The sequence below is a fragment of the Kribbella hippodromi genome (assembly GCF_039531045.1).
In the GTDB taxonomy this organism is placed as follows: domain Bacteria; phylum Actinomycetota; class Actinomycetes; order Propionibacteriales; family Kribbellaceae; genus Kribbella; species Kribbella hippodromi.
Window position 1 is genome coordinate 192,709 of sequence record NZ_BAAAPH010000012.1, and the last position, 57,671, is coordinate 250,379.

Annotated in this window: 49 protein-coding genes (2 of these 49 only partly in view); 28 read left to right on the plus strand and 21 right to left on the minus strand. The window is 67.9% G+C overall.

Annotated elements, in window-relative coordinates; all coding sequences use genetic code 11:
* Positions 1-114, minus strand: the beginning of a protein-coding gene (locus tag ABD260_RS20030; protein WP_344235125.1) for a bifunctional SulP family inorganic anion transporter/carbonic anhydrase. 2,028 nt of this gene lie to the left of the window's left edge; the window shows 114 of its 2,142 coding nt (coding positions 1-114); it begins with the start codon at positions 112-114; the stop codon falls past the left edge of the window.
* Positions 115-276: 162 nt separating this feature from the next.
* On the opposite strand from ABD260_RS20030, the gene ABD260_RS20035 reads away from it, so the two are divergent.
* Positions 277-1,035: an SDR family NAD(P)-dependent oxidoreductase gene (locus ABD260_RS20035; RefSeq protein ID WP_344235126.1), complete on the plus strand. Its 759-nt coding sequence runs from the start codon at positions 277-279 to the stop codon at positions 1,033-1,035.
* 42 nt (positions 1,036-1,077) lie between these two features.
* On the opposite strand, the gene ABD260_RS20040 is transcribed toward ABD260_RS20035, so the two are convergent.
* A complete protein-coding gene (locus ABD260_RS20040; protein ID WP_344235127.1) occupies positions 1,078-1,470 on the minus strand; it encodes a fibronectin type III domain-containing protein in 393 nt (130 codons plus the stop codon).
* A gap of 87 nt (positions 1,471-1,557) precedes the next feature.
* A complete protein-coding gene (locus tag ABD260_RS20045) occupies positions 1,558-1,806 on the minus strand; it encodes a hypothetical protein (protein WP_344235182.1) in 249 nt (82 codons plus the stop codon).
* Between the two features lie 250 nt (positions 1,807-2,056).
* On the opposite strand from ABD260_RS20045, the gene ABD260_RS20050 reads away from it, so the two are divergent.
* The 3 genes from ABD260_RS20050 (at position 2,057) to ABD260_RS20060 (ending at position 7,451) form a co-directional block, all read left to right on the plus strand.
* Positions 2,057-3,565, plus strand: coding sequence for a lysyl oxidase family protein (locus ABD260_RS20050; protein WP_344235128.1), 1,509 nt, complete (start codon positions 2,057-2,059; stop codon positions 3,563-3,565).
* Between the two features lie 270 nt (positions 3,566-3,835).
* A complete protein-coding gene (locus ABD260_RS20055) occupies positions 3,836-5,254 on the plus strand; it encodes a N,N-dimethylformamidase beta subunit family domain-containing protein (protein WP_344235129.1) in 1,419 nt (472 codons plus the stop codon).
* 127 nt (positions 5,255-5,381) lie between these two features.
* Complete coding sequence (locus tag ABD260_RS20060) at positions 5,382-7,451, plus strand: glycoside hydrolase family 183 protein (protein WP_344235130.1); 2,070 nt, start codon at positions 5,382-5,384, stop codon at positions 7,449-7,451.
* Between the two features lie 33 nt (positions 7,452-7,484).
* On the opposite strand, the gene ABD260_RS20065 is transcribed toward ABD260_RS20060, so the two are convergent.
* Positions 7,485-9,005, minus strand: a complete 1,521-nt coding sequence (locus ABD260_RS20065) for an MFS transporter (protein ID WP_344235131.1) — start codon at positions 9,003-9,005, stop codon at positions 7,485-7,487.
* Between the two features lie 124 nt (positions 9,006-9,129).
* Between ABD260_RS20065 and ABD260_RS20070 the strand changes: the two genes are divergently transcribed.
* Positions 9,130-10,002 carry a LysR family transcriptional regulator gene (locus ABD260_RS20070; protein ID WP_344235132.1) on the plus strand — a complete coding sequence of 291 codons (873 nt, stop codon included), beginning with the start codon at positions 9,130-9,132 and terminating at the stop codon, positions 10,000-10,002.
* 14 nt (positions 10,003-10,016) lie between these two features.
* On the opposite strand, the gene ABD260_RS20075 is transcribed toward ABD260_RS20070, so the two are convergent.
* A complete protein-coding gene (locus tag ABD260_RS20075) occupies positions 10,017-10,829 on the minus strand; it encodes a UbiA family prenyltransferase (RefSeq protein ID WP_344235133.1) in 813 nt (270 codons plus the stop codon).
* Between the two features lie 18 nt (positions 10,830-10,847).
* Between ABD260_RS20075 and ABD260_RS20080 the strand changes: the two genes are divergently transcribed.
* From ABD260_RS20080 to ABD260_RS20090, 3 genes are read left to right on the plus strand one after another with little or no spacing between them, the layout of a single operon-like run.
* Positions 10,848-11,894, plus strand: a complete 1,047-nt coding sequence (locus tag ABD260_RS20080; protein WP_344235134.1) for a type III polyketide synthase — start codon at positions 10,848-10,850, stop codon at positions 11,892-11,894.
* The gene (locus tag ABD260_RS20085) at positions 11,894-12,403 is read left to right on the plus strand and encodes an isoprenylcysteine carboxyl methyltransferase family protein (protein WP_344235135.1); all 510 of its coding nucleotides are present in this window, start codon (positions 11,894-11,896) and stop codon (positions 12,401-12,403) included. Before ABD260_RS20080 ends, ABD260_RS20085 begins: the two co-directional genes overlap by 1 nt.
* Before the next feature lie 5 nt (positions 12,404-12,408).
* Positions 12,409-13,431 carry an NAD(P)/FAD-dependent oxidoreductase gene (locus ABD260_RS20090; protein WP_344235136.1) on the plus strand — a complete coding sequence of 341 codons (1,023 nt, stop codon included), beginning with the start codon at positions 12,409-12,411 and terminating at the stop codon, positions 13,429-13,431.
* Positions 13,432-13,708: 277 nt separating this feature from the next.
* Here the strand turns inward: ABD260_RS20090 and ABD260_RS20095 are convergent, their stop codons facing one another.
* Positions 13,709-15,247, minus strand: a complete 1,539-nt coding sequence (locus ABD260_RS20095; protein ID WP_344235137.1) for a helix-turn-helix domain-containing protein — start codon at positions 15,245-15,247, stop codon at positions 13,709-13,711.
* A gap of 90 nt (positions 15,248-15,337) precedes the next feature.
* On the opposite strand from ABD260_RS20095, the gene ABD260_RS20100 reads away from it, so the two are divergent.
* Both ABD260_RS20100 and ABD260_RS20105 read left to right on the plus strand, forming a co-directional pair.
* Positions 15,338-16,612: an NAD(P)/FAD-dependent oxidoreductase gene (locus ABD260_RS20100; RefSeq protein WP_344235138.1), complete on the plus strand. Its 1,275-nt coding sequence runs from the start codon at positions 15,338-15,340 to the stop codon at positions 16,610-16,612.
* Positions 16,613-16,860: 248 nt separating this feature from the next.
* Positions 16,861-17,262: a VOC family protein gene (locus ABD260_RS20105; protein WP_344235139.1), complete on the plus strand. Its 402-nt coding sequence runs from the start codon at positions 16,861-16,863 to the stop codon at positions 17,260-17,262.
* 626 nt (positions 17,263-17,888) lie between these two features.
* On the opposite strand, the gene ABD260_RS20120 is transcribed toward ABD260_RS20105, so the two are convergent.
* A complete protein-coding gene (locus ABD260_RS20120; RefSeq protein ID WP_344235142.1) occupies positions 17,889-18,764 on the minus strand; it encodes an aldo/keto reductase in 876 nt (291 codons plus the stop codon).
* 742 nt (positions 18,765-19,506) lie between these two features.
* On the opposite strand from ABD260_RS20120, the gene ABD260_RS20125 reads away from it, so the two are divergent.
* From ABD260_RS20125 to ABD260_RS20160, 8 genes are all read left to right on the plus strand, one after another.
* Positions 19,507-20,466: a conjugal transfer protein gene (locus tag ABD260_RS20125; RefSeq protein WP_344235143.1), complete on the plus strand. Its 960-nt coding sequence runs from the start codon at positions 19,507-19,509 to the stop codon at positions 20,464-20,466.
* Positions 20,467-20,512: 46 nt separating this feature from the next.
* On the plus strand, positions 20,513-20,800 hold the full coding sequence (locus ABD260_RS20130; protein ID WP_344235144.1) for a hypothetical protein: 288 nt from the start codon (positions 20,513-20,515) through the stop codon (positions 20,798-20,800).
* Entirely contained in the window at positions 20,800-21,363 is a 564-nt protein-coding gene (locus tag ABD260_RS20135; protein WP_344235145.1) for a hypothetical protein, read from the plus strand. The genes ABD260_RS20130 and ABD260_RS20135 overlap by 1 nt, the downstream gene beginning before the upstream one ends.
* Positions 21,360-24,860: an ATP-binding protein gene (locus ABD260_RS20140; protein ID WP_344235146.1), complete on the plus strand. Its 3,501-nt coding sequence runs from the start codon at positions 21,360-21,362 to the stop codon at positions 24,858-24,860. The genes ABD260_RS20135 and ABD260_RS20140 overlap by 4 nt, the downstream gene beginning before the upstream one ends.
* 185 nt (positions 24,861-25,045) lie before the next feature.
* Complete coding sequence (locus ABD260_RS20145; RefSeq protein WP_344235147.1) at positions 25,046-26,884, plus strand: hypothetical protein; 1,839 nt, start codon at positions 25,046-25,048, stop codon at positions 26,882-26,884.
* 6 nt (positions 26,885-26,890) lie between these two features.
* Positions 26,891-27,811, plus strand: a complete 921-nt coding sequence (locus tag ABD260_RS20150) for a hypothetical protein (protein WP_344235148.1) — start codon at positions 26,891-26,893, stop codon at positions 27,809-27,811.
* Positions 27,812-27,826: 15 nt separating this feature from the next.
* Positions 27,827-28,978 (plus strand): VldE C-terminal domain-containing protein, encoded by a 1,152-nt coding sequence (locus ABD260_RS20155; RefSeq protein WP_344235149.1) that lies wholly within the window; start codon positions 27,827-27,829, stop codon positions 28,976-28,978.
* A 40-nt stretch (positions 28,979-29,018) separates the two neighbouring features.
* Positions 29,019-30,065 carry a M48 family metalloprotease gene (locus ABD260_RS20160; RefSeq protein ID WP_344235150.1) on the plus strand — a complete coding sequence of 349 codons (1,047 nt, stop codon included), beginning with the start codon at positions 29,019-29,021 and terminating at the stop codon, positions 30,063-30,065.
* A 772-nt stretch (positions 30,066-30,837) separates the two neighbouring features.
* Here the strand turns inward: ABD260_RS20160 and ABD260_RS20165 are convergent.
* The gene (locus tag ABD260_RS20165) at positions 30,838-31,998 is read right to left on the minus strand and encodes a winged helix DNA-binding domain-containing protein (RefSeq protein WP_344235151.1); all 1,161 of its coding nucleotides are present in this window, start codon (positions 31,996-31,998) and stop codon (positions 30,838-30,840) included.
* Positions 31,999-32,205: 207 nt separating this feature from the next.
* On the opposite strand from ABD260_RS20165, the gene ABD260_RS20170 reads away from it, so the two are divergent.
* The 4 genes from ABD260_RS20170 to ABD260_RS20185 all read left to right on the plus strand — a co-directional run bounded on the left by ABD260_RS20170 (position 32,206) and on the right by ABD260_RS20185 (position 36,738).
* The gene (locus ABD260_RS20170; RefSeq protein ID WP_344235152.1) at positions 32,206-33,675 is read left to right on the plus strand and encodes a M4 family metallopeptidase; all 1,470 of its coding nucleotides are present in this window, start codon (positions 32,206-32,208) and stop codon (positions 33,673-33,675) included.
* A 36-nt stretch (positions 33,676-33,711) separates the two neighbouring features.
* Positions 33,712-34,647, plus strand: a complete 936-nt coding sequence (locus tag ABD260_RS20175; RefSeq protein ID WP_344235153.1) for an oxidoreductase — start codon at positions 33,712-33,714, stop codon at positions 34,645-34,647.
* A gap of 37 nt (positions 34,648-34,684) precedes the next feature.
* A complete protein-coding gene (locus tag ABD260_RS20180; protein ID WP_344235154.1) occupies positions 34,685-35,731 on the plus strand; it encodes a lactonase family protein in 1,047 nt (348 codons plus the stop codon).
* 134 nt (positions 35,732-35,865) lie between these two features.
* Positions 35,866-36,738, plus strand: a complete 873-nt coding sequence (locus ABD260_RS20185; RefSeq protein ID WP_344235155.1) for an aldo/keto reductase — start codon at positions 35,866-35,868, stop codon at positions 36,736-36,738.
* Between the two features lie 206 nt (positions 36,739-36,944).
* Here ABD260_RS20185 and ABD260_RS20190 read toward each other — a convergent pair whose 3' ends face one another.
* Positions 36,945-37,790, minus strand: coding sequence for a hypothetical protein (locus ABD260_RS20190; protein WP_344235156.1), 846 nt, complete (start codon positions 37,788-37,790; stop codon positions 36,945-36,947).
* Positions 37,791-38,138: 348 nt separating this feature from the next.
* Here ABD260_RS20190 and ABD260_RS20195 point away from each other — a divergent pair, with 348 nt between their 5' ends.
* The 4 genes from ABD260_RS20195 to ABD260_RS20210 all read left to right on the plus strand — a co-directional run bounded on the left by ABD260_RS20195 (position 38,139) and on the right by ABD260_RS20210 (position 41,809).
* Entirely contained in the window at positions 38,139-39,173 is a 1,035-nt protein-coding gene (locus ABD260_RS20195; protein WP_319038181.1) for an AAA family ATPase, read from the plus strand.
* A gap of 29 nt (positions 39,174-39,202) precedes the next feature.
* Positions 39,203-40,165, plus strand: coding sequence for a DUF58 domain-containing protein (locus ABD260_RS20200; protein WP_344235157.1), 963 nt, complete (start codon positions 39,203-39,205; stop codon positions 40,163-40,165).
* The gene (locus tag ABD260_RS20205; protein WP_344235158.1) at positions 40,165-41,118 is read left to right on the plus strand and encodes a VWA domain-containing protein; all 954 of its coding nucleotides are present in this window, start codon (positions 40,165-40,167) and stop codon (positions 41,116-41,118) included. Before ABD260_RS20200 ends, ABD260_RS20205 begins: the two co-directional genes overlap by 1 nt.
* A gap of 193 nt (positions 41,119-41,311) precedes the next feature.
* Positions 41,312-41,809 carry a DUF3145 domain-containing protein gene (locus ABD260_RS20210; protein WP_184834333.1) on the plus strand — a complete coding sequence of 166 codons (498 nt, stop codon included), beginning with the start codon at positions 41,312-41,314 and terminating at the stop codon, positions 41,807-41,809.
* Positions 41,810-42,042: 233 nt separating this feature from the next.
* On the opposite strand, the gene ABD260_RS20215 is transcribed toward ABD260_RS20210, so the two are convergent.
* The 6 genes from ABD260_RS20215 to ABD260_RS20240 all read right to left on the minus strand — a co-directional run bounded on the left by ABD260_RS20215 (position 42,043) and on the right by ABD260_RS20240 (position 48,976).
* The gene (locus ABD260_RS20215; RefSeq protein WP_344235159.1) at positions 42,043-43,470 is read right to left on the minus strand and encodes an acyl-CoA carboxylase subunit beta; all 1,428 of its coding nucleotides are present in this window, start codon (positions 43,468-43,470) and stop codon (positions 42,043-42,045) included.
* Positions 43,471-43,506: 36 nt separating this feature from the next.
* A complete protein-coding gene (gene fabF / locus ABD260_RS20220) occupies positions 43,507-44,742 on the minus strand; it encodes a beta-ketoacyl-ACP synthase II (RefSeq protein ID WP_344235160.1) in 1,236 nt (411 codons plus the stop codon).
* Positions 44,743-44,899: 157 nt separating this feature from the next.
* Positions 44,900-45,148 carry an acyl carrier protein gene (locus ABD260_RS20225; protein WP_130380551.1) on the minus strand — a complete coding sequence of 83 codons (249 nt, stop codon included), beginning with the start codon at positions 45,146-45,148 and terminating at the stop codon, positions 44,900-44,902.
* A 75-nt stretch (positions 45,149-45,223) separates the two neighbouring features.
* Positions 45,224-46,213 carry a beta-ketoacyl-ACP synthase III gene (locus ABD260_RS20230; protein ID WP_344235161.1) on the minus strand — a complete coding sequence of 330 codons (990 nt, stop codon included), beginning with the start codon at positions 46,211-46,213 and terminating at the stop codon, positions 45,224-45,226.
* Positions 46,210-47,403 (minus strand): acyltransferase domain-containing protein, encoded by a 1,194-nt coding sequence (locus ABD260_RS20235; protein WP_344235162.1) that lies wholly within the window; start codon positions 47,401-47,403, stop codon positions 46,210-46,212. The genes ABD260_RS20230 and ABD260_RS20235 overlap by 4 nt, the downstream gene beginning before the upstream one ends.
* 79 nt (positions 47,404-47,482) lie before the next feature.
* Positions 47,483-48,976 carry a PucR family transcriptional regulator gene (locus ABD260_RS20240; protein WP_344235163.1) on the minus strand — a complete coding sequence of 498 codons (1,494 nt, stop codon included), beginning with the start codon at positions 48,974-48,976 and terminating at the stop codon, positions 47,483-47,485.
* Positions 48,977-49,100: 124 nt separating this feature from the next.
* Here ABD260_RS20240 and ABD260_RS20245 point away from each other — a divergent pair, with 124 nt between their 5' ends.
* On the plus strand, positions 49,101-50,144 hold the full coding sequence (locus tag ABD260_RS20245) for a PHP domain-containing protein (RefSeq protein ID WP_344235164.1): 1,044 nt from the start codon (positions 49,101-49,103) through the stop codon (positions 50,142-50,144).
* Positions 50,141-51,148 (plus strand): pirin family protein, encoded by a 1,008-nt coding sequence (locus tag ABD260_RS20250; RefSeq protein WP_344235165.1) that lies wholly within the window; start codon positions 50,141-50,143, stop codon positions 51,146-51,148. The genes ABD260_RS20245 and ABD260_RS20250 overlap by 4 nt, the downstream gene beginning before the upstream one ends.
* On the opposite strand, the gene ABD260_RS20255 is transcribed toward ABD260_RS20250, so the two are convergent.
* From ABD260_RS20255 to ABD260_RS20280, 6 genes are all read right to left on the minus strand, one after another.
* Positions 51,123-51,680 carry a hypothetical protein gene (locus tag ABD260_RS20255; RefSeq protein ID WP_344235166.1) on the minus strand — a complete coding sequence of 186 codons (558 nt, stop codon included), beginning with the start codon at positions 51,678-51,680 and terminating at the stop codon, positions 51,123-51,125. The genes ABD260_RS20250 and ABD260_RS20255 overlap by 26 nt on opposite strands.
* A gap of 138 nt (positions 51,681-51,818) precedes the next feature.
* Positions 51,819-52,823, minus strand: coding sequence for an ABC transporter ATP-binding protein (locus tag ABD260_RS20260; RefSeq protein ID WP_344235167.1), 1,005 nt, complete (start codon positions 52,821-52,823; stop codon positions 51,819-51,821).
* Entirely contained in the window at positions 52,813-53,913 is a 1,101-nt protein-coding gene (locus ABD260_RS20265; RefSeq protein WP_344235168.1) for an ABC transporter ATP-binding protein, read from the minus strand. Before ABD260_RS20265 ends, ABD260_RS20260 begins: the two co-directional genes overlap by 11 nt.
* Complete coding sequence (locus ABD260_RS20270; protein ID WP_344235169.1) at positions 53,910-55,046, minus strand: ABC transporter permease; 1,137 nt, start codon at positions 55,044-55,046, stop codon at positions 53,910-53,912. The genes ABD260_RS20265 and ABD260_RS20270 overlap by 4 nt, the downstream gene beginning before the upstream one ends.
* Positions 55,043-56,047, minus strand: a complete 1,005-nt coding sequence (locus ABD260_RS20275; protein ID WP_344235170.1) for an ABC transporter permease — start codon at positions 56,045-56,047, stop codon at positions 55,043-55,045. The genes ABD260_RS20270 and ABD260_RS20275 overlap by 4 nt, the downstream gene beginning before the upstream one ends.
* 15 nt (positions 56,048-56,062) lie before the next feature.
* Positions 56,063-57,671, minus strand: the 3' portion of a protein-coding gene (locus tag ABD260_RS20280; protein WP_344235171.1) for an ABC transporter substrate-binding protein. It continues 371 nt past the right edge of the window; 1,609 of the gene's 1,980 nt are visible here — the last part of the coding sequence; its start codon lies beyond the right edge, outside the window — the gene reads right to left on this strand; it ends in the stop codon at positions 56,063-56,065.

A 57,671-nucleotide genomic window follows, 5' to 3' on the forward strand; every position in this document is an offset into this window, starting at 1 on the left:
CAGCGACAGCGGTATCGCGATGAGAAACACCACCAGCGAAGCCGGCAGGTCGTGATGGAGAATCGACTTCCAGGCGGAAGCCGGTGGCGAGTGAGAGGTGGTTGAGGTCGGCACGAGGGGATTCCTCCGGCGTCGGTGCTCAGGGCAACTGCTCGGGCATCAGGCGTCGAAACTAAGAGTGTCGATCTGATCACCCATCGTACGGATGCGTTCAAGCTCGGAACAGCGGTAAATCCGATTCGTTGCCGAGTACATCGATGTCACAAGGAGAAGTGAGTGGACCTGCAACTCTCGGGCAAGACCGCGGTGGTCACCGGTGCGAGCAAGGGCATCGGTCTGGCCTGCGTACGGGCGCTGGTGCGCGAAGGCGCGACGGTGACCGGCATCTCCCGCGACCCGTCGAACCTCGCGAAAGCGCAGCAGGACGTGTCCTTTGAGGTCGAGGCGGTCGACCTCACCGATCCCGCCGCGACCAAGGCGGTCTTCGAGCGGATCGGTGTACCGGACATCCTGATCAACTGTGCGGGCGCTGCTCGGCGTACGCCGGTGAACGACCTAGATAGTGCGGCGCTGCATGCGGCGATGGACGCGAAGTACTTCACGTACATGCATGCGAGCGAGGCGGTGATCCGGGGGATGGCGGCGCGCGGCAGTGGCGCGGTGGTGAACGTCGTCGGCCAAGGTGGACGCGCCGCGAATCCCTTGCACATCGGAGGTGGCGCGGCCAACGCGGCGCTGATGCTGGCCTCCGTCGGGTACGCGAAGGCGTACGCCGGGCAGGGCGTCCGGGTGAACGTGATCAATCCCGGGACGACGCGAACGGCCCGGGTCGACGAAGGTCTCGAGGCCGCGGTGAAGGCGACCGGCCGGCCGAAGGAGGAACTCCTCGAGGACCTGGTCCGGGAGATCCCGATGGGCCGCGTCGGCGAGCCGGACGAGGTCGCGAACGTCGCGGTCTTCCTGGCGTCACCGATGGCGAGCTACGTGACCGCGTCGATCATCACGATGGATGGCGCCACCACTGCCGGCATCTGAAGTACCTGGGGTGAACAGCGGTTGCTGTTCACCCCAGGTTGGTCAGACGGTGATCCAGTCGATATCGGCGATGTAGCCGTTCGGGTTGCTGATCTTGAGCGAGTTGGTTCCGGCGGTGAGTTTCACCGGCAGGTACGTGACCTGTGGCGTACCCCAGTCGTTGTCGCGTACTAGTCGGTGCCTCAGCTTCGTAGCGCACCGGATTCGACGTGTGGAGCGTGATGGGCGCACTGCTTCCGATGTACGCCCGCCCCGCACTGTGAACTTGTACTCCATCTGCGGGGACAGCCCGTTCACCACCACGCTCGTACCTTGGCTGCTCGCGACTTGATTGCCGTTGGCAAACACCTGGTACGACGTGGCGCCCGCGCTCGGCCGCCAATCGAGCGATCCGGAGTTACGGCTGACGTCGGTTGCGGTCAGGTCGGCCGGCACACCGGCGCCGTTCGGGGCGATCCTGTACAGCTTCGAACCATGCGCGGGCAGTTGTGCACTGACTGAACCGGTGACGTTGTGGGAGTTCTAGTTGCCCCAGATGTCGCGGACGGTTGCCTTGTTGCCGCCGATGCCCAGCTGGTCGAACCTTCCGGTCACGGTGGCGGGGGAGTCGGCCAGCTTGGTCAGGTCGTCGCCGACGAACAGCGGCGCCGCGTTGATCGCCCAAAAAGTCAGGTAGCTCTGCCGTTCGGCCTCGGTCAGGCCGTCCATCGCGCCGACGCCGACGTTCAGCGCGTCCAGGTTGTTTCGGTGACCCGGGCCGGCGTCGTCGATCCACTGCGGTAGGTCCCATCAGCGTTGCTTCACCGACGAGTCCCATTTGACGACCTCCGGGGCGGAGTGAGCGGGCCTGTCCGAGCCCAGGATTGCTTAATTTGCCTCGTCAAATATCTAGGTCAGCTGACTTGCTGTGACGTGACTGCCACGGAACCGTGATCAACTTCGGCGCCCCGGCGGGGCGTCGTACCAGCAGCAGGCCGGCTCGTGAGGATGCCGGTCGCTTGCAAGAGGGGGTTCCATCATCGTGACAGCACGAAAGCTCGGCCGATCGGCGGTTGCCGTGGCCGGAGCGGCAGGACTGGTCGCACTCGCGGCCACGGGCGCCTCGGCGGCGTCCAGCACACCGGGCCAGGCGCCGGGCCCGGCGCCGGCCGTGGCGCGGCCGGCCTTGAAATTGGTTGCCGGGAGCATCAATGTGACGCTGGACAACGTCCAGGACTACGGCGTCGACCTCGACCTCGGCACGCATGTGGTCGCGGGCAACGCGCCGATCGAAGTCCGCGCGAACCGGGCGTCGTACGCGTCCCCGGTGGTCGCGACACAGTTCGTCAACGGCAAGGCGGCCCGGCAGTTGCCGAAGGGTTTGGTCAAGGACTTCTCCGGGCTGGGGAAGTTCCTGCACGTGACGGTCACCAACTCGGCCGGCAAGAAGGTGCTCGAGAAGGATCAGTCGCTCTGCCTGAACGGTGACGGGTCGCGTACCCGGCCGGACGCGCCGGCCACCTCGCCGTACCCGGACGGTTGTTCGGCGAACCCGTTCACCCAGGGTGCGGTTTGGGGTTTGCAGACCGGTTGGTCCTCGCGGACGTACGACAACGACGCCGATCCGGTGCAGTTGCCGGTTGGCAAGTACAAGGCGGTCGTCACGGTCGGCAAGGCGTACCGGGACTTCTTCAAGATCGGCGCGAACGATGCCGCGGTCACGCTGAACGTCACCGTCCAGAAGTCCCAGGACTGTGTCCGCGGGTGCTTCGGCGGAAAGAAGGCGGCGAAGAAGTCGATCGCGCCGAAGCCGAACGCGGCCCGGCCGACCGGGAAGCAGAGCGTGCCGAACGGCCCGAAGCCGGACCTGCGGCCGGTGCCGGCCTGGGGCATCCAGGCCGTGCCGGGCGATGCGGGCACGCCGGATGCGAACAAGGACTTCCTGCAGTTCTCCGCGACGGTGTGGAACGCCGGTCCGTCGCCGCTGGTGCTGGACGGGTTCCGCCGGCAGGGCAAGGACCTGATGGACGCGTACCAGTACTTCTACGACGGAAAGGGCAGGCAGGTCGGCTACCACAACACCGGAACGCTGGAGTGGGACGGACGGCCAGGTCACAACCACTGGCACTTCACCGACTTCGCCCGCTACAGCCTGCTGAACTCCAAGCAGTCGGAGGTGGTTCGTAGCCAGAAGGAGGCGTTCTGCCTGGCTGCGACGGACTCGATCGACTACACCGTGAAGAACGCGAACTGGCACCCGGAGAACACCGATCTGCACACCGCTTGCGGGGACCACAGTTCCCTGTCGGTCCGTGAGGTGCTGGACGTGGGCAGTGGCGACACGTACGTACAGACGCTGCCGGGTCAGTCGTTCGACATCACCAACCTGCCGAACGGTACGTACTTCGTGCAGGTGACCGCGAACCCGGAGCACCGCTTGTTCGAGTCGAACACGAAGAACAACGTCGCGCTGCGCAAGGTCGTCCTTGGCGGCACGCCGCACCACCGCACCGTCCAGGTGCCACCGGTCGGTGTCATCAGTGCTCCCTGAGCTCCCCTGATGCCGCCACGCCGGTCCCTGCACCGGCAACTCGCGCCCCCGGCCAACGATCCAGCCGGGGGTGCGAGTCTCTCAGCTCTTTCCAAGAGAAACCGGTCTAGCATGCAGCGAGTGCGACGATGGGTGACGCTTGGCGCGGTAGTGGTCCTGGCAGCTGCGGGATGCCGTTCGACGGCTCCCTCTTCCCAGCCGTCGTCATCCAGTAGTCAGGCGAGTTCGGCGCCCGCCACCACCCCCACCTCTACGCCCAGTGCGGCTGCGGTGGCCGAGAACACCAAGCCCGGTACGACGGCGTGGAAGATCGACACCAACCGGATCGCCGGGCCGATGGAGCTGGCCGGGTATGCCGACCATGTCAGCGTACGGAGCGGGCAGCCGTTCCGCCTGTACGTGACGTCGACTGCCGGCGCATTCACCGTCGAGTCGTTCCGGGTCGGCTGGTACGGGGGCACCGGTGCACGACTGGTGTGGAAGTCCTCGTCTGTCCCGGGCCGTGCGCAACCCGCGCCGACCATCCGGCCGGCCGACCATCTGGTCAGCACCAAGTGGCAGCCGTCGCTGACCGTACCGACCACCGGTTGGCCGGCTGGGGCGTACCTGCTCTTGCTGAAGGCGGCGAACGGCAAGGAGAAGTACGTACCGATCACCGTCCGCTCGGAGTCGACGCAGGGTGCGGTGGCGATTGTCGACGCGGTGAACACCTACCAGGCGTACAACCAGTGGGGCGGCTACTCCCTCTACAGCGGACCGGACAACTCGTTCGGGTCGCGGGCGCACCGCGTCACGTTCGACCGGCCGTACGACGGCAATGGCGCGCGGACGCTGGTGCAGTCCGAGATGCCGTTGATCCAGTTGGCCGAGCGGAGCGGCGTTCGGCTCGCGTACCTGACCAGTGTGGATGTGGCGACCGACCCGAACGCGCTGACCGGGGCGCGGGGCATGGTGTCGCTCGGGCATGACGAGTACTGGACCGTGCCGATGCGCGACGCGGTCACCAAAGCGCGGGATGCGGGGACGAATATCGCGTTCCTCGGCGCGAACGCGGTCTATTGGCGGGTCCGGTACGAGCCCAGTGCGCTGGGCGCGGACCGGGTCGTGGTCGGGTACAAGGACGCGAATGCCGATCCGGTCAAGAACCGGCCGGACACGACCGCGAAATGGCGCAGCAAACCGAATCCGCGTCCGGAGAATTCGCTGACCGGAATGCTCTACGAATGTTTCCCGGCGGTCGGATCGTTTACCGTCCGCGATCCCGCGTTCTTCCTGTACGCGGGCACCGGCGCGGTGAAAGGCTCGAAATACCCGGGCCTGACCGCGACGGAAGTCGATCGCGCTTATCCGGTTCCGGGTACGCCGGCCAATTTGCAGGTGGTCGCGCATTCGCCGGTGAGTTGTGGGCCGTCGATCCACACTTTCTCGGATGCCACGTATTACACCGTGCCCTCGGGCGCCGGCGTCTTCGCCACCGGCTCGATGAACTGGGTGCCTTCGCTGCGCGGACCGAACTCGAAAACCTCTGTGGACGCGCGGGGAGTGGCGTTCGCGCGCACGGTGACACTGAATCTGATCCGGGGGATGGCAGCTGGGCCGCTCGGGCGTACGCACCCGGCCAAGGGTGACCTCGCCAGCCTCGGTGCCTCGGCCTCCACCTCCACCGGCTCGGGCGGTTCGCTCGGCTGACCTTTTCAGCCCTTTCCAGCACGGTCGCAGGCCTTGACCGTGCCGGCGCGGCTGGCTACCTTCGTGGCATCCCGGTGCGGGAAATCGATTTCTCCCGCCCTGCCGCACCGGGCTTCAGGAGGTTGACATGCGCAAGCTCGCGTTGACTGCTGCCCTCACCCTCGGACTGGGCCTGGTGGTCCCGGCCGGTGCCACCACGACCGCCTCCCCGCCGGAGAGCACCTTCTTCTCCACTGTCGGGATCGACGCCGGCGCGACCGTGGGCGCACCCGCGATCGGCGACGACAAGGACCACGGCGACCTCTGGCCGAACTGCTGGTCCGACGACGACAACGTGTACGCCGCGTACGGGGACGGCGTCGGTTTCGGAACGAGCGCCAGCGACATCGGCGTCACCAGGATCTCGGGGATGCCGGGCAGCCTGACCGGCACCCAGCTCGCCCAGGGTGACCAGCTCGGCAAGGTCTGGACCGCCAACCACACCCGCAAACCGACCGGCCTGGCCTGCGTCGGCGGTGCGTTGTACCTGGCCGTGCAGGACCTCGCGTTCGATTTCGACGACGCGCCCGCGGCGACAATCGCGAAGTCGACCGACAAGGGCCGGACCTGGACGTACAACACCGCCGCCCCGATGTTCGGCGGATCGAAGTTCACCACGATCTTCTTCCTCGACTACGGGAAGGACAACGTCAACTCACCGGACGGGTACGTGTACGCGTACGGGCTGGACAACAACTGGCGCGACTCGTTCTCGAACCGGGTGCCGGACCCGGCGGATCTCTGGCTGGCAAAGGTGCCTGCGGCAAGCATCCAGGATCGCTCGGCCTGGCGGTTCTACGCGGGCGCGGACCCGAACGGCGTACCGCAGTGGACCGCGGACCTCAACGCCCGGGTCGCGGCATTGCACGACGATCGGCACATTTACGGCACCGTCGGTACGTCCGGACGCGCCCGTGATCTGACCACGATCAGCCAGGGCGGAGTCGTGTACAACAAGGCGCTCAACCGGTACATCTACACGTCCTGGACCGAATACACCTTCGAGTTCTACGAGTCGCCGACGCCGTGGGGCCCGTGGTCGCACTTCACGCCCAAGGACTTCGGCGGCTACCCGTGGTCGCACGCGAAGCACGGCGGGTACGCGACCACGATCCCGTCCAAGTACATCAGTGCCGACGGCAAGAACATGTGGTTGCAGTCCAACGTGTGTACGTGTGGTGGCGGGCTGAGCGATCGATGGGCGTACACCTTCTCGTTGCGGAAGATGTCGCTCACGCCGTCCGTACCGACCACTCCGGATAACACCCTCGACGGTACGCGGAACCTCGCCCGCGAACCGGGGACCGTACCGATCGAGCGGGCGACGCACTTCGGGCAGGCCGTCTACAACGACGGCGTCCGCGCCCAGAACGAGGACGACTGGAACGACGAACGCAAACCGCTGAGCTGGTGGGGCTACACCTGGCCGCGGACGTACAACCTGAACAAGGTCGTGTACACCACCGGGACGATGTTCGGCGACGGCGGCTGGTTCGCGTCCGCGCCGAAGGTGCAGGTCCGGCGGAACGGGGTGTGGACCGATGTCACGGGGCAGTCCGCGACACCTTCGTACCCGACGAGTTCGGCGGCGGGAACCAACCGTACGTATGTGTTCAGCTTCGATTTGACGAGTGGTGATGGGGTCCGGATCATCGGCGCGCCGGGTGGTACGCAGACGTTCACGTCGATCGGTGAGTTGGAGGCGTTCTACGGGTCGGCGGTGACGGATCCGAGCTTCGAATCGCAGCCGGCGAACGCGGTCGGCGCGCCGTGGGAGACCGAGGGGACCGGGCCGAAGGGGATCGACCACGACCGCGGGGCGTGGGCTCAGCAAGGCCGGAACAACGGCTGGATCAACGCGTCTGACGCTGGTTGGAACGCGTTCAAACAGACCGTGCCGGTGAAGCCGAACACCAACTACCGCCTGACCGGCTGGGTCGAAGGCTCTGGCAACTTCACGGGCGGGTACTTCGGCATCCGCGCCGGCACCACGCCGTACGCCGAACTGAACTACAGCGCGGCACCCGGCTACAAACAACTCACCGTCGACTTCAACTCCGGCGCCAACACCACAATGACCGTCTTCACCGGCTACTGGGGCACCGCCAACACCGCCACCTGGCTCCGCCTCGACAACATCTCGCTGATCCCACGCTGACCCCCACGTTGCGGTGGGGGTCAGCGAGTCGGGCTAGTGGTGTTGCGGACGGCGGCGGGGGCGGAGTGGGCGGAGGTGGGGGTCGGTGCGGGCGTGCTCGCGGCGGCCGAGGGTGAAGGGGCGGGGGCGGCTCGGCACCGGAGCGCTGCGTGGGGTGGAGAGGTGGATCTCGGTTTGCTGCAGGTTCAAGCGCAGCGGGACCTGGTGCCACGGCGAGCGGGTCCGGACCAGTACGAGCCGGAACTGACCGTCGCGCCGCAACCGCAGGCCGATCGCAACTGTCGCGATCGCCGGGACCAGGCCGGCGATCAGCAGCGCCGAACGCGCCCCGAAGTTCTGCGCCAAGTACCCGACGAGGGGCCCGCCGATCGCGCCACCGCCGATGAAGACCAGGTTGTAGATCCCGGACACCCGGCCGCGCAGGCCGTCCGGCGTGGTCAGCTGCACCATCGACTGCGCCGCGGTGAGGAACATCAGCGTCGCCATCCCCATCGACGCCAGCACCGGGATGAACGTCCACAGCGACGGCTGGATCGCCGCCAGTACCTCGGTGATCGTGAGCAGGCAGGCGATGCCGATCAGGTTCCGCAGGCGAGTCGGCCGGACGCGGCGTGCCGACAGCAGTGCACCGGCCAGGGCACCGAACGCGACGACGGAGTTCAGTACGCCGTACCCCGATGCTCCGGTGTGGAACACCCGGTCCGCGAAGGCCGTCAACGTCACCGGCAGGCTGATGCAGAACATGCCGTAGATGCCGACCAGAGCGATCGCCCACCGGACAGCCGGCTCGGCCATCGCGTACTGGACTCCATCGCGCAATCCGTCCCGGATCCGCAATCCGGCACTCGCCTTGCGGGCCGCGTGCAGCCCGGGCATCTCGCTCTCCCGCATCCGCAGCAGGGCGCTGATCGAGGCGAAGAAGGTCATCCCGTTCAGCGCGAAGGCCCAGCCGGCGCCGATCGTACCGAGCAGTACGCCGCCGAGCGCCGGGCCGATCAGGCTGCCGAGCTGGAAGGTCGACGACATCATGCTGATCGCGTTCCGGACCGTGTCGCGGGGGACCAGCTCGGTCACGAACGACTGCCGGGTCGGGTTGTCGACGGCGGTGGCGAGGCCGAGCACGAACGCCATCGTGTACACGTGCCAGACCTGGACGCTGCCGGTGAAGGCGGTCAGCGCGAGGATGCCGGCGCAGGTACCCATCGTGATCTGCGTGACCAGCAGGATCTTCCGCTTCGGGAAGCGGTCCGCGATCACGCCGCCGAACAGGCCGAGCACGAGGGTGGGCAGGAACTGCAGCGCGGTGGTGATGCCGACCGCGGTGGCGCTGCCGGTGAGCGTCAGCACCAGCCAGTCCTGGGCGATGCGCTGAATCCAGCCGCCGGTCGAACTGACCAGCAGACCGCTGACCAGGAGGCGGAAGTTGCGGACCCGCAGCGCGCTGAAGGTGTCCTTGAATCCGGGGCGGCGCGGTTCCCGGAGGTCGGTCGGTTCGGTGCTTCGGTGTTGGTGGAAGTCGGTGGACGGGACAGTACCGGTGGCCCGGGTGGTCAAGAGCGATCCCTACGCGATTGGCTGGTCAGGGGAGGACCCCTCCATCCTCAGGGCTGGGCGCTGGATTCCCCCAACGAATTACTCCTATTAGTCTTATTGCGTGACGTAATGGGAGGTGGATTCGGTGTACGACCCGGACCAGCTGCGCACGTTTCTCGCCGTGGCGCAGTCGCTGAGCTTCACCCAGGCCGCCGAGCGCCTGGGCATCCGGCAACCGACGGTCAGTCAACATGTCCGCAAACTCGAGGTGGCCGTCGGGCGGCCGCTGTTCGTCCGTGACACCCGCACTGTCACGCTGACCGCGGACGGCGAGGCGATGGCGGGTTTCGCCCGCACCATCCTGGCCGCGCACGAGGAGGCCGCCGGGTACTTCACCGGCTCCGAGCTCCGCGGCCGGCTGCGCTTCGGCGTCACCGACGACCTCGCGCTGACGCCGCTGCCGAAGATCCTCCGCGACTTCCGCCAGCTCTACCCGCGGATCGACCTCGAGCTCACCGTTGCCCAGAGCCCGAATCTGCTCCGCCGGGTCGAGTCCGGCCACTTGGACCTCGCGTACGTGAAGCACGGCGCGGGTGGTGGGTACGAGCCGAACGGCCGGCTGGTCCGCCGCGACTCGCTGGTCTGGGCCGGCATCTCCGGTACGAGGATCGCGCCGGACGGCCCGGTGCCACTGGTCACGTACCAGGCGCCGTCGCTGAGCCGCTCGCTCGGTGTGCAATCGCTCGAACAGGCCGGGCGGACGTGCCGGATCACCTGCATCGTCCGCGGTGTGAACGGCGTGCTGGCCGCGGTCCGCGCCGGGCTCGGGATCGCGATCTTCGCCCGCTCGCTGATGCCGGCCGACCTGGTCGAACCACCACCGAGCGCCGGCCTGCCCGACCTGCCACCGATCGACCTGGTCCTGATCACCAACCCGCGCGCCGCGAAGGAGCCGGCCGAGGCGCTGACGGCCGCCATCCTGGGGAGCAACGCGCCGCTGAAGCCGGACACAACGTAGCGGGGCGCCGCAGGTCAGGTCAGGGCGCCGCCGCGCAGGACGAGGGAGACGATGGCAACCGCGGCGATCGCGATCGTGACCAGGAATGGGGCGTTGCGCCACAGCACGATGGTGGCGAGGAGGACGGCGACGACCGCGAGGGCGAGCCAGCCGACGACCCCGATCGGGCCGGCCGGGGCGATCACCAGCAGGGCGGTCGCCGCGGCCAGGGGCAGCGGGGCGATCAGCCGTGCGTACGCCCCGAGTCGTTGCGGCCAGCCGCGGACGCCGGTGGCGAGGTCGTCGGCCAGGTCGGGGACGACGTTTGCCAGATGGGCACCGATTCCGAGGAGGGCGCCCGCCGCGGTCGCCCACCACGGCGCCCAGACGTGCGCGGTGCCGAGGGTGACGAACGAGGGCAGGGCGCCGAACGCGACCGCGTACGGGAGCCAGGAGATCCGGGTCGATTTCAGCCCGAGGTTGTACAGCCAGGCGCAGGCGACGAAGAGGAGATGAACCGATCCGGCCGCGAATCCGTTGGCCAAGGAGACCGGAACAGTGACCACCAGCATCACGCCCGCGCCGATCGCGAGCGTGCGCCGACTCACCAGTCCACGCACCACCGGCTTGTCCGGCCGGTTCACAATGGTGTCTCGGGCGGCATCTATCGCGTCATTGCTCCAGCCGATCGAGAGGTGGCCGGTGAGGATCGTTGCTGCGACCAGGAGACACCCGGCCGGACTTCGCCCGGCCGACCAGGCGACGGCCGTGACCAGAGCGGTGACGGCCACGGTCGGACCGGGGTGGCAGGCCAGTGCCAGGCCGCGGAGCGTCTTGAGAATCCCCACCGACGTAACGATGCCACGATGACGCGGGTCGCAGCGGTCCGGCCCGCGCTGCCGCCGTACCGCTACTCGCAGGCGGAGCTCACCGAGGCCGTCGCGTCGATCTGCCTCCCGGACGGCAACGGAACGGCGCTGCTCCGGCGGCTGCACGCGAACGCGGGCGTGTCCTTCCGGCATCTGGCGCTGCCACTGGAGCGGTACGCCGTCCTCAAGGACTTCGGCGAGGCGAACGACGCGTGGATCAACGCGGCGGTCGATCTCGGCGCTGAGGCCGTCGAGGGTGCGTTGAAGGACGCCGGGCTGGCGCTGGACGAGGTCGACGTGCTGATGTTCACCACGGTGACCGGGGTGGCGGCGCCGTCGATCGACGCGCGGGTCGCGATGCGGCTCGGGTTGCGCGAGGACGTGAAGCGGCTGCCGCTGTTCGGGCTCGGGTGCGTCGGGGGAGCGGCCGGGATCGCGCGGTTGCACGACTATCTGACCGCGTGGCCGACGCACGTTGCCGTCCTGCTGTCGGTCGAGCTGTGTTCGTTGACGCTGCAGCGGGATGACGCGTCCCTGCCGAACTTGGTCGGCGGGGCGTTGTTCGGGGACGGCGCCGCCGCGGTGGTGCTGGTTGGGTCGGAGCACCCGGCTGCGACCGGACCGTCAGTGGTCGCGACGCGGAGCCGGTTGTATCCGGATTCGGAGCGGGTGATGGGGTGGGACGTCGGGTCCGGCGGATTCCGGATCGTGCTGGGCGCTGACGTGCCGGACGTGGTGCGTACGTACCTGGGCGGGGATGTCCGGGAGTTTCTCGGTGATCTTGGGCTGACCGTGCCGGAGATCGGTACTTGGGTGAGTCATCCAGGCGGGCCGAAGGTGCTGGAGGCGGTGGCGGAGACGCTGGAATTGCGGCCGGGGGCGCTCGATCTGACCTGGAAGTCGCTCGCGGCCGTCGGGAATCTCTCGTCGTCGTCGGTGCTGCATGTGCTTGGTGACACACTCAAGCTTTCTCCCCAAGGCCCTGGGGTGTTGCTGGCGATGGGGCCGGGGTTCTGTTCCGAGCTCGTGCTGATGGAGTGGTGATGTACGGCTGGTATGTGGGTCTGGTTTTGCTGGTCGCTCTGGAGCGGGTCGCGGAGCTCGTGGTTTCGCTGCGCAATGCGCGGTGGAGTTTCGCGCAAGGTGGGGTGGAATCGGGGCGCGGGCATTATCCGTCCATGGTTGCCTTGCACACTTTGTTGCTGGCGGCCTGTTTGGTGGAGGCGGCGCAGCGGCCGTTCGTACCTGTGCTGGGGTGGACGATGTTCGCGGTGGTGCTGCTCGCGCAGGGGTTGCGGTGGTGGTGCATCACTGTGCTGGGGCATCAGTGGAATACGCGGGTGATTGTCGTACCGGGATTGCGGTTGGTTGCTCGGGGCCCTTATCGGTGGATCCGGCATCCGAATTACGTGGCGGTGGTGGCGGAGGGGATTGCGTTGCCGCTGGTGCATACGGCGTGGGTGACGGCGGTGGTGTTCACGGTGTTGAACATTCCGCTGCTGGCGGTACGCATCCGTACTGAAGAAGCCGCTTTGAAGACTGCTTTGGTGTGAGGCGGGTGCCTGAGGTCGATTTGCTGGTTGCCGGGGCTGGGCCGGCGGGGGCCGCGACGGCGATTCGGGCTGCGCTTGCGGGGTTGTCCGTAGTTGTGGTGGAACCGCGGCCGGCGCCGATCGACAAGGCGTGCGGTGAGGGCATCGCGCATAGTGCGGTTTCGTACCTCCGACGGCTGGGCGTGGAGCTCGATGGGCGGCCGTTCCATGGCATCCGGTACCTGGACGAGCACCACGCCGTCGACGCCCGCTTCACCGCCGGCCCGGGTCTCGGCGTACGCCGCACCACGCTGACCAGCGCTCTCAGATCCCGCCTGAGTGAACTCGACATCCCGATCATCCAAACCCGCGTGGGCCCCATCATCCAAACCCCCACCTCAGTGACCGCCGCCGGCCAAACCGCCAGCTACTTGGCCGCGGCCGACGGCCTCCACTCACCCATCCGCCGCCAGCTGGATCTGGGCGACCGAGCATCAACTGAGGTACGGCGCGGGTTGCGGCAGCACTTCTGCGTATCACCGTGGACGGATCTGGTGGAGGTGTACTGGTCTCGGCTGGGTGAGGCTTACGTGACTCCGGTGTCCGACGAGCTGGTTGGGGTCGCCATCCTCACCTCCGCGCGTGGCACCTTCGACTCGCACCTCGACGCGTTCCCGTTGCTCAAACGCCGTCTGAACGGAGCTGCAGCCGCCGGTCCAGTACTAGGTGCCGGTCCGCTTCGGCAGCGCGTCCGGGCGCGTACGGCCGGTCGTGTGCTTCTGGTCGGCGACGCTGCTGGGTACGTGGATGCGCTGACCGGCGAAGGCATCGCGCTCGCCCTTCGTACCTCGGCCGAGCTGGTCGACTGCATCCGCGCCAACCGGCCGGACGCGTACGAGGCGGCCTGGCGCCGCGTCTCCCGGGAGTGCCGCCTGCTGACCGCATCGTTGCTCTGGGCCCGTAACCGCCCACTGCTCGCACCGCGCATCGTCCCGGCCGCGGCGCGCCTCCCCGGCGTCTACCGCACCATCGTGAACCGCTTGTCCTAGGCAACAACCTGAACCGCCGGCCCCGGAAATGCGGCCGGCCCGGCGAGCGTTCAGGTGGTCGCCGGGCCGCGCATGGCCTGAGTTCCCTGGTGAAGAACTCAGACCGATCCGTTCCAGTCTCCTGGTGAAAGACTGGACCGGCGCTCCAGCTCCCTGGTGAAGAGCTGGAACAGTCCTTGTGGTAAAGCGTTCGTGCTGAGGAAGACTTAATCAGCCGGATGTTGCCCAATAGTTGCGGGAATGTGAAGCCTTGTTACGCGAGCGTGTGGCGAACATCTCAGTGCTCGGTCCGCACCGCGGCGATTTGCAGTTGCAGGGCGAGCCGCTGACCCGGATCACTCAGATCCAAATGCGCGATTTCCCCGATCCGCTTCATCCGGTGCCGCAGGGTGTTCGTGTGCAAATGCAGTTCCCGGGCCGCGCGCTGTGGCTGGCCCGGGTAGTTCAGCCACGCCTGCAGCGTTTCCACGTACCCGGTGTCGTGCTCGATGTCGTGCCGGAGCAGTGTCGCGAGCGGACCATCCATCTTGGTGGTATCGAGCGACGTAACAGCCCGGTGCACCGTCAACACATGCCACGCCTCCTCCACCCGTAGTGCAGGTCCCGGCGCGACCCCACGGCGTACCAAACCGAGCAGCTCCACCGCTTCGGCGCGTGAACTCGGCAAGTCGGCCGGCCCACGAGCCGGACCACCAGCAGCGGCGTACGTGCCTGGTGACTGCTCTATGACCAGCTTCTGCAACCAGTTCCACGAACCTGGTCCGTCCAGGTCCGTGACAACAGCCAGCACGGTCCCGTCGAGGTCAGCCAGCTGTGGCTCGCTCCAGCCATGCCGACGACCGGTGGACTCCCACAAGTCGAGCTGCTGCGGTACGTCGTACCCATCCGGCGACCCGAGTGCCACCACCCGCCACGGCTGTCGTGGGAGCCGTACGTCGACCGGATTGTCCGGTGAGAACTGCCGCAGGATAGTCCGCAACCTGTCGATCGCACTGCGCCGAGCCACGTCGGCCTGTGCCCGCAGCCGCAACAGGTGCAGCGCCAGCACCGACGCGGCGTTGCTGAGCTCCGCAGTGACCGCCTCACTCACAGGACCGTCGACAACCGCCCAGATAGAACCCAGCCACTCACCACCGGCCCGCACTGGGACGACTAGCCGCGGGCGGATGCCATTAGGCCCATCAGGTACGAGGAACGGTTCGCTGGACCGCGCTAGTCGCCGGAAGATGCCCCGGGCCCGGAAATGCGCAATCACCTCAGCCGGTACGCGTCGTCCGACGATGGTGGACACCCGGGTCGGGTCAGTGAAGTCCTGCCCGGAGGAGTACGCCAGTACGCGTGACTGGTTGTCCTCGATGGTCACTGGTGCATCCACGATTGCAGCGGCTGCATCTGCCAGTGCGAACAGCTCCTGGTGTACTCCAGCGTCTCCGGCTGCGGGGGAGTCGGGTGCGGCGGCTCGGTCGAGTACGCCGCGCAGTAGCCAGACCACGTGCGCCCAGGTGACGCTGGGCTGCAGGGCGACCAGTGTGACGGCCCACCGCTCCGCCGATGCCACCACGCTCGGCTCATGCGCCAGTGCCGTGCGCAGGACTACGCCGGACGCGTTGCCGGCCGCACAGCGCTCTACCAGCTCCACCGCGTCCTCTGCGTCGCGGAGACCGAGTCCAAGGACCAGGTCGCCCGGCTGACCGGTAGCCGGTTCCTGCGGGTCGGCCAGGAACACGTCCCGTACCTCGCTGTCCCCCTTACCCGGCACCACCACCTCGAACAGCGCGGGGCCGACGGCGACGCTCAGGTCAGATGCGGTGATCATGAGGTTATTGTGCTCTGCGCACCGTTGTTTGTCCCGTCAATGGTGTGATCGCACCATGACAGCCACGCGCCGCGGCCGCACCATCGATACATGACCACTACTGGTTCCGCTGGTAGCAACCACATCGTCCCCGACCGGGTCGCCGTCGTCGGCGCCGGCATGGTCGGCCTTGCCACCGCCTGGTTCCTTCAGGAGGCCGGGGTCGAGGTGACCGTGCTCGATCGCGAGGGTGTCGCCGCGGGTGCGTCCTGGGGCAACGCCGGCTGGCTGACCCCCGGCCTCGCCACCCCGCTGCCGGAACCAGCGGTCCTCAAGTACGGCGTCCGTGCGGTGCTGAGCCCTGCCTCACCGGTGTATGTACCACCGACCGCGAGCCCGCGGCTCCTCAAATTCCTCACCCGCTTCGCTCGCAACAGCACCGCCGGACGCTGGAAGACCGCGATGGAGTCGCTGGTCCCGATCAACCGCCAGTCCCTGCGCGCGTTCGACTTCCTCGCGGACGCCGGCGTCCAGGCGCAGACGTACGAGGCGAAGTCCTTCCTGGCCGCGTACCGCACGGTCGAGGAGCGCAAGGTGCTGCTCGAGGAGATCGAACAGATCCACGCCGCCGGCCAGGGCATCGAATTCGAGGCGATCAGCGGTGACGACGCCCGCGAGATCGAGCCGTCGCTGTCGGACGCGATCGGCGCCGCGATCCGGCTGCACGGCCAGCGCTTCATCAACCCCGGCGAGTACGTGAACCAGCTCGCCGACTCGGTGATCGCCCGTGGCGGCCAGATCATCAGCGGTGTCGTGGTGAAGGACATCGTCGACGAGATCCGCGGCGTACGCCTGGTCACCGCCGACGGCGAGACCGACCCGTTCGACGCGGTCGTGATGGCGACCGGCGCCTGGCTCGGCGATCTGGCCCGGCAGTTCGGGGTCCGGACCGTGGTGCAGGCCGGACGCGGGTACAGCTTCAGCGTGCCGATGGCGCACGTACCGGCCGGCCCGGTGTACTTCCCGGCGCAGCGGATCGCCTGCACGCCGCTGGGCGACCGGCTCCGGGTCGCCGGGATGATGGAGTTCCGCAAGCCCGACGCGAAGCTCGACCCGCGCCGGATCGACGCGATCGTCGACGCCGCCCGGCCGCTGCTGCGGGACGCCGACCTGGACGCCCGCACCTTCGAATGGGTCGGGCCCCGGCCGTGTACGCCGGACGGCTTGCCGCTGATCGGCGCGACCTCGTCACCTCGCGTCTTCGCGGCCGGCGGGCACGGCATGTGGGGCATCACCCTCGGCCCCGCGACCGGCCAGTTGCTGGCCGAGACGATCACCACCGGCCGTACGCCCGAGGAGCTCCGGCCCTTCAACCCGCTTCGCTGACGACTGCCCGGAGGGGCCCCAACGACGTGGTCCCTCCGTCCCGCTGACCGTCACCTCGAGCAGCCCCTTCGGTGACCCACCTCGGGCAGTACCTCACCTGCCCGCGCCTCCTCAGGCCACCCTTGCCGCCGCTCCGGTCAGCTTCGAGAGCGGGCCCTGGCTGAATTCCCCTGCCCAGGGCCCGCTCTCCGGTTTTTGTCGGCGGTCTCTGCCAGGATCGGCTCTTCGGACTTCTGGAAGGGCATGTCATGGTGCTGCGCTGGTACACGGTCGTCGTCGACTGTCACGACGTACGCAAGCAAGCCGCGTGGTGGGCGGAGGCGCTCGGCTGGCGGACCATTTACGAGTCCGACGACGAGTGCGTGAACATCCCCGGCTGGGTCGACGACGAGTGGCTGAAGGATCTGCCGTGGGAGCGGATCGGGCCCGGGATGGTCTTCGTGCCGGTTCCTGAGGGCAAGACGGGGAAGAACCGGCTGCATCTGGATCTGGCTCCGCACACCAGCCAGGACCGGGACGCGGAGATCGCCCGGCTGGAGACCCTCGGTGCGCGGCGCGTCGACGTCGGTCAGCCGGAGGGGCCGAGCCACACGGTTCTCGCGGATCCCGAGGGCAACGAGTTCTGCGTGCTCAGCTCGCGGGACTCCTGACCCACCGCCTGCCACGGGCCGGACACAAGACAGCACCCGGGGCTCGGGGGGAGCGCCCGGATGCTGCCTTGGGGGTGCGTCAGTGCGTGTGCGGCTCGGTGCCGTGTTCCGCCTCGTGGGCGGCGATCTGGGACTTGACCTCGTCCATGTCGACCGCGCGCAGCTGGCCGATCAGGTCCTCCAGGCTCGCGGCCAAGTCGGAGGCCAAGCGGTCTTAGGAAGACAACTCACAAGACCAACTCCTTGGCTCACAGAACGACATGGCTACGATCCGACTTCTCGCCCTGAGCCTCGGTGTCGACCTTGCCGAAGGTGATGTCCGCGTGCGTCTCGGACGACTTCTCGAACACCGGTCCGAACATCTTGCACGGGCCACACCACTCGGCCCAGAAATCCACCAGCACGAGACCGTCGCCACCGACCACCTCGTTGAAGTTGTCCTGGGTCAGCTCGACCGTTGCCACTACGACCTCCGAAAGTAGATGAGTACGCCCAAGTCAACACCGCCCGGTACCCGACTTGTTCCCGGCACCCTTGAGAGCGGCCGCCGAAGGGCACGGGCGGTTCCCGTACGCCGTACGAGCTGACCGGAATGCGGAGTCTCGAATGTGACCTGGGCCACGTTGTCAGATCGGCATGTCCACGAAGGGTGACGCGTAGTCCTGAACCTCCTCGAGGATCGACGCCGCCGCCTCCGGGGTCAGGTCCGCGCGCTCGCGCTCCGCAACCACCATCTGCCGCAGCAGGCGGGTCTCGCCCGCGGTCGCGAGGCCGGTGATCTCCGGGTGCCCGTTCAGCAGCCAGGCGGTCGCGGCGGTCACGTACCGCTGCTCGTCGAACGGCCGGTACCAGGTGTCGTACGCCTTCTGCTCACCGTCCTGCCAGTTCCGCCGGGCGATCATCTTGATCGTCATCAGCGCCGCGTCGGACGCCTTCACTGCCGCCACCAGCGCGGCATAGTCGGCCGCGTACTGCGGGTCGGTGGACAGTTTGTAGTTGAGCGGCGTCAGCACGCTGTCGAAGTCGAACCGGCGCAGTCCCTCGGTGTGAACCGACGGTGCTTGCGCGGTGTGCCCGGTGATGCCGATCGCCCGGACCATGCCCTCGTCCTTGGCCCGGATCGCCGCCTCCAGCGAACCGCCCTTCCCGGTGACCAGATCGAGGTTCTCCAGGTCGCAGACCGCGTGCATCTGGATCAGGTCGACGTGATCGGTCTGGAGCCGCTCCAGCGACCTGTTGATCTCGCTCCAGGCCTCCTCGAAGGTCCGGCGGCCGGTCTTGGTGGCGAGGAAGATCCGGTCCCGGATCTCCGGCATCCGCGGGCCGAGCCGCAGCTCCGCGTCGCCGTAGTCGGCGGCCACGTCGAAGTGGTTCAGGCCGGCGTCGAGCGCTTCCTGGATCGAGGCGTCGGCGGTGTCCTGGTCGGCGGCACCCAGCGCCGCGGCACCGTAGATCAGCACCGAACTCTGGTGGCCGAGCCGTCCCAATCGGCGAGTTTCCATCCTGGTCCTCCACGGGTAGCAGGGATTACTCAGACCCTATGCCTCGGAGGGCTGCTGGCAAGCGGTTGTCCACAGGGATATTGACCCGGTCGGGACGGGAGAGTTTCAGCTGGCGGACCCACGGAATCAGTTACACTGCGTGATCAGTTGATGCGTTCTTTTACCATGTTGTTCGCACGGATTTTCGAACCTGTCCGCGGCGTGTGGCATGGTGTGCGCTGCCCGGTCGAGCCGAGTGGGCATGAGAGAGGAGCTATGACGACGGTACCGAAGGTGTCACGCTTGGCCGTTGAGGGTGACACTGCGCGCGAGCGGGGTAACAGTATGGCTGCGGGGAGCGATGGACCATCCGGATCCTGGTCTCGGGTCTCCCGGAGGTCGGTAGCTTGCCGTATTCTCCCGGCTACTGTCCGCGTAACTGCTGTCTGAGGGGCGGGTAGGGATGAGTTGGTGGCGAACTGTACTGAATCTGCCGCCAAAAGGTGAGCACTGGTCGGACCAGCGCCGGGAGAAGAAACCCGGCAAGGGACGGCCGCAGAACACCGCACCGGAGTGGTGGTCCCACCCCGGCGGCCCGGTGTCACCTACGCCTCGCCAGGCGCAGGGGGTAGCGGCGCAGTACTCCGCTCCGCAGAACCAGGCTCCGCCGCCACCTGGCGGCGTGATGGCACCACCCCGCCGGCCGGCTCCGCGGACCCCGGACGCACCGCACCAGGACCCTGCGCACCGCACACCCGAGCGTTTGAAACAGCGTTCGCCGCACGGCGCGCATGCCGCGCCCGGTGGTCCGGCCCGTGACGTCGGTGGACCGGGGCAGACGCCGTGGTCGACCGAGCCGGAGTCGTCGTTCTCCACCTGGGCCCGGCGGTTCTTCCGCGGCCTGGTGGTCGTCGTCCTGCTGCTCGCCGCGATCAGTGGCATCCGCTCCTGGATCAGCCCGAACAAGGCGCCCGAGACGATCGTGTCCGGGCAGAGCAGTTTCCCGTCCGACGAGGCACGGGCAGTCGCGACCCGGTACGCGGTTTCGTACCTGACCTGGGACGAGAACAACCCGGACGCCCGCCCGGCGCAGGTCGGTCTCGACCTGGCGGCCGGCCTGGACGCACGCGCCGGGTGGAACGGTCGTGGCAAACAGACCGCCGACGTCGCGTACCCGGGGCAGATCACCATCGACTCCAACGGCCTCACCGCCAGCGTGGACGTCCGCGTCCGGGTGCATTCGTTCACCCGGCAGGGCAATAACGGCTGGGCGTCGGGTCCTACCTCCTGGCAGCGCGTTTCGGTACCGGTGGTGCGTACGTCGGCCCGAGTCGTGGCGAGCGCGCCGCCCACCTTCGTACCGGATGTGCGGGCGCCCCTGCCGAGCAACATGCCCGGCAACGGTGCCCCGGACGACGATTTGACCGCTGCTACCCAGAAGGACGCCGAGGCGTTCTTCAGTGCGTACGCCGAATCCGACAACAAGGTGTCGGCGGTGACCGCACCCGGTTCCACCATCCGCAGCCTGAACGGTGCGGTGAAGTTCGGGCAGCTCAAGGACTGGCAGGTCTACACCGGCAACGACGACGAACGGCGGGCGACCGCCGCTGTCACCTGGGACGGCGTGGGTGACACCACGCTGGACCAGACCTACACGCTCACGCTGAGGCGTACTGTCGCCACGGACGGAGCACAACGATGGCAAGTGGCTGCCGTCGGATGAATCCAGCTACTGGCCATCGGATGACCGATGCAAGGGAGACACCGCAATGATGACGCACGAACTGGCTGCGAGCGTGGTTCAGCTTGCCGTGCCGATGGCCGACCCCAATGTCCCGACGGGCGCCGACTTCAAGGACTGGGTCCTGGTCATCGCGGGGAACATCTTCATCGCGATCCTGGTGCTGCGCGCCATCGGCCACTACTTCAAGCGTGAGTGGGGCGAGCTGTTCGGCCACATCGCGGCCGGGATCCTGGTCGGCGGGCTGATCTACGCCAACAACCAGACGATCAACGTGCTCAAGGGCTTCTGGGGATTGCTCTCCGGGGGTAATTGATGCGCGTCGGCCGTACCCTCACCCATCACTTCGAGATCGAGACCCGGCAGTACGACCTGCTCGGCATCGACCTCGGCGAAGGCGCCCGGCGCCGGATGATCATCTTCGGTGCGGTGGTCATCCTGCTCTGGGTCGCGCTGCTGTTCCCGTTCATCGGGGTACCGCAGAAACCCACGGTCAGTCTGTACGTGGTGCCGCCGTTCGTGATCACCGCGTTCGGCTGGCGGCCGGGCAAGTTCCACGAACGCCGCCGCCGGGTCACCGAGTGGGCGCTGGCCGTCCGGTATGCCTTGCGTGCACACCGGCCGATCATCGGCCTCGGCGCCCGGGCCGCGGACAAGTCGGAGTACCTGCCCTGGCGGGAGCGGGTCTCGACCCGCAAGGTCGCCGACCTGGCCAAGGCCAGGATCACGCCGGAATGGGAGCGCGAGGTCGTGGTCGAACTCGATCCGCGGGTCCGGGCCGGCGCCGACATCACCGTCAACCAGCGGGCCCGGCTGCTCGGGTCGGATCACGTCCAACGGGTCAGTCGCCGGACAACGTCAGGGAAGAGGCCTGAATGAAAATCGCCGACAAGCTCCTGAACCTGGTGGGGGTCGGCCGCGAGCGCGGCCTGCCGCCACCACGGCTGGTGGCCATCGCCGACGGTCTGCTGGTGACCGAGCGCAGCGCCGAAGCCTGGTTCCTGATCTCGGTGGCGAACACCGACCTGGCCACCGAGGCCGAGCAGGACGCCGCGCTGGACGCCGCGGTCAGCGCCGCCGCGACCATCCTCGGCGACCGGCTCAGCCACCTGAAGGTGGTCTGGGGCCGCTCCACCGGCCAGGACTACATCGACTCGGTGGCCGGCCACTACCGGCTCGGCGACCACGAGGCGTGGGCGCAGACCCGGGCCGACCGGATCGACGAGATGCGGATGCCGGAGCGGTACGTCGCGCTCGGCGTGCACCTGTCCGACCGGGACCCGCGGGCGACCGCCCAGGTCCGCGGCTCGATCAGTGACGCTCTCGGTACGACGTCGTGGCGGGTGAGCGCGCGCGAGCTCGCGCACCTCGACGAGCGGGTGCGCAAGCTCGCTCGTCAGCTCGGCTCGACCGTCTGGCGCGCGCACACCGCGCCGGCCGAGGTGATCTCGTGGCTGATCAGCCGGGAGATGCATCGCGGCGCGGTCGCGGCACCACGACGGGGCCTGATCACGGGTGCCTCACTCGCCCGGCTGACTTCGGGGCGCGTGGTGCCGTACACCGATCACCTCCGGATCTACGACACTCGCGGCCAGATCGCCGCGTACACGTCGGTGCTGGCGATGACCGATTTCCCCGAAGAGCTGGAGACACCCGGCGCGGGGGAGTGGCTGCGTACGCTGTCCGAGATCAAGGCGATCGACGACGACGGCGACGAGATCGACGTCACGGTCGAGGCGTCCGTACGCTTCCGGGTGCTGACCAAGAAGACCGCGCGGCACCTTGTCGACGAGACCCGGAAGAGCGCGAAGGAACAGCGGCGCTCGGCGGCGAAGGGTACGGCCGAGGAGACCGCCGACGAGATCGTCGAGACCGAGCGGGTGATGCGCGAGGTCAAGCGTGACATCAACCGCAGCGGCCTGACCCTGGTCGAGGACCACCCGCGCCTGCTGGTCAGCGCGGACACCCGCGAGGACCTCGAGGCGTACGTCGACGCGGTCATCGCGCACTACGCCGACCGGGGCATCACCGTTGCCGCGGGCGCCGACGAACAGCGCGATCTGTGGCTGGAGTCCCTGCCGGGCGATCAGCTTCGCGTGCCGGACCTCGGGCACGTACGCGAGTCGACCGCGTTCTTCGGGTCCTGGTTCTGGGGCGGCGCGTCGATCGGTGACGCGACCGGTCCGGCGGTGGGCTACCTGACCGGGTCGACACCTGGCCTCGTACGCTTCGATGCCGCGGCGGGCTCGGCGCTCGGTGACGCGACGACGACACTGTTCCTCGGGCGTTCCGGCCGTGGAAAGACGACCGCCGCGATGATGGGCGGCCTGGACTCCGCGTTCGCCGGTGCCTGGGTGCCGCTGCTCGACCTGAAGGGCGATGCGGCCGGCGTGTCAGCGGTCGCCGCGGAGTACGGCGTACCCACTGCTGTCATCGAGATCACCGCACAGTTCTCCGGCGCGGCGGACCTGCTGCGCGTACTGCCTGTTGACGACGCTTTGCTGCAGGCCCCGTCGCAGCTGATGCTCCTGCTGCCACCGCATCTGCGCGGTGCGGCCGAAGCACCAGTCGTCGCGGCCACCCGCGCCGAGATCCAGTCGCCGGACCCATCCTCTTGGGGCGTCATCCAGCGGCTCTGCGCCTCCGACTCCGAAACCGTCCGGACCGTAGGTTTCGCGCTCCGCGACCTGGTCGAGACCGGCCTCGGCTCCGTTGTCGCCGGCCCACCGTCCGGTCTCTCCTCGCTGACCACGAACCCGGGCCTCTGGGTCGTCCAGATGCCCGGCCTCACCCTCCCGTCGCCCGAATCGGCCCCCGAATCCTGGTCCCCGATCGAACGCGTCGGCATGGCCTGCCTCCGCGGCTGCCTAGCCTGGATGATCCGCACCACCGGCCGCCGCGAGTTCCGCGGCCGCTCGAAGGTCGTCATCGTCCCCGAGGTCCACCTGCTCACCAAGACCCCCGATGGCGCATCCTTCCTCGACTACATCGCCCGAGTAGGCCGTGCCCTCGGCGCATCCCTCGTCCTCGACACCCAGGACCCCGCGTCAATCCTCAAGCTCCCCGGCCTCGTCGAGCAGATCACCACCCTCTTCGCCTTCAGCCTCCGCTCCCGCGAACAGGTCGATTCCCTCCTCGAACTACTCGGCCGCCCGCAAACCGCCCCGTACCAAACCCTGGTCCGAGGCATCAACACCGCCGCCAACGGCAAATCCATCCGCCACGGCCACTGCATCATGCGAGACCGCTGGGACGAAGTAGCCACCGTCCAAATCGACATCCCCAGCCAACGAGTAGCCACCCTCCTCCGCACCACCCCCGAATCCGAACACACCACCGACACCACCCCCACCACCCCGCCCCCACCCCCCGAAGACCCCTTCGCCGACGACGAAGACCTCCTCGAACACACCCCCGAGCCGGCCGGCGCCACGTCCTCCGCCTTCACCGCGCCCTCCACCGACGCGTCCGCCTCCAGCCCCCACCCAGCCACGGCGACTCACCCGTCAGCCCACGACGCCCAACTCGCCGACCACCACGCCCAGCCCACAGCACCCGCGTACGGCACGCAGCCCGGCCCCGCCACGCCCAACCACAACGCCCGACCAGCCGACGCGATATCCGGCTCGACTGGCTACAGCGGGCAGCCAGCTGATGCGATGACAGAGCCCGGCGGTTACATCCTCCAGTCCGGCAGCGCGGAGGCCCAGCACTTCAGCCACCGCCCCGACGCCAGCACTGCAAACGGCACCCCGCCACGACCGTCCGCGGGCTACGCCTCCACCAACGCTGAGCAAAGCACCACCCCACCAGCACCCGCCCCACGAACCAGTTCCTCCGCCCCCGACTCCACCCCGCAGGAATCGTCACCCCCCGCCCCCGGACCGTCCGTACCCGGAACACCTGCACCTGCCTCTCCCGCACCTGGAATGCCCGCGCCTGGAATGCCCGCGCCTGGAATGCCCGCGCCTGGAGCGACGACGTCCGAGTCACTGTCGTCAGGAGCCCCCACACCCGGCGCCGCCCCGACCACGCAGCCCGCGCCCCGACCAACCCCACCGCCCTCTACGCCGGCGACCCCCTCCACCCCACCCGCGTCCCCGACGTACGCCCAAACCCCCGCCCCCAGCGACCCTCACCAAGCCACCCCGGTAGCCCAGCAGAACGGCCACCCCCCAATCCCCAACGGCCAAGACCACCCCCAAGACGCCCCCAACTCCCTCCGCTACGAATCCCCGATCGGCCCCGACGAGGTCTACGACCAAGAAGCCGACGAAGCCGCCTACAACGAAGCCATGCACCCCGCCTACGGCGAGGACACCCCCCAAGACACCTCCCAGCACCCCACTCCCGGCAACAAGGAACACGTAGCATGAGATGGCCCCGCCGCCTCCGAACAGCGGCCACCGTCCTAGCCATCTCCGTAATAATCACCGCCCAAGCCGCCCTAGCAGCCGACCCCAACCAGGGTCCAACTAGCCCCACCGGCTTCGCGGACCTGCTCCCTACCCCCGACCTGACCCACGGCGACACTCGAACCCTGTTCGAGCAGTACACGCCGATGGCCTACGGGCTGGACTTTGACACGGGCCTAACCGACTCGTTCAACATGATCTTCAATGGTTACGCGTATCTGGTGATGATGTACATCACTGCGATCACCCGAGCCGCGATCTCGGTAGGGTGGTGGCTCTTCTCCTTCACCGACGTCAAACCGCTGACTGACGCGACGTCAGCGACTATCGGGGCCACCGGCACGCAATTGGTGGGATGGCTGCTGCCATCGGCGCTGGCGTTCGGTGCCGTCGCCGCCTACATGCAACGACGTGCAACCGGAAGCGCATTGGGCCAAATGGTCTGGGTGTTGGTGGCTGGCGTTCTGAGCGTCAGCTTTGCGCTTGCCCCCGCAACGTGGTTGCGGGGTGTCGACGGTGCCCGGCAGTTGGGCGCCGGCGCTGTGATGACTGCGTCGTCTGATGCCCTGGGGCCGACCATGCAATCTCCTATTCCGTGGCCGGAACCAGGGTTCGCTGGTACGCCAAAGGACACGTTGCTGCGAAAGTCTGGCGATGCGAGCTGGCGTGGTTTCGCTGTCACGCCGTGGTGTATCGCGGAGTTCGGTTCGATCGCAGCCTGCGAGCGTTACGGCAAAGGGATGCTCGACGCTGGTGTGAATCCGAAAGATCGCATGAATTACGTCAAAAATGTGATCGTTCCGGCAGAAGGAGGCGAAGATTCTCCGACTGCGAAATGGGTCAAGGGTGACAATCCATTTGGCCGAACCGCGGTAGTAATGCTCGCGGCGATTGCCGCGACACTGTTCGGCTTCCTGAATATCGGGCTGGCTTTTACTGCCTTGATGGCGTTCATTGGGGCGCTGCTGCTACTAGTTGCCGGTGTGTTCTTCGCCTGCTTGTGGATCATCCCCGGGCGCCCCCGGCAGTGGGGCCTCAACTGGTTTGAGGCGCTTGTTGGCCTTGTGCTTCAATCATTCCTCGCCATGCTGGTCTTCGGCACGGCTCTGACGCTTGTCACCGCGATCTTCACACTGACTGGTTCATTGGGCTGGTTGCCGGTGACAGGCTTGTCAATCGCAGTTCTGATCGTCGGATTCCGGCTTCGGCGGTTGTTGGACAGTTTGACGACGATGATGCGGCCGGGTTCCGGGAGCATCATGTTGGGTGGGCTCGCCCGCCGCGGTGCGATGGGTGCGGTCAGGCGTGTGATGGGAGCCTTGGGCAGCCGTGGCGCAGCGCCAGCTCCAGCTGAGCGGAGCCGCGATCATGCTCGGACGGCGGAGACGTCGCAGCGGGTTTCAGCGGTGCGGGTTTATCGGCAGGCTCCGGTGGTTGGTTCGTTGGGGCGTGGCTCGGGCGGCGGGTCGCCGTACGAGCTCACCGCGGGAGCTGAGCGGCGTCGTGCCGACGGTGCGGCGGCGGGTGCCGGTGGTCCGGGAGGTGCTGGCATGGGCGGGCAGGCGGCAGCGGCCGCGGGTGGTGCGGCGGTTGGCGGTCGGCTCGCGGCTGCGGCCGGAGGTTCGCGGTCTGCATCGGCGCTCAACTTGGCTCGTGCTCGCTCCCAGTCGGCAGATGGCGACAAGCGTCGGACGATCACCGTGTCCAGCGCCGGCGTGGCGGCCCCGAGCAGCACCACCGCCGGCGGAAGCAACAACTCGTCCGCGGCTCAGAAGGCCCGCCACTCCCGTCGTCCTATCCCCGTGCCATCAAACGATGTCCGGTACGAGCCGCGAGCGCACACTCACTCGGCGAGCTTGCGGGAAGGACCGCCGAAGGGGCAGCGAGTACGACGGAAGACGCCGGCGTCGCAGCCGCGCCAGTTCCGTGACTACTCGACTGTCACCAAGGACGGCGTGACGGTGCACGTTCCGGTGCGCAGGTGATGCCGGATGGCCAGGAAACCACGATCTCCCGACGATCGCCGCGAAGGCGCGTCCCGGTCTCGCCACCGCGCGCCGCAGCCGCAGGACTCGGACGACGACCGCAAGGGCAGCAGGGCACGCCCCGAAGCGCCGGACGGCTGGCGCTCGCTGATGAGCGCCGACTACGACTATCCGGACGAGTTGGGCGATCTCAGCGGTCGTGACCGTCGCCGCGCGAAGAAGAACTGGCGCCGCGATGACCACGCGCAACGGATGGCATGGTTGCGGAACCAGCGCCGGGCAGAGCCGACGAGCCCGGTCGCCATCGTGGTACTGGTGGTCGTCGTCGCGATCGTCATCCTCGGACTCGGCGGCGGCCTGCCACGCCTTTTCGGCGGGAAGAGCAAAGACGAAGGTACGCCGATCAGCTTGCTGACCCCAGGTCGTTCCGTGGTACTTCCAACCGCGCCGGCCACGCAGTCGAACCAGCCCACCGCACCCACCAGTACCCTCACCACACCACCCCTGCAGAGCCAGCGCCCGTCCGGCGATGCGGTAGCACTCGCGAGCGATGTCGTTGGTGCGTGGGCACGCGCCTTCTACACCCGTGACCCCGGCGCGGAGGCGTACGATGCTTTGGTCGCGAAATGCGCGAAGTACATGACACCCGAGGTGGCTTCCAGTTTTACCTCGGCCGGTGATCCGACGTACGACGCTCTCAAGACCGACGGCGGGAAGTCGACTGTCCTCGCGGCCCCGGTCAGTACGCCCCCACCCAACGCGGAGGCACCGGTTGACACACCCGGCCGGATCACCCGGTTCGTGAAGATCACGATCGATGTGACGGGCAAGCATCCGCAGCGGTTCGATGTTCCGCTGCTCATCACTCTCTCCAACCAGAACGGCCAATGGCTGATCAGCGATGTATCTGGCGGTACGGGGCCATGACGGCGGGGGACTGCGATGTTCGACGAGCGTGATCTCGGTCGTGGACTGCTCTCCGTCACGAGCCGGGGTTGGTTTGCCAAGGGCGCGGCCGCGCTGGCGGTGCTGGGCGTGGCGAGTCTGTTGATGCTCGCGCCGTTCGGCGGCGGTACCACGACGCAGGCGGCGTGCCCTCCCGGCGCACCCGGGCAGGCCGGCGACCCGAAGTCGAACGGTCCGCTCCGGGCGATTCAGGTCGGCTGGGCGAAGTTGATCGACAGCGTTGCGATCGAGCGCGGATTGCCAGGCAAGGCGACATTGATCGCGCTGATGACAGCGCTGGTGGAGTCGGATCTGCAGAACCTCGCGTACGGCGACCTTGACTCGGTCGGGCTGTTCCAGCAGCGAACGGAGTCTGGCTGGGGCTCGCAGGCGGAGCTCCAGCAATGGCATTACGCGACCAATGCGTTCTTCGGTGGTAAGGGCGCACCATTTCCACCGGGTTTGGTCGACATCGACGGTTGGCCATCGATGCCCCTCGGGGACGTTGCCCAACGAGTGCAGAGGTCCGCGTACCCCGATCGCTATGCCTTACGTGAGCAAGAGGCGCGAGGCATCGCCGCGGAAGCCGGCATCGACCTCACCCGCTCTGGCAATCCGTACGCCGGCCGACCGAACGCACCGACGGGCGGCTCGGTCGTCGACGGGCTCCAGGACACCAGCAACAGCTGCGACCAGTCCGGCGGTGGCCTGAGCAGCGGCAAGCCGGTGAACGGTGTTTGGCCGGAGCAGAAGGCATCAGTCACCGACCCAACTGGCACCGGTGGCCTGGTGACCCCGCGTACGGCAGCGTGGGTCGCGGAGGCACGCAAGAATCTCGGCACCCTGAGCATGAGCTGCTGGGACGCACACCTCTGGAACCCAACCAGCGACCATCCACGCGGCAAAGCCTGCGACATCATGGTCGGCGCGGATGGCAGGAAATCAGCCCAGGCCCGAGCCCGCGGCGACCAGATAGCCAACTGGGCCATCAAAACCGCAGCCCAAACCGGTGTTCACTACGTAATCTGGTACGGCAAAATCTGGTCCGCCCGCCGCGGCACCTGGATCCCCTACAACGGCGGCGGCGTCTACAACCCCACCGACGCCACCGGCGGCCACTTCGACCACGTCCACGTGTCCCTGTGGTGACTAGGAACAAGCCCAACCCCTCACCCCGCAAGGAGAACCGATGACCGGCCCCAGCGAGCCAAATGAGGAAAATGGCACCTGGCCCGGTCCATCCAACCCTGCATCGTCAGGTCCCTCGAACTACGTTCCTCTTCCTGGTGGTCGGCCACCGCATGAGCTGCCGTCGGCGTCGCGGGACAGGCAACGTGCTGGAATACTGCCCGAGCCGTCGGCTTGGACTGCCCTGCTGACTGCGATTCCCTGGTTCTTCTGGAGCTTGGTCCTCGTCGTCTGGGTTGCTGGAGCAATTGGCTTTGGCTGGGGTTGGATCGTTGTCGGATTGTGGATTCTGTCCGGTGTGATGATCTTTGTCGCGCCAGCCGAGTCGCTGCTCGCCAGGTATCTCTTTCGGCTCCGTGAGCCGACACTGATCGAGCAGCAGCGGCTAGCGCCGATATGGCACCAGCTTCTGGCGCGTACGAATGCTCGGTCTGGCAGATACACCTTGTGGATTCAGGAGACGGACGAAGTCAATGCGACTCCAACCCCAGGTCATGTCGTAGCAGTCAGTCGTTGGGCGCTCTATACCTTGCCGCCAACCCACCTGGAGGCTGTCCTGGCGCACGAGTTCGCGCATCACCTGGGCGGCCGATCGTGGCTGAGTATGCTCAGTTTCTGGTATTCGATCCCGGCGCGATGTGGCCTGATTGCAGTTCGCGCGATTGCCCGATTGATGAGGCGCGTTCCAGCGCTCGGTTGCGCTATAGGTGGCTTCCTGGTGATGGCCTATGTCGGACTAATTCTGGCCGTCTTTGCGCTCGGGCATGGCTACATCTGGCCCTTCCTCTTCATAACGCCATTCATTGCTCCGCCGTTTCTTGCGTGGCTCAATCGATGGCATGTCAGGCAGGCCGACCAGAAGACGGCTGCGCTGGGGTACGGCAGCACGCTCGTGCAGGTGCTGTACGGCTGGCAGATGGAACACCAGCAGACGCTGGGACGTGAAGACAGCCGGCGAGCTCAGGTGATGGCCAATACGCCGTCCCTTGTCGAGCGCGTCCGCGTGCTCGAGCGGGCGGGGGGTGCGCCTCCAGCCGCGTGGGGATGATGGGCAGTCGGGATCTGTCGAGTCCGGAGGTGCCACTGCTCCTGAATCCTTGCCATGGGCGAGACACGAACCGAGCCAAGAAGCCGACCATTAGGCAGCGATGCTCGGGTATGGAGCGACGCTTGTCCAGGTTCTGTACGGCTGGCAGATGCAGCATCAACAGGATCTCGGGCAGGCCGGTACTCGCCGGGCGCAGGTCATGTCCAGTACTCCCTCGCTTGTCGATCGGGTGCACACGATCGAGCAGACGGCAGGCATTCCTCCCGCTGCATGGGGCTGACAAGTCTCTCTGTTTGGAGGTGCCAAGCGTCGGACCATGGGTACGGCATCGTCGATCAACCTTCGTGACAAAAGCAGACCGCGGCGCACGGAGTCGAGTCCAAGATGCGCCGCGGTCTCATCGGGATCAACAGTGTTGCTGCACCTCCACCGACGTAAGCATGATAGCTGGTGACAGCGGGAGGAGTCGCAGTACGTGCTGCCCTAGCGATTAGGTGACGAGTCAATCGCAAGTGCGAAGGCGTCATCCTGTAGGTCTGTCTTTCTGGCTTCGTGACAAAAGCAGACCGCGGCGCATGGAGTCGAGTCCAAAATGGCCGCGGTCTCATCGGCCTCGACGGTGTTAGCGCACCTAAGCCGACGTATGAATTCTACAGGACGGCTAGGTGAAGTAGCACCATTGTCGAGTGTCTGAGAGCCCAATCTCAAGCCCGAGGCGTCGGGTGAGAATTCTGTTTGGGCGGCGACTGCGGAGCTCTCTCCGGTCTGTGCGTTATGGCGTGATTCGTTTGATGTTGTGGGTTGTGTTTGGGGCGGTGAAGGTCAGGAGGGCTTGGGCTTCGGGGGTGATGGTGGTCCAGGCGGAGGGGGGTATGGGGGTGAAGGGGGAGATTTCGAGGGTGGCGGTGGATTTGGATTTGGTTAGTTTCCAGAGGGCTGTTGCTTGGCCGTTGTGGAGGAGGGTGCCTTTGGTCAGGACGTCGTGGAGGGCTAGGGAGGCTCGGGTGGTGGGGGTGATGAAGCGGGTTCGGTCGGCGTGGGAGAGGAGGAGGTTGTCGTATTCGGGGAGGAAGCGGGTGGGGGGTTCGATGTCGTCGGTGGGGAGGGACAGGTGGGGGAGGTCGTAGAGGGTGCGGCCGGTGGTGGCGTCGGTGTAGGTGCGGAGGTCCAGGCGGTCGAAGATTTCGGAGAGGCGGGTCAGGCCGGACCAGGTTTGGGCGTCGGCTACTGAGGCAGGGCCGTAGGCGGCTAGGTAGCGGAGGATTAGGGCGTCTGGGGAGTTCGGCGGGACTGAGGGGTTCGACTGGCCAGGGGTGGTCGGCAGTGCTGGGGTGGTTGGTGCGGCGGGGCCAGTGGGGGAGGTGAGCCAGAGGTCTGCGGTGGTGAGGGTGGGGTGGCCGGAGCGGTTCCAGAGGCCTCGGGGTGGGACTTGGAGGGTGGGGAGTAGGCAGCGGACGGCGTGGGCCAGGGCGGCGGGGTCGCGGTCGGGCCATAGAGTGCTGAGGTGGGTGCGGAGTTGGGCCGCGGTGGCGGGGGATTCGGTCATCCGGGCGATGCCGGCGGACAGGACGGCGTCCATGTCGAGGCCCTCCAGGCGGTGCCGGCCGTAGGTGATGTTTTGGTAGACCTCGCGTTCGAGACGGGGCTGGATCAGCGGGCGGAAGGCGAGGAAGTCGCGGCTCGACGTGAGATGGATGGTTGCCCGCATCATCGAACCGCGGACTGCCTGGCGGGATTCGAGCAGGTCGGACAGTTCCTCGGCGCGGAAGTTGGCGAGGCGGGTCCAGAGGCCGACGTACGGGGCTTGTGGTGACTGAGCTTGCAGGCCGACGAGGTGTTCGATCGCTTCCAGGGCGGTGGCGTCGTGGCGGCGGAGGAGCCATTGCCGGTCGAGGGTCGCACGGTTTAGTACCTGCGGGCTCAGCTTTTGCATGACCTGATCCTCTCCTGGGGCCGGAGTCCACGATAGGACGGGGTAGCGGTCAGGTTCTGGCCGCTATGCAGGTCACAGGAAGGACAGGTTTTCCCTTGCGGGCGGGGATTCGCGCGGGGAACTGCTTCCCCCTGGGTGCCGCACGGACTTAGGGTTCGACGGATCGTAGTGGGAGTGTTACGGAACATGAGCGTGGGAGGGAAACGTATGTCCAAACGCCGCAAGGCGCTGGTGGCCGCCACCGCCGGGTTGGCCAGCATCTCGCTCGGGTTGTCGTTCACCAGCGCCGCGGGGGCCGCGCCGGAAGCAGCGAAGGCCGACCCGAATGGGCTGAAGCTGGTCAAGACCAAGACGTCGTTGCTCGGCAAGCACTACTGGTATCAACAGACTTTCAAGGGCCTGCCGGTGGTCGGTGGGTACTACGCGAAGCATGTCGCCAAGGACGGCGCGGTGCAGGTCGCGGACGGCCGGGACGCCGTACCGGCGAATCTGGATGTGCGTACGACGGTGGCGCCGGCGTCCGCTACCCAGGCGGCGAACGCGGCGGTGACCGCCCGTGCCAACCGGGCCCGGAACGCCGGTCCGGAGAAGCGCTTCGCGAAGCAGCCCGCCGCGACCAGCGGTGCCGCGCAGCTCGCGGTGATCGGCGGGCCGAACGCGCGCGTGGTCTGGAACGTCACCAGCCGCTCGACCGAGGGTGTCACCCGGTCGCTGGTGGACGCGAAGTCCGGCAGCGTCGTCGAGTCGAAGGTGATCAGCGACAACATCGACGGGCGCGGCTCGGTCTTCGACCCGAACCCGGTGGTCAGCGAGCAGAACGAGAAGCTGACCGACCAGAACGACAAGAACCAGGACGCGCTGTTCCTGGCGCAGAAGAACGTGATCCTGCGCAACCTGGACGGATCCGGCAAGCTCAACGGCAGCTTCGTCAACATCAAGGAAGCCAAGGGCGGCCTGGCGCAGAGCAAGACCAACACCTTCGTGTACCAGCGCGCGAACGACAAGTTCGAGCAGGTCATGTCGTACTACCACATCAACCAGACGCAGGAGTACATCCAGCAACTGGGCTTCGAGGACGTGAACAACGAGTCGCAGGACGTCTCCGTCGACACGTACTCCGGTGACAACTCGTTCTACGATCCGTCGACCGACATGATCACGTACGGCGAAGGTGGCGTCGACGATGCCGAGGACGCCGAGGTGATCTGGCACGAGTACGGGCACGCGATCCAGGACGATGTCGTACCCGGCTTCGGGGAGTCGGAGCAGGCGGGTGCGATCGGTGAGGGCTTCGGCGACTACTGGGCCGTGACCATGTCGGTTCCGGTCAGCAAGGGCTTCAACCTGCCGTGCGTGATGGACTGGGACGCCACTTCGTACACGACCGACGAGCCGCACTGCCTGCGGCGTACGGACACCGGCAAGACCACCGACGACATCGACGGTGAGGTGCACGACGACGGCGAGATCTGGTCGAACGCGCTGTGGGACATCCACCAGGCGCTCGGCCGGGCGAAGGCGAACAAGGTAATCCTCGAGGCGACGTTCTTCTACGACCCCGACACGTCGTTCGCGGCGGCGGCGCAGGACACCGTCCAGGCGGCGCGGCTCCTGTACGGGAAGACGGCGGCCGCTCAGGTCACCAAGGCTTTCCAGGACCGCAAGATCCTCAAGTGACATACCAGGTCATGCGCCCACGGCTACTGTGGGCGCATGACCTGGAGTACGGCAGACATCCCGGACCTGACCGGACGACGGGCGCTGGTGACCGGCGCTACCAGCGGACTCGGGTACGAGACCGCGCTGGAACTGCTCCGGCACCGCGCGGACGTGGTGATCGCCGCGCGCAACCCGGTGAAGGCAGCTGAAGCGGCCCGGACACTCACTGCGAAGTCCGGCAAGGAACCGGTTGTACTGGAGCTCGATCTGGCTGATCTGGCCAGTGTCGCGCGGGCGGCCGACGAAGTGACGAAGGCTGACGACCGGCTGGACCTGCTGATCAACAACGCCGGGGTGATGGCGCCGCCGTACCGGCAGACCATCGATGGGTTCGAGCTGCAGCTCGGTACGAACCACCTCGGGCACTTCGCGCTGACCGGGCGACTGCTGCCGTTGCTGCTCCGGACGCCGGGCAGCCGGGTGGTGACGGTGAGCTCGTTCATGCACAGGACGGTGACGGGGATTGCTGAGGAGGACCTGCGGCGGCCGGCGGCCGGGTACCGGAAGTGGGAGGCGTACGGGAAGTCGAAGCTCGCCAACCTGCTCTTCATGCTGGAACTCGATCGGCGGGCGCGCGCGGCCGGGGTTGATCTGATGAGTGTGGGCGCGCATCCCGGGTACGCGGCGACGCACTTGCAGGCTGCTGGTCCGGAGTTGGCCGGACGCGCTTTGCAAGCACGGGTCTGGGGTACGGCGAGCCGGCTGATCGCACAGTCCGCCGCGGCTGGTGCCTGGCCCAGCTTGTACGCGGCGACGTACGCCGATCTGCGTCCTGGTTCGTTCGTGGGGCCGAGCTTCCTCGAATACCGTGGTATACCAAAAATCGTGCTGCCGACGCGGACCGCGCAGGACCCGGAGCTGGCGCGGCGGTTGTGGGACTGGTCGGTCGAGGCGACCGGAATCGGCCCAGCACTCACCGTACCGAAGTAGTGACACAGCGACAGATTTGCGATTAGCCTCCGCTGGCATGAACCTCAGCCGCCGGGGATTCCTCGGCTTCGCCGCCGCCCTCGCTCCGATCCACCAGCTCGCGACCCGCGAGGCCCCGGAGCCACGGCCGCGCCGGACCGGCACGATGTACCTCGGTACGTATGGTGCTGGTGTCGGTATCGCGTCCTATGACGCCGACGGGAAGATCGCCGCGACCGGGACAATTGCCGACGTGCCCAATCCGTCCTTCATTATCCGGTCGGGTAACTTTCTGTACGCGGTCAACGAGCAGGATGCCGGCGCGGTCACCGCCATCGATATCTCGGGTACGCCGAAGGTGCTGAATCGTCAATCCACCAAGGGATCTGGGCCTTGTCATCTGGCCAAGATCGGCAATCAACTGGTCACCGCGAACTACGGTTCCGGCGATGTCTCGGTGCATCCGATCAACGCCGATGGGAGCCTTGGGCAACCAACTGATCTGGTCAAGCACGAGGGCTCCGCGCCGCATGCGCACCAGATCGTTGAGGCCGGGGAGTACGTGCTGGCGGTCGATCTCGGTACCGACTCGATCTACTCGTACACGCTGGCCGGCGGGAAGCTCGCGCTGAAGCATCAGGCGAAACTCGCGGCCGGAGCCGGTCCGCGACATTTGGTATACCATCCGTCGGGCCGGTACGCGTACGTGGCGGACGAGCTGAACAGCACGGTGACGATCTGCGGGTACGACGCCGGCGTCTTCACCGTGCTGAAGTCGATCCCTGTGGCGACAGGCAAGAACTACCCGGGTGAGGTGGTGATCTCGGCCGACGGGCGCTTCGTGTACGTCACGAATCGCGGCCATAACAGCGTGTCGATCTTCCGTACGGTCCGCGGCGGCGCCGACCTGGAGCTGGTTGGTATACCAAATTGTGGTGGGGATTGGCCGCGGCACTGCGCGTTCGACCCGGCCGGCCGGCTGTTGTTCGTCGCGAATCAGAAGTCGAACAACGTGGCCACGTTTTTGGTAGACCAAAGCACCGGCGGCCTGACGCAGACGAGCGATTTCAGTACGCCGACTCCGGTGTGCGTCGCCGGCTGGTAAGCGGCTGGTAGTCCCGTGCGCGCCGGGTGGCGTGGGGATGGCGGCGTTGGGAGGGCGGGGGTGGTTCGAGATGCGGATCCTTGTGTGACCCACGATCCTGGAGGTACCCCAGCCGACCCGCGGAGGTGAGTGCGATGGCCGCACCCAGCCAGGTCCTCGCCTCCCGGTCGACGCACGGCGTCCGGCTGCCGCGGTTCGGGCTCGGTGGTTCGCATCTCGGCCAGCCAGCGGGCGCTGACGGTGACGCGGGTGCGATCGCGACGGTCGATGCCGCGTACCAGGCCGGGATCAGATTCTTCGAGACGTCACCGGCGTATGGCGACACGGAGCGGAGGCTCGGTACGGCACTGAGCCGGCGCCCGCGAGCCGAACTCCTGATCGCCACCAGACTGCCCGCGACGGCTGAGCTGGGGACCGCGGCTGAGCTGGAGAGACTGATCCGGGAGAGCAATGAACGGCTGGGTCTGATGGCAGACCTGGTGCTCCTGGAGTCCACAGCGGAAACCGCGCCGCAGTCGGAGTTGGTGGTGGGGTTGGAGCGGGTGCGGCGGCTTGGGGCGGTGAAGCGGGTGGGCGTGGTTTCTGGGGATTGGCGCGCCCTGGAGCAGGTCGTGCGGGATGCGGAGCTGGATTGTGTTTTGCTGACCGGCGGGTACTCGTTGCTGGATCAGTCGGCTGGATCGTTGTTGGAGCGGTGCCGGGAGCTACAGGTGCCGGTGATTGTGTCGGGGGTGTTGACGCCGCAGATCCTGCAGGTGGAGAAGTCCAGTGAGCCGGATGGGGTGCGGGCGCGGCGGATCGCGGCGGTGTGTGAGCGGTACGGGGTGTCGTTGCCGCAGGCCGCGCTGGCGTTTCCGGGGCGGCATCCGGCGGTCGCGTCGGTGCTGATCGCGGCGTCGACGCCGGCGGAGATCCGGGCGGACGCGGCGCTGGTACGCCAACCGGTACCGCAGAAACTGTGGCAAGACCCCGAACTGACCCGCCTGCTGACCCATCCCGCCCACTGAACACAGCCCGACCACTCGGCAGCCAACCGCGGAACTGCCGAAGGCCGGGCAGACGGTCGGCTGGGCAGCCGATCGTTGGGCTGTCGGCCGTCGAGTATCACGAACCCGATCAAGCCGGTCGGGCTGCGGTGCAGCGATCCGGCTGCTGGCCATCCGGCCGCTGAACGTCGGGCCGCTGAGCATCCGGCCGGGGCGGCATGTGGTCGCTAGAACTTGTCGCCGGGGTTGGAGGGGGTCGGCGGCGAGCCGGTGCCCGGGGTGGTCGGGATGCCTGTGGTTGGAACTGGGGACGGCGTAGTTGTCGGCGTGCCGGTTGAGCCAGGCGGGGGTGTGGTCGGTGTGATCGTCACGGTCACCGTGTTGCTGGGCGATGGGATCACCGGTTCCGGCTCCAGTGGTGCGGCGTTCCGGAACAAGTACCAGGCCAGTACGACAGCCAGCGCCATGATCAACGCCATCGTGAGCAGCGCCCAGCCGAGCGCCCATCGTGAGGCCGGGCGGAGTGCGTTCGGCCAGGGGAGTGGCCAGATCCGGAACAGGCCCGGCCGGCGGCGGTTCTCCCAGTAGTGCCGGAAGTCAGGTCCGCGCCGAGCGCCGACCTGCGGGATTCGGTCCATCAGCACCGCGGACAGGATGTCCTCGCCGCGACGTTCCGCGATCAAACGCTCGTCGGACGCCGCACTCGAGCCGTCGTCCGAACGGATCGGGCCGATCGCGACCCAGAGCGCGAGGTCGCCGTCGTCGGAGTCGTTGTGGGCGAGTACCGCTTCCTCGGGCAGGTCGTCGACGGCGTACACGAAGCGGTCCCGGGCGGCCGCGTCGTCGGCGGAACCCTCGGTCATCATCGCGACGATCGCGTCCCGGCCGGTCTCGTCGCGGGCCGCGTACAGGTAACCGGCCGCGTTCGCCCCGAGCCGGCCGCGCAGCCAGAACTCGCCGACCCGCGGCGGATCCTCCGGCTCCAGCGGCAGCGCCGCCGGGATGTCCAGCGCAGGCGGCTGCTCCGGCAGGTCCGCCGGCTGCACCTCAGGCTTGGAGTCCGTCGCAGTCATCACCCCAATCCCACCACATCCCTGGTAGCACCCCCACCCCGCGCCCACCCGCGTACGCCCCGGTGATCGCACTTTGAGAAGCCACCGCGCACATTTCGCGCCCGGAAACACGGTGGCTTCCCAAACTGCGGCGCGGGCGGCGGGCGCGGCGGCGGGCGCGAGGCGTGGGCGGTGGGTACGAGCTGCGGGCGGTGTGGGCGGCGTCCGTGGGATGGAGCGGGGGTGGATTTGGGGTCGGAGGGGAGGATGGGGGAGTCCGTGGGGGTGCTGGCCCTGGGGATCTGATGGAATGGGCGGTGTTGTGGAGTGGGGAATGACATGGCCCGCGCGGGGCCCGGAAGGACAGGGATGACCGAAACCACGGTGCCGGCCGGAACGGTGGCTCAGCAGTCGCGGCTGGTCGGTGAGGCCATCGGTGAGGTCAAGCGGGTGATCGTCGGCCAGGAGCACATGGTCGAGACCCTGATGGTTTCGCTGCTGGCCAAGGGTCACTGTCTGCTCGAGGGTGTGCCGGGGGTCGCGAAGACGCTCGCGGTCCGGACCTTCGCGAGCGTGGTCGGCGGCAGTTTCGCGCGCATCCAGTTCACCCCGGACCTGGTCCCGTCGGACATCGTCGGCACCCGGATCTACCGCCAGACCCGCGAGACGTTCGACATCGAGCTCGGCCCGACCTTCGTGAACTTCGTCCTCGCCGACGAGGTGAACCGCGCGCCGGCCAAGGTGCAGTCGGCGATGCTGGAGCTGATGGCCGAGCGGCAGGTGTCGATCGGCGGCCAGACGTTCCCGATGCCGAAGCCGTTCATCGTGATCGCCACCCAGAACCCGATCGAGTCCGAGGGCGTGTACCCGCTGCCGGAGGCGCAGCGGGACCGGTTCCTGGTGAAGATCGATGTCCCGCATCCGCGCGGCCACGAGGAGTTCGAGATCCTCCGCCGGATGAGTGTCGACCCGCCGGAGCCGAGGCAGGTGCTGAAGCCGGAGACGATCCTGGAGCTGCAGCGCACCGCGGAGCAGGTGTTCGTCCACAATCTCGTCGCGGAGTACGCGGTCCGGTTGGTGATGGCGACGCGTACGCCGACCGACTTCCATCTGCCCGACCTGGAACCGATCATCGAGCTTGGTGTCAGCCCGCGCGCGACCCTGGGCCTGATCGCGGCCGGCCGGGCGCTGGCGCTGATCCACGGCCGCGACTACCTGCTGCCGAGCGACATCCAGACCGTCGCGCTCGACGTGATGGGGCATCGCCTCGGCCTGACCTTCGACGCGGTCGCCGACAACATCGACCCGCGCGCAGTCGTGGAGCGGATCCTGGCCACCGTTCCGCCGCCGCAGCCGGTCTGGCGTGACGGCGCCGACGGCACCGGCCGCCCGGAGTTCGTGTAGTGCCGAATCGCCCCGATCCACGAGCCGCGATGACGATTTCGCAGCTCGCTCCCGAGCGCGCGCTGCGGCGGCTGGAGCTGACCGTCGTACGCCGCCTCGAGGGCTATCTGCACGGCGAGCATCTCGGCCTGCTGCCCGGTCCTGGTACGGAGCTGGCGGAGGCCCGTGAGTACCAGGTCGGTGACGACGTACGCCGGATGGACTGGGCGGTCACCGCGCGTACGACGATGCCGCACGTCCGTGACCTGATCGCGGACCGGGAACTGGAAACCTGGGCGCTGGTCGACCTGTCCGGCTCGATGGACTTCGGCACGTCGACGCTGGAGAAGCGCGAGCTCGCGGTCGCGGCCGTCGCCACCGTCGGGTTCCTGACCCATCGGCTCGGCGACCGGTTCGGCGGGCTGATGCTCCGCGACTCGGCGCTGCGGCGCTGGCCGGCCCGCTCGGGGCGGCTCGCCTTGTACGGGCTGTTGCGCGCGCTCCTCGCGGAGCAGTTCAGCGGCAACGAGGAAGTACATCGCAGCGACTTGTCCGCGGCGCTGGAGTCGATGGCGCGTACGCAACGCAAGCGGGGCCTGCGAGTGATCGTGTCCGACTTCCTGACCCCGCAGGACGGTGAGGTGGCCAGCCAGGTCGAGCCGTCCTGGGAGCGCGCGATGCGGAAGCTGACCGCGCAGCACCAGGTGCTCGCGGTCGAGATCGTCGACCCGCGCGAGCTGGAGCTGCCGAACATCGGCGTCGTCACGATCGGCGACCCGGAGACCGGCGAGGTCCGCGAGATCGACACCCGGCGCCGGAAGGTACGGGATGCGTTCGCGGTGGCCGCACTGGCACAGCGGGAACGAACCCGGGCCGCCCTGCGTAGGGTAGGTGCGGGGCATCTGGTGCTGCGGACCGACCGCGACTGGGTCGCCGATACGGTGCGGTTCGTGCTGGCGTACCGGCGAGTCGCGCCCCGTCTGCACCAACCGCCGAAGGGAGTGGCCCGCTAGTGGAGTTCCTGTCTCCGGGGCGGTTGTGGTTCCTGCTGCTCATCCCGCTGATTCTCGGTGGGTACATCTTTCTCCAGCACCGGCGCTCGCAGTACGCGCTGCGCTTCACCAACATCGCGCTCCTCGACCGGGTCGCGCCGCGGCGACCGCAGTGGCGGCGGCATCTCGCCGTCGGGCTGGCGCTGATCGCCGCGCTGATGTGCATCGTGGCGTTCGCGCAGCCGAAGGACAAGGTCAAGGTGCCGCGGGAGCGGGCCACGATCGTGGTCGCGATCGACGTGTCGCTGTCGATGATGGCCACCGACATCGACCCGAACCGGCTCGAGGCGGCGAAGAAGTCGGCGAAGAACTTCGTCAACCAGCTGCCGTCCAAGTTCAACGTCTCGCTGGTGAACTTCGCCGGCTCGGCGTCGATCATCGTGCCGCCGACCACCGACCGGTCGACCGTACTGCGCTCGATTGACGGTCTGGAGCTGGCCGAGTCGACCGCGACCGGTGAAGGCATCTTCACCTCGCTGCAGGCGCTCACCCAGGTCCCGCCGGACCCCGAGCACCCGACCGAGCCCGCTCCGGCGCGGATCGTGCTGCTGTCCGACGGGAAGCGGACAGTCGGCCGGACCGCCCAGGAGGGCGCGCAGGCGGCGAAGGCGAAGAACACTCCGGTGTACACGATCTGCTTCGGCACCGACTCCGGGTTCATCGAGATGGACGGCATTCGGCAGCGGGTGCCACCGGACCGGACCGAGCTGCGGTCGGTCGCGGAGATCAGCGGCGGCAAGGCGTACACGGCGGAATCGGCCGGCGAGCTGGAGGACGTCTACAAGGACATCGGCTCCTCGGTCGGGTACGACGAGGTCGACAAGGAGGTCACCTCCCGGTACGCCGGGATCGCGATGCTCTTCACACTGGCGGCCGCCGGTGCGTGCATCGCCCTCGCCACCCGATTCCCCTGAGCGCTGATTCGCCTTGACACAAGTGATGTGGTTGACACGGCGAGGTTGCTGGTGTTTAGGGGAGTGGTGGGGCAAGATGGACCAGAGTTTCGCGGGTCGTCTTGTGATGCCCTGAGAGACTGACATAAGCACCGAGATCGACGGCCTGTTCGAGAACGCTGGGGAAGGCGCCCCTCGAGCACAGGAGGTCCCGGTGGCGACGACTCGTGGCGTTCTGTACGTCCACACGGTGCCGTCAGCGTTGTGCCCTCATGTCGAGTGGGCCGCGGGCGGCATCCTCGGCGTGCCCGTGAAACTGGATTGGACGCCGCAACCAGCGGCCCAGGGCACGTACCGGGCCGAGCTGTCCTGGCAGGCCGAGGCGGGTACCGCGGCCAAGCTGGCGTCCGCGCTGCGCGGCTGGCAGAAGCTGCGGTTCGAGGTCACCGAGGAGCCGAGCAACGGCGCCGAGGGCGAGCGGTACTCGTTCACGCCCACCCTCGGGGTCTTCCACGCGACCACCGGCGTGCACGGCGACATCATGGTCCCGGAGGAGCGGCTGAAGGCGGCCATGCTGAAGGCCGCCAGCGGCGAGGCCGACCTGACCGAGGAGGTCGAGCGGCTGCTCGGCCGGCCGTGGGACGAAGAGCTGGAACCGTTCCGGTATGCCGGCGACGGAGCGCCGGTGCGCTGGCTGCATCAGGTTGTCTAAGCAGTCCCTGAGAACTTCAGAAGAAAGCCGTGAAGGGCACAGCTTTTGCCGAACTTTTCGGTGAGACTGAGCATCAGACGTTGCACAAGGGTGGGAGGGGCCGTGGCCGCTGGGCCACCGGGTGTCGGGACACCCCCGGTGGTTGTGAACAACAGCGGCCGCACCACGTGAAGGGCGCGAACCTCAGGGTTCGCGCCCTTCAAGCCGTTAGAGGCAGTAAGCCGTTAGGGGCCTTAGAGCGGGATGTTGCCGTGCGCACCGCGGATCGGTCCGTCGGCAGCCGCTGCGGCAAGCGCGGCCGCCAGCGCCGTACGCGTCCGGGCCGGCTCGACGATCTCGTCGACCACCCCGATCTCCCGCGCCCGCTCCAACCCGCCCGCGATCTGCTCATGCTCGGCCGCGAGCTCCGCCTCGACCTGCGGCCGCAACTCCGGATCGACCTCGGCCAGCCTCCGCCGATGCAGCACCCGAACGGCCGCGATCGCACCCATCACGGCGACCTCCGCGCGCGGCCAAGCGAACACCCGGGTCGCACCGAGCGAGCGCGCGTTCATCGCGATGTACGCCCCGCCGTACGTCTTCCGGGTCACCAGCGTCACCCGCGGCACGACCGCCTCCGCGAAGGCATGCAGCAGTTTGGCGCCACGGCGTACGACCCCGTCCCACTCCTGACCGACGCCAGGCAGGTACCCAGGCACGTCGACCAGCACCACCAGCGGTACGCCGAACGCATCGCACATGCGGACGAACCGCGACGCCTTCTCCGCCGACAGCGCGTCCAGGCAACCACCGAGCCGGAGCGGGTTGTTCGCGATCACCCCGACCGTACGCCCGCCGAGCCGGCCGAGCGTGGTGACGATGTTCGGCGCCCAGCGCTGGTGGAGCTCAACGGGGGAGTCCTCGTCGAGCACTCCACCGACCAGCGGATGGACGTCGTACGCGCGCTTGGCCGACTCAGGCAGGAAGCCGGACAGGTCGGTGTCCGGGATCTCGGTCGAGATCGTGCCCTGGTTGGCAAGCAGGTCGGTCAGCCGCCGGGCCTGCTCCAGCGCGGCCGCCTCGGAGTCGGTGGTGATGTGTACGACGCCGGAGCGCCGCCCGTGCGGTTCGGGACCGCCCAGCCGGAGCATGTCGACGTCCTCGCCCGTGACCGAGCGCACCACGTCCGGTCCGGTGACGAAGATCCGTCCCTCCGGGCCGAGGATGACGATGTCGGTCAGCGCCGGACCGTACGCCGCGCCACCGGCGGCCGGGCCGAGTACGACCGAGAGCTGCGGGATCTTTCCGGAGGCCTGCGTCATCGCGTAGAAGATCTTGCCGACTGCATGCAGGCTCAGCACGCCCTCGGCCAGCCGCGCGCCGCCCGAGTGCCACAGGCCGATGATCGGCACCTGCTCGGCGCGCGCCACCTCGTACGCCTTGACGACGACGTCGCAGCCCTCGTCGCCCATCGCGCCGCCCATCACGGTCGCGTCGGAACAGAAGGCAACCACCGCCGCACCCTCGATCGTGCCTCGGGCCGCGACCATGCCGGAGAGGTTGTCCGGCGTGATCAGCTCCAGGCTGCCTGGGTCGAGCAGCGCGGACAGCCGGGTGACCGGGTTCCGGGGGTCGAGCTCACGCGCGACCTTGGCAGGTTTCTGCGGCGCGGCAGTGGTCATGACTACACCGACTTCCGGTTCATACCGACTTCCGGTTCATACCGACTTGAAGGCGATGGCGGCGTTGTGGCCGCCGAAGCCGAACGAGTTGTTCAGGGCCGCGATGTCGCCCTCGGGCAGCTTGCGCTGCTCGGTCGCGACATCCAGCTCGATCTGGTCGTCGAGCTTGTCGACGTTGATGGTCGGCGGCGACACCCGGTGGTGCAGGGCGAGCACGGTGGCGACCGACTCGACCGCGCCGGCGCCGCCGAGCAGGTGACCGATCATCGACTTCGGCGCGGTCGCGACGGCGTGGTCGGCGTCCTTGCCGAGCGCCTGCCGGATCGCCAGCGACTCGGCGATGTCGCCCTGCGGCGTCGAGGTCGCGTGCGCGTTGATGTGGAAGATGTCGGCCGGGGTCAGGTCGCCCTCGGACAGCGCCCGCTCCATCGCCCGGCGGGCGCCGGAACCGGTCGGGTCGGGCTGCGCGATGTCGTGACCGTCCGCGGAGATGCCCGCGCCGGCGAGCTCGGCGTAGATCTTCGCGCCGCGCGCCTTCGCGTGCTCGTACGACTCCAGGATCAGCACGCCCGCGCCCTCACCGAGGAGGAATCCGTCGCGGTCCACGTCCCACGGCCGGGACGCCTTCTCCGGGTCGTCGTTGCGCTTGCTGAGTGCCTGCATCATCCCGAACGCGGCCAGCGGCAGCGCCATGATCGCGCCCTCGGCGCCACCGGCGATGATCACGTCCGCGCGGCCGAGCCGGATCTGGTCGAGCCCGAGCCAGATCGCTTCGTTGCCGGAGGCACACGCCGAGACGGGCGTGTGGACACCGGCCTTGGCACCGAACTCGAGGCTGACGTACGCGGCCGAGGAGTTCGGCATCAGCATCGGGATGGCCAACGGTGAGACCCGGCGCGGGTTGCTCTGCAGGGCGTCGTAGTTCGACAACGTGGTGTGCAGGCCACCGATGCCGGAGGCAACGGCTACGCCGAGCCGCTCCTTGTCCAGCCCGGAGTCCGCCAGGCCGGAGTCGGCCCAGGCCTCCCGGGCGGCGACGAGGGCGAGCTGCGCGGTCCGGTCCAGCCGGCGTGCCTTCACCCGCTCGATCACCTCGGTCGGGTCGACCGCGGCCGGCGCGGCGATCTGTACCGCCAGGTTCTGCACCCACTCGTCGGTCAGCCGCCGGGCGCCGGAGCGGCCGGCCAGCAGACCTTCCCAGGAGCTGGCCACGTCGCCGCCGAGCGGGGTCGTGGCTCCGAGCCCAGTGATGACGACTCGGGTCTTCGACATGGTTACCTCATCCTTCACATCGGCGATCTGCGGTTGGGTGCGAGGGGTGGTGGTGCGCGTTCAGTACTGCGGTGTTGCCGGTGTTGCCGGTGTGGCCGCTGCGGTGCTCATCGAGCGGCGCCCGATGAGCACCCGGCCAGCACGGTGACGGCGTACGTCAGCCGTTCTGGGCGCGCTCGATGAACGCGACCGCGTCGCCGACGGTCTTCAGGTTCTTCACCTCGTCGTCGGGGATCTTCACGTCGAACTTCTCCTCGGCGGCCACCACGACCTCCACCATGGAGAGCGAGTCGACGTCGAGGTCGTCGGTGAAGGACTTGTCCAGCTGGACGTCCTCGACCGGGATGCCGGCGATCTCGTTCACGATCTCGGCGAGGCTGGAACGGATCTCTTCGGTGCTGGCCATCTCTTTGGTTCCCTTTCGGATTTCTGCTGACTTACCGCCGGGACAGCCATCTGAACCGCCCCGGACAACTATGGACTACGGAATCCGGACCACCTGCGCCGCGTACACCAGCCCGGCGCCGAAGCCGATGATCAGCGCGAGGTCGCCGCTCTTGGCCTCGCCGGACTCGCGCATCGCGGTGATCGCGAGCGGGATCGAGGCGGCGGACGTGTTGCCCTGCCGCTCGATGTCGCGGGCGACCTTGACGTGCTCGGGCAGCTTGAGCGCCCGGCGCATCGCGTCGGTGATCCGCATGTTCGCCTGGTGCGGTACGAACAGGTCGAGCTGCTCGGCCTTCACCCCGGCGACGTCGAGCGCCTGCTGCGCGGTCTTCGCCATCTCGAACGACGCCCAGCGGAACACCGGGTTGCCGTCCATCGTCAGGTGCGGCCAGTTGTAGGTGCCGAACACCTCCTGCCAGGACTCCCGCTGGCTGATCACCTGGTGCTGCGTACCGTCCGAGCCCCACACCACCGGGCCGATGCCCGGTTCGTCGGCCGGGCCAACGATCGCGGCGCCGGCGCCGTCGGCGAAGATGAACGCGGTGCCCCGGTCGGTCCGGTCGGTGATGTCGCTGAGCCGCTCGACGCCGATCGCCAGCACGTACTTGGCGCTGCCGCCGCGGACCAGGTCGTTCGCCATCGCGACGCCGTAGCAGAAGCCCGCGCAGGCGGCCGAGATGTCGAACGCGGCCGCGGTCGGGGCGCCGACCTGGACGGCGACCTGGGTCGCGATCGCGGGCGTCTGGTACAGGTGGGTGACGGTGGCGACGATCACGCAGCCGATGTCGGCCGGGTCGATCCCCGCCTCCGCGACCGCTTCCTTCGCGGCGTTCACCGACATCATCAGTACGGTCTCGTCGTCGTCGGCCCAGCGGCGTTCCTTGATCCCGGACCGGGTCTGAATCCACTCGTCACTCGAGTCGATCTGCTCCAGGATCTCCGAGTTCGGTACGACCCGCCGCGGCCGGTACGACCCGATCCCGAGGATGCCCGCGTACGCCGCGCCGGTCGATGCGGTGATCATGCGTTGCCTCCGGCCGGGTGGAGGCGGACCAGGGGCTGGCCGGGGGCGACGGGATCGCCTTCTTCGGCGAGCCACTCGACCACGATGCCGCCGTGCGGCGCGGTCACCGCCACCTGGTCGCGCAGGCTGTCGACGGTCGCGACCACTTCACCGGCCTCGACCTTGTCGCCGGCCTCGCGGCGGGTCTGCCCGGCGCGGGTGAAGGTGCCCTTGATCGGCGCCACCAGCAGCCGCCAGGTGGGCGAGGCGTCGATCTCGGACGGGCTGCCGTGCTTCTCGACGAACGCGCGCGCGTCGTCGAGCTGGTCCGGGGTCTTCAGCGCGAACGTCTCGACGCCCTTGAGCGCCCGCCGCGCGATCCCGGTCAACGTCCCCGCCGGGGGCAGCTCCAGGATGCCGGTCACCTCGAGCTCGGACATCGTCTGCATGCACAGGTCCCAGCGGACCGGCGCGTTCACCTGGGTGACGAGCCGGCGCAGTACATCCTGACCGTCGTGGACGACATGCCCGTCCCGGTTGGAGATCAGGCGCGTACGTGGGTCGTGTGTACTGATCGCGGTCGCGTACTTCGCCAGCGTCTGCACGGCCGGCTCCATGTGCCGGGTGTGGAACGCACCGGCCACCGACAGCGGGATCAGCCGGGCCTTCGCCGGCGGGTCGGCGGCCAGCGCGGCCAGCTCGTCAACGGTGCCGGCGGCAACGATCTGGCCGGGGCCGTTGTCGTTCGCCGGGGTCAGGCCGTGCTCGGCGAGCTTGGCCAGCACCTCGTCCCGGTCGCCACCGAGGACGGCCGTCATCGAGGTCGGGGTCAGCGCCGCCGCGGCGGCCATCGCCTTGCCGCGCTCGCGGACCAGCACCATCGCCTGCTCGGCGGTCAGGACACCGGTGCCGGCCGCCGCGGCCAGCTCACCGACGCTGTGCCCGGCCACCGCGCCGACCTTGGCGAACGCGTCGGCCGGGTGCGGGAACACCGCCAGCGCGGCCAGCATGCCGGACGCGACCAGCAGCGGCTGCGCGATCGCGGTGTCCCGGATCGTGTCCGCGTCGGCCTGGGTGCCGTAGTGGGCGAGGTCGAGACCGGCGACCGCGGAGAGCCAGTTCAGCCGGCTCTCGAAGACGGGGTCGGCCAGCCACGGCTCGAGGAATCCTGGGGTCTGGGCACCCTGACCGGGTGCGACGATGACGAGCACGTGACAACTCTCCCTCAGCCGGGCCCGCCGCGAGCCGCACGGCGAGCACGAATTCTACCGGGCTGCTTTTGTGGACATCCTACAAACCCGGGCTGCCCGGCTCGGGATTGAGCAGGCGGCCCAAGGTCAGTGCGACACGTAGTGTGAAACTGTCGCGCGGATTCAGTGGGTTGTACCCGGTGAGGTCGGTCACACGCTTCAGCCGGTACCGGACGGTGTTGGCGTGGATGAACATCGCCCGCGCCGTCGCCTCGATCGAGCCGCCGGAGTCCAGGCACGCCGAAACCGTGCCGAGCAGGACGCCATCGCCCGCCGTGAGCGGGGCGTACACCTCGGTGGCGAGTTGCCGGCGGGCGTGGCCGTCTCCGGAGAGTGACCGTTCCGGGAGCAGTTCGTCGGCCTGGACCGGGCGCGGGGCATCCGGCCAGGCGGGCGCGGCCCGGAGCCCGGCGATGGCGGCCCGGGCCGAGGTGACGGCGGCGGTCAGATCCTTCACCACCGGCCCGACCACGATCGGCCCAGGTCCGAACAGGTGCGCGAGTTTTTGTACGATCTCCACAGGTTTGCTCGTACCGCCGAGTACCACCACCAGGCGGTCACCCTGAACCGCACACAACGCATCCGCCCCAGCCTCCCGAGCCGCATGACGCACCGTGTCCGCAACCCGCGCACTCCCCAGCCCGCCGTCACCCCCTGCACGCCCACCCGGCTCACCCATCCCGCCCGCACTCGCACCGCCGGGCACATCTGCGGTGCCCGCGCTGCCCGAGGTGCGTGCGGTGCCTGCGCTGCCCGAGGTGCGTGCGGTGCCCGCGTTGCCCGAGGTGCGCGGGGCGCCTGCGGTGCCCGGGGCGCGCGGAGCAGGCGCGGTTGTCGCGGGGATCGGGGTGTTCGCGCCGGCGGGCACAGGCGGGGAGTCGGCGCTGTGCAGCTCGCTCGGGGTGCTTGCGGTGCTCGGGGTGCCGGGGCCGGTTCCGGGGGTTTGCGCTCGGCCGACGACGACTGCTACCTCCGCCGAGCCGGTGGTGCCGACGGCGGCGGTCCAGCCGAGGGCGGAGGCTCGGGAGCGGACCGACTCGTCTGTTTCACCGCGGATCACCGAGTCGACCAGCAGTGCCTCCAGCCGGGCGTCCCAGGCACCGCGCATTTCGGCCGCCTGCGCGTACACGGTCGCGGCGGCGAAGGCGACCTCGCGCGCGTACCGCTGGATCGCCTCGTGCACGATCGGTACGTCCGCGGGCGGCAGCAGCGTACCGATGGTGTTCTCGATCGTCTCGATCGTGGTCCGGACCAGGTCGACGGTCTGGTGCAGCGAGATCACCCGGGTAAACTCCCGCGGCGCCGACCCGAAGATCCGGGTCGGCATCGACGAATGCGCCCCCGGATCACGGAACCACTCGACGAACGCCGAGATCCCGGACTGCGCGACCAGCCCGATCCACGACCGGTCCTGCGCCGACAGCTTCCCGAACCACGGCAGCTTCGCGTCCATCGCCGCCATCGCAGCCGTCGCCAGCGCCCCGGTAGCCCCCTGCAGCCGGTCGGCCCGCGCTCGATGCCCCTCTGCCACCACCCCCCGACCCTAACCCGCGCCCACCCACGTACGAGATGGATATCCACCCGTCTGGTGGGTTCTCCACTGGCATACCGGTGGAGAACCCACCAGAGCGGTGGATATCCACTGCAATGATGGGGGTATGACGGACAAGGCGGGTGTGGATCACGCGGTCGCGGCGTTGCGGGCGATCGGGTACTACCTCGAGCGGGACCGGCAGCCGACGCATCGGGTGAAGGCGTACCGGCGGGCGGCGGACACGATCGCGGCGCTGCCGGCGTCGGAGGTGCGGGCGCGGCGGCGGGCCGGGACGCTGACCGAGCTGGCCGGGATCGGGCCGAAGACGGAGGCGGTGATCGTCGAGGCGATGGACGGTGCCACCCCGGCGTACCTGGTCAAGCTGGAGGAGGCGGCCGGTGAGCTGACCACCGCGGGCAACCGGATGCGGGCGGAGCTGAAGGCGGACCTGCACCTGCATTCGGAGTGGTCCGACGGCGGCAGCCCGATCGAGGAGATGGCGCGTACGGCGCATCGGCTCGGGCACAAGTACATGGCGCTCACCGACCACTCGCCGCGGCTGACCGTCGCCAACGGACTGTCCCGCGAGCGCCGTCTGCAGCAGCTCGAGGTCGTTGCCGAGCTCAACAAGAAGCTGCAGTCCGAGCTCGACGGCTTCACGATCCTGAACGGGATCGAGGTCGACATCAACGAGGACGGCACGCTCGACTGCGACAGCGAGATCCTGGCCCGGCTGGATGTCGTCGTCGCCAGCGTGCACTCGAAGCTACGGATGGCGGCCGAGCCGATGACCGAGCGCATGGTCCGCGCGATCGCCAACCCGCACGTGGACGTGCTGGGCCACTGCACCGGTCGCCTGATCACCGGTGGGCGTGGCACCCGGCCGGAGTCCGAGTTCGACGCCGAGGTGGTCTTCGAGGCCTGCCGTCAGTTCGGTACGGCGGTGGAGATCAACTCCCGGCCTGAGCGCCTCGACCCGCCGAAACGCCTGTTGTCGCTGGCCGTCGAGATGGACTGCGTGTTCTCGATCGACACCGACGCGCACGCGCCTGGTCAGCTCGACTGGCAGGTGTACGGGTGCGAGCGCGCCGAGGACTGCGGGGTCACCCCGGAGCGGGTGATCAACACGTGGGACCAGCAGGAACTCCTGGAATGGACGGCATCATGAGCGATCTCGAGAAGGACCCGGCGGAGGTTGTCGGTACGGGCGATTGCGAAGGTCCCGTACTGGAGATGCTCGAGGCCCGTGAGGTCGTGCTCGGCCGGACCACGAAGGTACGCCGCCTGCTGCCGAACAAGAATCGCCGCATGGTCGGCGCATGGTGCTTCGTCGACCACTACGGGCCCGATGACCTCACGAAGCGGGTCGACTCGTATGACGTACCGGGGGAGCGTGGGATGCACGTTCCACCGCATCCGCATACCAGTCTGCAGACGGTGAGCTGGCTGTTCGAGGGCGAGATCGAGCATCGGGACACGGTCGGGTCGCACGCGTTCGTCCGGCCGGGTGAGTTGAACATCATGACCGCGGGCAACGGCATCGCGCACTCCGAGGTGTCGACGCCGGATGCGCCGCCGATGCTGCACGGTGCGCAGTTGTGGGTGGCGCTGCCGGATTCGGTCCGCGCGACGACTGCGCCGGCCTTCAATGCGTACGCCGATCTCCCGACCGTCGCGTTCGACGGAGCGCAGGCGACTGTGATGATCGGTACGGTCGCGGGGGTCACATCGCCCGCCCCCGCGTTCACTCCGCTGGTCGGCGCGGACATCACCATCGAGCCGGGGCGTACGCTCGCGCTTCCGCTGACGCCCTCGAACGAGTACGCAGTACTTGTTGTCGAAGGCACGCTTTCGGTCGGTGACCTCACGCCCGGGTTCGGCGAGCTGGCTTACTTCGGGTCCGGTCGCGAGTCGATCGAGCTGGTTGCTGCCGACAACGGTGTGCGGTTCCTTCTGCTCGGTGGTGAGCCGTTCGAGGAGGAGCTGGTGATGTGGTGGAATTTCATTGGCCGTACCCATGAGGAGATCGTGGCTGCGCGCAACGACTGGCAGGCGGCGATCGAGGCTGGTGGCAACGACCGGTTCGGGATGGTGCCCGGCTACGACGGCGATCCGTTGCCGGCTCCGCCGCTGCCGGGGACCACGCTCAAACCGCGGCCGCGTTCTCGCTGACCTGGTCGCGGGTGCCCGGTCGCAGGACGTCGCGGCGCCGGCGGTAGTACGCCCAGGTGAGGACGAGCAAGGCCGGTCCCCACAGGTTGAGCGGTGAGTAGCAGGCCAGCATCAAGACCTTCCAGCCGGTGCTTTCGAACGGGATGAAGTGGCCGGTGTACGCGTCCCGGAAGCCGTACGTCCAGATCGCGATCAGCGAGAGCGCACCGAGCGTGGCCGGGATGATTGCCGCGTACGGGTGGACGCGCCGGCCGCCGATGAACGGAATCCACCGCGGCACGACCTCGCCCCAGCGGCTGACCATCCCGAGCGCGGTCAGGGCGATCAGCTCGGAGAAGATCGTCAGGCCGACCACGTACACCTTGTCGCCGGCGCCTTCGAGCAGGGTCGGGGTGCCGTTCGCGTCGACCAGGCCCATCGACGAGCCGAACACCAGGCCGAGGCGCCAGAGCCCGGACGGCAGCACCATGAACGGGATCAGGTGGGCGAGCCGGTAGGCCCAGCGCGGGACGGAACGCTCAGTCGTTTTCACACTCCGAGCTTCCGGTATACCAACCGCCCCGTACCTCACCCACAGGAGTGAACCCCCTCCCTCCAGGGAACCTTCAACCCAGGGGCGTGAAGGCCCTCCGGAGCGAGCGGCCGGCTCTGGGCTCCGCCATCAGTGCTGTCAGGCTGAGGCGTACACGCCGTCCAGGGTCAGCTCGTCGGCTCGGTGGCAGCGGGGTACGGTCGTGGGCTCGGTCTGGCTGCACAGGTCGATGGCATACCGGCAGCGGGGCTGGAAGCGGCAGCCGGTGAAGTGTTCGTCCGGCGTCGGCACCTCGCCCGCGGGGAGCACCTCGTCACGTCGTCGCAACCGCGGGTCCGGCCGCGGGACCGATCGCAGCAGCGCCTCGGTGTACGGATGCTGGGGATGGTCGAACAAGTCCTCGGTCTCGGCCTCTTCGACGATCCGCCCGAGGTACATGACGGCGACCCGGGTACACAGGTGCTGGATCACCGAGAGGTCGTGCGAGATGAACACGTACGTCAGGCCGAGCTCGTCCTGCAGGTCCTCCATCAGGTTCAGGATCTGACTGCGAACGGACACGTCGAGCGCGCTGACTGCCTCGTCCGCGACCACCAGGCGGGGCTCGGTGACCAGCGCCCGGGCGATCCCGATCCGCTGCCGCTCGCCACCGGAGAACGCGTGCGGGTAGCGGCGCATCAGCTCGGGCCGCAAACCACAGCGCCGCAGGGCTTCGGCGACCCGGTCCTTCACCTCGCTTCCGCTGGCCAGATTGTTGACAATCAGCGGTTCGGCGACGATCTGCTGCACGGTCATCCGCGGGTTGAGCGAGGAGTTCGGGTCCTGGAACACGGTCCGGATCTCGGTCCGCAACGGCCGCAGCTGGCTGCGGGACAGGCCGGCCAGGTCGACCTCGGACCCGTCGGCGCGCCGGTACACAATCCGCCCCGTGGTCGGTTTGTGCGCGCGCAGGATGCACCGCCCGAGGGTGGTTTTCCCGCACCCCGACTCACCGACCAGACCGAGCGTCTCACCGCGCTGGACGACCAGATCGACGTCGTCGACGGCGTGTACGGTCGTCCGGTTCCGCCGGCCGAACAACCCGGCGCCGCCGGTGAACCGCATCGTCAGACCTTCGACCCGCAGGATCTCCTCAGCCGGCATCGGCGGCCACCTCCTCGTGCTCCAGTTCGTGCCCGTCCCGGATGCTCTCCGCGGTCGGGTAGTGCACGCAGCGAACCTCCCGCTGCCCGTCGCTGACCAGCTCCGGGTTCTCGACGTCACACTCGCCGAGCACGACGTGGTCGCAGCGCGTCCGGTACGGGCAACCGCTCGGCCGCTGCTGCGGATGCGGGACCTGGCCGCGGATTGTCGGCAATCGACGCCGCGCCCGCCGCTCGATTCGCGGTACGGAGCGCAGCAGCGCCCGCGTGTACGGGTGCCGGGGATCGTGGAACAGCGAGTCGACGTCGCACTCCTCGACCACGTTGCCGAGGTACATCACCGCGACCCGGTCGGCGAGCTCCGCGACCACGCCCAGGTCGTGGGTGATGAACAGGATCGCCATCCCGCGCTCCTCCTGCAGCTTGCGCAGCAGCCGGAGGATCTGGGCCTGGGTGGTGACGTCGAGGGCGGTCGTCGGCTCGTCCGCGATCAGTAGTTGCGGGCGGCAAGCAAGTGCCATCGCGATCATCGCGCGCTGCCGCATCCCGCCAGAGAGCTGGAAGGAGTACGAGTCGATGCGCCGCTCCGGGTTTGGTATACCAACGCCGCGCAGCTCGGCAATGGCGCGTTCGCGGGCTTCCTTCTTGCCGAGGTTCTCGTGCAGCCGGAGCACCTCGACCAGCTGCTGGCCGATCGTGTGCACCGGGCTGAGCGCCACCATCGGCTCCTGGAACACCATCCCGATCTCTTTGCCCCGGATCCGCCGCAACTCCGGCCCCCGCGGATCCAGCGCGGCGAGATCGACAACCTTCCCGCCCCCATCGGCCGGGTCAGCACCACCGCCCCCGCCCTCACGGGAACGGAAGTTGATGCGCCCGGCAACGATTCGGCCGGGTGGGTCGACCAGGCGGAGGATCGAGCGGGCGGTGACGCTCTTGCCGCACCCGGATTCGCCGACGATGCACAGCGTCTTGCCCGGTTCGACCCGCAAGGTCACATCGTCGACCGCCTTGACCAGTCCGTCGGCGGTAGCGAAGTGCGTACTGAGCTTCTCGATCTCCAGCAGCGGCTCGATGGTGTGCCTCCTCATGACTCGTACGGGTCGGCGGCGTCCCGCAGACCGTCACCGACGAAGTTCAGTGCCATCACCGCGATCACCACCGCGGCTCCGGCGGCCAGCAGCCAGGGCGCCGCGGTCAGGACCCGGATGCTCTGCGCCCCACTGAGCAGCACGCCCCAGCTCACCACCGGCGGCTGCAGACCGAGCCCGAGGAACGACAGCGCGGTCTCGCCGAGGATCATCCCGGGGACGGCGAGGGTGAGCGACGCGATGATGTGACTGGTGAACGCCGGCAGCATGTGCCGGCCGACCACCCGGTGCCAGCGGGCGCCGTCCAGCTCGGCCGCGAGAACGAAGTCCTCGTCGCGGATCTGCAGGAACCGGCTGCGGATCACCCGCGCCAGCCCGGTCCAGCCGATCAGCGACAGGATCAGCGTGATCGCGAAGTACGTCTTCAACGCACTCCACCCAGGTGGTACCGCGGCCGCCAGACCGAGCCAGAGCGGCAACGTCGGGATCGACATGAAGAACTCGATCACCCGTTGCACGATCCCGTCGACGAGCCCACCGAAGTACCCGGAGATCCCGCCGAGCAGCAACCCCAGGACCAGGGCCGCGCTGACACCGATCAACCCGACCGACATCGAGATCCGCGTTCCGTAGATCACCCGGGAGAGATTGTCGCGGCCCTGATCGTCGGTCCCGAGCAGATGGAACGGCGCGCCCGGCTGACTCGGCCCGAGCAGATGCCGGTCGGACGGGATCAGCCCCCACAACTTGTAGTGATCACCCTTCGCGAAGAGCCGGACGCCGTACCGCTGCGACTTGTCGACCGTGTAGTCACGCAGCAGCGTCTCGGGATTGGGCGTGCCCTTGTACCCGTTGACGAACAGATGCGGACTCGAAGTGAGCGACACCTTCATGAGCTGCGGTGGCGCGTACGCACGGTCCGATGCGTACGTGTCCTGGGTCTGCGGCGCGAGGAACTCACAGAACGCCGCCGTGAAGTAGATGAATCCGACGATCCACAGCGAGACGACAGCGAGCTTGTTGCGCTTGAACCGCCGCCAGATCAACGTCCGCTGCGAAGCCAGCGCCAGCGCCGGCTCTTCCGTGGCCGGGACCGGGGTGTCGGCCAAAGTGTCTGTCTGAAGCGTAGTCATTTGGAGCTCCCCCCGTACCCGATCCGGACCCGCGCATCGACTGCCGCGAGCAACAGGTCGGAGATCAGCGTGCCGATCACCGTCAGCACGCAGGCGATCAGGATGATCCCGCCGGCCAGGTACATGTCCTGGCTCTTCAGCGCGTTCAGCAGCAGCGGCCCGGTGGTTTCCAGCCCGAGCACGCTCGCCACCAGGACCTCGCCGTCGAACAGTGCCGGGATCGTCCAGCCGATGGTGGCGATGAACGGGTTGAGCGCGACTCGCGTCGGGTAGCGCATCAGCAGCTTGCGCTCGTCCAGTCCACGCGCCCGGGCGGCGGTGACGTACGGCTTGTGCAGCTCGTCCAGCAGGTTCGCCCGCAGTACGCGGATCGTGCCCGCGACCCCTCCGGAGGCGAGCACGAGTACTGGCAGCCAGAGGTGATTGAGCAGATCGAGCAGCTTGCCGAGGTTCCACGACGCGTCCTCGAACTCCGGCGAGACGAGCCCCGACAACGTCACCCCGAACAGCTTGAACTCGAGGTAGACGACGGTCAGCGCGATCAGGAACCCCGGTACGGCGAGCCCGAGAAACGTCAGCGCGGTGATGACGTAGTCGAGCTTGGAGTACCGGCGCGCCGCCGAGTAGATGCCCGCGATCAGCGCGACCGTCCACCCGATCAGCCAGGTCGCCAGACCGAGCCCCAGCGTCAGCGGCAGCCGCTCACCGAGCAGCGTCGAAACAGGTTTGTTGTACTGGAACGACTGCCCGAAATCGCCGTGCAGCACGATGTTCGTCATCCACCGGAAGTACTGCTCGAGTGGTGACTTGTCCAGCGCGTACTGTGCCCGCAGTGCCGCCAGCTGGTCGGAGCCGACCGTCTGACCCTGCTGCTGCAGCTTGGCGACGACCGTGGTGAGGAAGTCGCCAGGCGGCAGCTGGATGATCAGGAACGACACCAGCGAGATCAGCAGGACGGTGGGCAGCATCGCCAGCAGGCGGCGGACCAAATAGCCGGCCAAGAGGATCCCTTCCGGTCAGGAGTGCTTCTCCGGGGAGTCGAAGTACATCTGCTCCGGCGACGAGGCGTTCTCATAGTGGGTACGGAAGCTGGCGATCGCGTCCGGGCGTACGTTCCGCAGGTCGCCGGCCGCGATCAGTGGCTGGAACGGCGTACCGACGGTGCCGATGATCCAGACGTTCTGATCGTGCAGTTTGAGGATCTGGCGCCCGAGGTCGAGCCGCTTGTCCTTGTCGGCGGTGGTCACCAGCTGGTCGTACAGCGTCTGCAGCTTGCGGATGTCACCGGTCGGTTCGAGCCCGAACTTGTCCTTCGGGTTGCCGTACCAGTTGCCGTACTTCGGCGCCCAGTACGTCAGCCCGTTGGTCGGGATGTACCAGAGCGAGTCGATGTCCCACAGGATCGTGGCGGGCGGGTACGCGACCAGGTCGTAATCGCCGTGCGGGATCTCCTCGTACCAGAGCTCCGGTGTCATCGGCTTGGCGACCAGGTCGATGCCGACCGCCTTCCAGTACCGCTGGGCGTACTCCAGCACGCTGATCGCATCGATGCCGACACCGACCTCGAAGCACCGGCCGACGAGCTGCATCTTCTTGCCGTCCGGCCGCAACCGCATACCGTCCGGTCCACGCTGGGTCAGCCCGGCGGCATCGAGCCGCTTGTTCGCCTCGTTGACGTCGTACTCGATGAACCGCTGGCCCATGCCCTTCTCGAAGTACTCGTCCTCGGGCTGAGCGCAAGGATGCCGGATGAAACCCTGCCCGGCGAACAGTGCGTCGTTCATCTCCTTGCGGTTGATCGCATGCGAGAGACCCGCACGGAAGTCGACCTTCTGGAACAGCGCGCGCAGCACGGGGTCGGGGTGGCTCTGGTTCAGGTTGATCGAGGTGTTCGGCTCGGCCACCCAGCGGTTGACCTTGTAGCCCTTGGACTCCTGGTTCTTGATCAGCAGCGGCAGCTGTTCGGCCTGGATGTCCGTGACCTGCAGGTCGAGCTGCCCGTTCGCGGCGCGCAGCCCGAGCGTCTCGGCCGGCATCACGGTGTACTGCTGGCTGTCGATGTACGGGAGCTGACGCCCTTGCTCGTCGACCTTCCAGTAGTACGGATTGCGCTCCAGCCGGGCCGTCACGCCGGAGCCCTGCAGCGGCGCGACCAGCTTCCACGGGCCGAGGATCGGTGCGTCGGCGTTCTTCCAGATGTCGCGGCGGCCCTTGAAGAAGTCGGACCAGGTCGGCGCCGGGTACTTCTTCATCAGCGTCTTGAGCTGGGCCGGTGAGATGAAGTCCTTGTGGAACTGCTTCAGGTAGTGCGCCGGCAGCAGCACCGTCGACGACGAACCGAAACCGGTCAGGCCGATGAAGCACAGGTACTTCAGCAGCAGACCGTGCGGTACCTCGAACTCCATCCGCAGCGTGTGGTCGTCGACCTTGACGAACTTGCCGGGCTTCCCGCCCGGCGCCAGCCAGCCGGGGAAGACCGGGTTGAGCTCCTTGTTCAGGAACTCCTTCTCGTACGCGAACATCAGGTCGTCGGCGGTGAACGGCTGCCCGTCGGACCACTTGACGCCTTCGCGGAGGTGGAAGACGTAGACCTTACCGTCCTCCAGCACCTCCCACTTCTCGGCC

Bases quoted from the DNA above. Each gene is read 5' to 3' on its own strand.
- ABD260_RS20060 (WP_344235130.1), top strand. From the start codon at position 5,382: ATGCGCAAGCTCGCGTTGACTGCTGCCCTCACCCTCGGACTGGGCCTG.
- ABD260_RS20080 (WP_344235134.1), top strand. From the start codon at position 10,848: ATGACGCGGGTCGCAGCGGTCCGGCCCGCGCTGCCGCCGTACCGCTAC.
- ABD260_RS20085 (WP_344235135.1), top strand. From the start codon at position 11,894: ATGTACGGCTGGTATGTGGGTCTGGTTTTGCTGGTCGCTCTGGAGCGG.
- ABD260_RS20095 (WP_344235137.1), bottom strand. From the start codon at position 15,247: ATGATCACCGCATCTGACCTGAGCGTCGCCGTCGGCCCCGCGCTGTTC.
- ABD260_RS20100 (WP_344235138.1), top strand. From the start codon at position 15,338: ATGACCACTACTGGTTCCGCTGGTAGCAACCACATCGTCCCCGACCGG.
- ABD260_RS20105 (WP_344235139.1), top strand. From the start codon at position 16,861: ATGGTGCTGCGCTGGTACACGGTCGTCGTCGACTGTCACGACGTACGC.
- ABD260_RS20120 (WP_344235142.1), bottom strand. From the start codon at position 18,764: ATGGAAACTCGCCGATTGGGACGGCTCGGCCACCAGAGTTCGGTGCTG.
- ABD260_RS20130 (WP_344235144.1), top strand. From the start codon at position 20,513: ATGATGACGCACGAACTGGCTGCGAGCGTGGTTCAGCTTGCCGTGCCG.
- ABD260_RS20135 (WP_344235145.1), top strand. From the start codon at position 20,800: ATGCGCGTCGGCCGTACCCTCACCCATCACTTCGAGATCGAGACCCGG.
- ABD260_RS20140 (WP_344235146.1), top strand. From the start codon at position 21,360: ATGAAAATCGCCGACAAGCTCCTGAACCTGGTGGGGGTCGGCCGCGAG.
- ABD260_RS20145 (WP_344235147.1), top strand. From the start codon at position 25,046: ATGGCCTACGGGCTGGACTTTGACACGGGCCTAACCGACTCGTTCAAC.
- ABD260_RS20150 (WP_344235148.1), top strand. From the start codon at position 26,891: ATGGCCAGGAAACCACGATCTCCCGACGATCGCCGCGAAGGCGCGTCC.
- ABD260_RS20155 (WP_344235149.1), top strand. From the start codon at position 27,827: ATGTTCGACGAGCGTGATCTCGGTCGTGGACTGCTCTCCGTCACGAGC.
- ABD260_RS20160 (WP_344235150.1), top strand. From the start codon at position 29,019: ATGACCGGCCCCAGCGAGCCAAATGAGGAAAATGGCACCTGGCCCGGT.
- ABD260_RS20165 (WP_344235151.1), bottom strand. From the start codon at position 31,998: ATGCAAAAGCTGAGCCCGCAGGTACTAAACCGTGCGACCCTCGACCGG.
- ABD260_RS20170 (WP_344235152.1), top strand. From the start codon at position 32,206: ATGTCCAAACGCCGCAAGGCGCTGGTGGCCGCCACCGCCGGGTTGGCC.
- ABD260_RS20175 (WP_344235153.1), top strand. From the start codon at position 33,712: ATGACCTGGAGTACGGCAGACATCCCGGACCTGACCGGACGACGGGCG.
- ABD260_RS20180 (WP_344235154.1), top strand. From the start codon at position 34,685: ATGAACCTCAGCCGCCGGGGATTCCTCGGCTTCGCCGCCGCCCTCGCT.
- ABD260_RS20185 (WP_344235155.1), top strand. From the start codon at position 35,866: ATGGCCGCACCCAGCCAGGTCCTCGCCTCCCGGTCGACGCACGGCGTC.
- ABD260_RS20190 (WP_344235156.1), bottom strand. From the start codon at position 37,790: ATGACTGCGACGGACTCCAAGCCTGAGGTGCAGCCGGCGGACCTGCCG.
- ABD260_RS20195 (WP_319038181.1), top strand. From the start codon at position 38,139: ATGACCGAAACCACGGTGCCGGCCGGAACGGTGGCTCAGCAGTCGCGG.
- ABD260_RS20200 (WP_344235157.1), top strand. From the start codon at position 39,203: ATGACGATTTCGCAGCTCGCTCCCGAGCGCGCGCTGCGGCGGCTGGAG.
- ABD260_RS20215 (WP_344235159.1), bottom strand. From the start codon at position 43,470: ATGACCACTGCCGCGCCGCAGAAACCTGCCAAGGTCGCGCGTGAGCTC.
- fabF (WP_344235160.1), bottom strand. From the start codon at position 44,742: ATGTCGAAGACCCGAGTCGTCATCACTGGGCTCGGAGCCACGACCCCG.
- ABD260_RS20225 (WP_130380551.1), bottom strand. From the start codon at position 45,148: ATGGCCAGCACCGAAGAGATCCGTTCCAGCCTCGCCGAGATCGTGAAC.
- ABD260_RS20230 (WP_344235161.1), bottom strand. From the start codon at position 46,213: ATGATCACCGCATCGACCGGCGCGGCGTACGCGGGCATCCTCGGGATC.
- ABD260_RS20245 (WP_344235164.1), top strand. From the start codon at position 49,101: ATGACGGACAAGGCGGGTGTGGATCACGCGGTCGCGGCGTTGCGGGCG.
- ABD260_RS20250 (WP_344235165.1), top strand. From the start codon at position 50,141: ATGAGCGATCTCGAGAAGGACCCGGCGGAGGTTGTCGGTACGGGCGAT.
- ABD260_RS20260 (WP_344235167.1), bottom strand. From the start codon at position 52,823: ATGCCGGCTGAGGAGATCCTGCGGGTCGAAGGTCTGACGATGCGGTTC.
- ABD260_RS20265 (WP_344235168.1), bottom strand. From the start codon at position 53,913: ATGAGGAGGCACACCATCGAGCCGCTGCTGGAGATCGAGAAGCTCAGT.
- ABD260_RS20270 (WP_344235169.1), bottom strand. From the start codon at position 55,046: ATGACTACGCTTCAGACAGACACTTTGGCCGACACCCCGGTCCCGGCC.